Origin of the sequence: Microbulbifer sp. CAU 1566, assembly GCF_023156515.1 — a bacterium.
In the GTDB taxonomy this organism is placed as follows: Bacteria; Pseudomonadota; Gammaproteobacteria; order Pseudomonadales; family Cellvibrionaceae; genus Microbulbifer.
This window is the reverse complement of record NZ_JALNMG010000001.1, coordinates 230687-288357: the sequence shown is the minus strand read 5'-3', so window position 1 is coordinate 288357 and position 57671 is coordinate 230687. Positions and strand designations below refer to the sequence as shown.

Here is a 57671-nt window from a genome sequence, read left to right as displayed (position 1 = left end):
ACATTGGCGGCTTATCACCACGCCAAGCAGCGGGTATATCGCAATGCCCGGCAGCTGGTGATCAACCGCGCTGATCCGCTGACTCGTGGTCCCCTGTCGAGAGACAGTCGCGAATGGAGCTTCGGGCTCGAGCGCCCCGACTTACAGCAGTTTGGCGTAATCAACGATGGCCAGCAGCTGTGGCTGGCTCAGGGCACCGAAAAACTGATGCCGGCAGCAGATATGGCCATGGTGGGAAGTCACAACGTGGCCAACGCTCTGGCGGCACTGGCGTTGGGAAATGCCGTAGGGCTGCCGATGGCGGCAATGTTGCAGGTGTTGCGCAGCTTCAGTGGCCTCAGTCATCGCTGTGAGCGTGTGGCCGACCATGCGGGTATCACATTTGTAAATGACTCCAAGGGCACCAATGTGGGTGCAACGCGCGCAGCTCTTGATGGGCTTGCGGACGGTCAGCGCAAAATTGTCCTGATCGCCGGTGGCGACGGCAAGGGTGCGGATTTTTCTCCGCTCGCGGAGGCGGCTGCTGCACTGCGTGGACTGGTTACCATCGGAGTGGATGGGCCGAAAATTGCTTCGGCACTCGCCGCGCGTACTGAGCAGCAGGCAGCTTTGGATATGGACGAGGCGGTGGCCAAGGCCGCGTCTCTGGCTCAGAAAGGCGACTATGTGTTGCTGTCTCCGGCCTGTGCCAGCTTTGATATGTACCGCAACTTTGAGGCCCGCGGTGATGCGTTTCGCCGCGCCGTCGATCAGTGGGTTGCGTCTTCCCCGGCACCGGGTGCTGGAGGTGGCGAGTGAGCAAGCTGGATCTTAAAGCTGCGGCAAACGAGCAGGCAGACGAGTTTGCCTGGGTCCTGCCATTTTGTGTGCTGGCACTGGCCAGTATCGGCGTGGTGATGGTGGCCTCGGCATCCATCGCTTTCGCCGCGGACGTGTATAACGATTCCTGGTATTTCCTAAAGCGCCACCTGGTGTTTCTTGCTGCCGGTGCCCTGGGTGCTCTGGTGGTTAGCAGAATCTCGCTGCAAACCTGGTCCAGTCTGTCGTGGACCCTGCTCATGTTTGCCTGTGGCATGTTGCTCGCAGTGCTGGTTCCCGGTATCGGGCGCGAAGTGAATGGCAGTAGCCGATGGATTGCATTGGGGCCGATTACCGTACAGCCGGCAGAAATCGCCAAGTTCTGCTGTCTGATTTTTTTCGCCAGCTTCCTGACTCGCCGCCATGAAAAATTGCGGCACTGGACCAGCTTTATGGTGCCGATTTCTGTGCTGGGAATAGTGGCCCTGCTGTTGCTGCTGGAGCCGGATTTTGGCTCGGTAGTGGTGATCTCTGGCACGGCGCTGGCGATGGTGTTTCTCGCCGGTGCGCGTTTGCCGCACACCTTTTTACTGGTGGCCCTGGCCGCCTGTGGCTTGGGACTGATGGCACTGGTAAGCCCCTACCGGCTGCAGCGCTTGACGACTTTCCTTGATCCCTGGGGAGAGCAGTTTGCTGGTGGCTATCAGCTGACCCAGTCACTGATTGCCTTCGGGCGTGGCGAATGGTTCGGTGTCGGTCTGGGCAATAGCGTGCAAAAACTGTTTTACCTGCCGGAAGCACACACCGATTTTGTGTTTGCAATCCTCGCTGAGGAGTGGGGCATGGTCGGCGGCCTGGTCGTCATCGGGCTCTATGCCGCCTTGACCTGGTCGCTACTGCGACTGGTGCGCAAAGCCCTGGCAAAGCAGGCCTTTTTTGCAGCCCTGCTGACGTTCGGCATTGCTGTACTGCTGGCCGGACAGGCATTCGTCAATATGGGCGTAGCCTCGGGGCTGTTGCCCACCAAGGGCCTGACACTGCCATTTGTCAGTTCCGGAGGCTCCAGCCTGGTAGTGTGCTTTGCGCTGTTTGCGCTGGCATGGCGTGCACAGAAAGAAGTGAATAGTGATACAGAAGAGGCCGCGAGTGGTATCGGCAAAATTAGCCAGCTGCCTATTTTCAACCCGCTGCAGCTGGGCGACAGAAAAACCGAGGAGGCGGCATGATGACTGAATCATCAAGCGTGACCGCGCCTTTCGCCGGTAAAAAATTTCTGGTTATGGCTGGCGGCACCGGCGGACACGTATTCCCGGCGCTGGCGGTTGCCAAAGCGCTGCAGGAACAGGGGGCATCGGTAGAGTGGCTGGGTACCCAGCGTGGTATCGAATCCCAGCTGATTCCCGCTGCGAATATTCCACTGCACTGTATTCGTGTGGAAGGTGTGCGGGGTAAAGGTGTCACCACTTTGCTGAAGGCTCCTTTCCAAATCGCCAAGGCGATTTGGCAGGCGCGAAGCGTAGTAAAGGTTGTGAGTCCAGATGCGGTTCTGGGATTTGGAGGTTTCGCCACTGGCCCAGGCGGTGTTGCCGCGCGGCTTGGCGGCGTGCCGCTGATTATTCATGAACAGAATGCGGTGGCCGGCACCACCAATCGCCTGCTGGCGAAAATTGCCAGTCGCGTATTGGAGGCATTTCCCAGCGGTTTGCCGGCGGCTCTGGAGGTGGGTAATCCGGTGCGCACCGAAATTTCCGCGCTGCCCGCCCCGTCGGAGCGTGTAGGCAAGCATCAGCCACTGCGCCTGCTGGTTCTTGGCGGTAGCCTCGGTGCGGTCGCCATCAATGAGCTGGTGCCGCAGGCACTGGCGAAAATGGATGCGAGCAAGCGTCCACAGGTTATACACCAGGCTGGCCAGCGCCACCTGGATGTGGCCAAAGAAGCCTATGAAAATGCCGGCGTCGAGGCGGAGGTTGTGCCTTTTATTGCGGATATGGCGGCGGCGTACGGACAGGCAGATCTGGTGATTTGTCGTTCGGGCGCACTCACGGTATCTGAGATTGCCGCCGCGGGGCTCGGAGCCATTATGGTGCCCTTTCCGTTTGCCATCGATGACCACCAGACCAAAAACGGTGAGTGGTTGGCGCAGGCCGGGGCCGCAAAAGTCATCCAGCAGGACGCGCTGGATCCAGACCAATTGGCCGCAATGCTGGAATCACTGTTTGCCGACCCGGATAAATTACTGGCAATGGCAGAAGCCGCGCGTCGCGTAGCCAAGCCGGATGCAACCGATCGCGTGTTGGCCGTATGTCGCGAAGAGATGGGGTGTTGATATGTCTCGCGAGACAAAACTGAATGCCAGTGCAGGAACAGCTATGAGTAACAAAGGCGAAAGCCACTACCAGGTACCGGCCATGCGCCGCATCCGCCGCATTCACTTTATTGGCGTGGGCGGAGCCGGCATGAGCGGTATCGCAGAGGTGCTGCAGAACCAGGGCTACGAAGTGTCCGGTTCAGACCTGCGCGAAAGCAAGGTCACCGAGCGCCTGCGCAGCCTGGGTATCAAAGTGCAAATTGGACACAGCGCCGAGAATGTCAGCGATGTGGATGTCGTAGTGAATTCCTCGGCCATCTACGGAGATAACCCGGAGCTGATTGCCGCGCGGGACAACCGTATCCCGGTGGTGCGCCGCGCGGAAATGCTGGGCGAGTTGATGCGCTATCGCTACGGTATTGCGGTAGCCGGAACACACGGCAAGACCACCACCACGAGCCTGATTGCCTCTATTTTTGCCGCCGATGGCACAGACCCGACGTTTGTGATCGGGGGGCTGGTAAACAGCGCCGGTGCAAATGCCGCCTTGGGTGAAAGCCGCTATCTGGTCGCGGAAGCCGATGAAAGTGATGCGTCTTTCCTGCATCTGCAGCCGATGGTCACCGTGGTCACCAATATCGATGCCGACCATATGGAAACCTACGGTGGCGACTTCGAAAAGGTTAAACAGATCTTTATCGATTTTATCCACAACCTGCCATTTTACGGGCTGGCGGTAGTGTGCGGTGACGACGCCAATGTGCAGTCTGTCATTCCGAAAATGGCGCGGCCAGTGGCCACTTATGGTTTCGCGGAAGACAACGATTTTCGTATCAGCGACGTACGCCAGGAGCCGCTGCGTAGTTTCTTTACCGTGCATCGCCCGGACGGTAGTGCGTTGGATGTGTGTGTCAATATCCCGGGCATTCACAATGTGCTGAATGCAACGGCGGCCATTGCAGTGGCGTCGGAAGAGGGCGTTAGTGATGAAGCCATTCGTGAAGGCCTGAAAGGATTTCAGGGGGTGGGACGTCGCTTCCAGATTTATGGGGAGTACCCGGTCAGCGATGATGCGGCTGCGGAAAAAGTCATGCTGGTGGACGATTACGGCCACCACCCACGCGAAGTGGCGGCGACCATCAAAACGGTTCGTGATGGTTGGCCGGAGCGCCGTCTGGTGATGGTCTATCAGCCGCATCGCTACACCCGTACCCGGGATTTGTTTGAAGATTTCGTGCAGGTGCTTTCACAGGTCGACAAACTGGTTCTTCTGGATGTATATAGCGCGGGCGAAGCAGTAATTCCCGGCGCCGATGGTCGTACCCTGGCGCGTAGTATTCGCAACCGGGGTCAGGTTGATCCGATTTTTGTGGAAAAGGTGGATCAGGTTCCACCTATCCTGGCGGATCTACTGGAGCCCGGCGACATTGTCCTCACGCAGGGCGCCGGTAATGTCGGTGGCTTGGCCCAACAGTTGTCGGAGTGGCGCCTGGGGGATAAGCCCTCCGGCGGCAATTGAGCGGAATAGAAGCTGACCGTGGCCAGTGAAAAAAAAGTAAGGCAAAGGCCGAAGGAAAAGAAAGCAACGAGCGGAAGAAAGGGGAAGCAACCCCTTCGGGGCGCACGGGCACTACCAGGCCCTGATGAAGTATCTGCGCCAGGTCCGGTAAAACTTTTTTTCCTGGTGACATTTCTGCTGCTGGTTGCACTGGGGCTTGGATACAGTGCGCGCTGGCTCTGGCATCAGGCGCCGGCGGTTGAGCTGAGTCGGGTAGATGCGCTGGAAAATGTGCGGGTAAAAGCGCCGTTTCGAGCGGTCACTGAAAAAGAAGTGGAAGATATCCTGTTGCCGCATTTGCGCCACGGATTCTTTTCACTGGATATTGACGAGATGCGCGCGGCATTGCTGAGCAACCCCTGGATTGTAGGGGCGTCGGTGAGTCGTCGCTGGCCCAACGGCGTTGAAGTCGAAGTGCAAGAGGCGGAGCCGCTGGCCATCTGGGGGAGCGATCAACTGCTGATCGCCAGCGGCGAACTGTTGCCGCGGCCCGAAAATTTGACGGATCTGCGACTGCCAGAACTGGCAGGAGACGCAGAGCTGGTAGAGCGGATCATGGCCCAGTACCAGGCACTGGCCGGATTGCTTACCACCAAGGATATGGAAGTGCGTCGCCTGTCGTTTGACGACCTGGCAGGTTGGCAGCTGGAACTGGTGAGCGGTATCCGCTTGCATTTGGGACACGATGAACTCCTGGAAAGAGTTGACCGTTTCCTCAGTTTGACCCGCGGCGTACTGGCGCCGCATCTGCAGAAAGTTGCGGGGGTGGATACCCGCTATAACAACGCAGTTGCGGTGCAATGGAAACCAAAAGAAAAGACAGAAAACTGACAACAAAATAGGCAGATAAAAAGGTGGGCTTTCCCCTGATCCGACATGCTACATGTGGGTCGGAGCGACTGCCCAGCGAGGTTGAAAATCAAATGACACAATCAACGGATCCACGCATGGTCGTCGGCCTGGATATAGGTACATCCAAGGTGGTGGCGATTGTCGGTGAGGTTTCCGGAGACGGCGAGCTGAATATCGTCGGCATCGGCTCTCATCGCTCCACCGGTATGAAGCGGGGCGTGGTGGTGAATATTGAATCCACGGTGCAGTCCATCCAGCGCGCGGTCGAAGAGGCTGAGCTGATGGCCGGCTGTGAGATTCACTCTGTCTATGCGGGCATTGCCGGCAGTCATATTCGCAGTTTGAACAGCCACGGTATCGTGGCGATCAAGGATCGTGAGGTGACTCAGCAGGATCTGGATCGGGTGATCGATGCCGCGCGTGCGGTAGCGATTCCCGCGGACCAGAAAATTCTACATACCCTGCCACAGGAATACCTGATCGATAGCCAGGAAGGGGTAAAAGAACCTCTGGGAATGTCCGGCGTACGCCTCGAGGCCAAGGTGCATCTGGTGAGTGGTGCCGTCAATGCGGCACAGAATATCGAAAAATGTATTCGCCGCTGTGGTCTGGAAGTGGAAGACATCATCCTCGAACAGCTGGCTTCCAGCTACGCGGTGTTGACCGACGATGAAAAAGAGCTGGGCGTGTGCATGGTGGATATCGGCGGTGGTACCACCGATATCGCGGTATTTACCGGTGGCTCCATTCGCCACACGGGGGTTATCCCCATTGCTGGCGATCAGGTGACCAACGATATCGCCATGGCGCTGCGCACACCGACGCCGCACGCGGAAGAGCTGAAAATCAAATACGCCTGCGCCCTGGCCAAACTGGCGCGGGAAGGGGAAACCATCAAGGTGCCGAGTGTGGGTGACCGCGCACCGCGCGATCTGTCTCGTCAGGCGCTGGCGGAAGTGGTGGAACCCCGTTACGACGAACTCTTCACCCTGGTGCAGGCGGAATTGCGCCGCAGTGGCTTCGAAGACCTGTGTGCAGCGGGCATTGTGCTGACCGGTGGCTCCTCGAAGATGGAGGGCGCGGTAGAGCTGGCGGAAGAAATTTTCCATATGCCCGTGCGCCTTGCCGTGCCACAAGGCATTGCTGGTCTTACCGATATCGTCAGCAACCCGATTTACTCCACGGGTGTTGGCCTGTTGATGTATGCACTGAAGTCGCAGGAAAACAAAGGCAGTCGCCCGGTTGTTCAGCGCAACGATAATCAGTGGTGGGACAAGGTGAAGCACTGGTTCAGAGGCAATCTCTGATTCAGAAAATAATTACCAGGATCGATAATTAAATTTAGACATGAGCAAAAAAGGGGAACAGCAATGTTCGAACTCGTAGACAGCGTACAGGACAAGCCTGTAATCAAAGTGATCGGTGTCGGTGGCGGTGGTGGTAATGCCGTCAAGCACATGATTGCCAGCGAAGTGGATGGTGTGGATTTCATCTGCGCCAATACCGATGCACAGGCGCTGAAAGATGTGGAAGCGCAGACCATTCTGCAATTGGGCAACACCATTACCCGCGGTCTGGGTGCCGGTGCCAACCCCGATGTGGGTCGCCAGTCTGCGCTCGAAGATCGCGAGCGCATCGCCGAAGTGCTGACCGGTGCCGATATGGTGTTCATCACCGCCGGCATGGGTGGCGGTACCGGTACCGGTGGTGCCCCCATCGTAGCGGAAATTGCCAAAGACCTGGGTATCCTGACTGTCGCGGTAGTGACCCGCCCGTTCATGATCGAAGGTCGCAAGCGCGCGACCGTTGCGGAAGAGGGCATCCTCGAGTTGCGTGACAAGGTCGACTCCCTGATCACCATCCCCAACGATCGCCTGCTGGAAGTGCTCGGCAACAAAATCACCATGAAGGCCGCCTACAAGGAAGCCGACAATGTGCTGCTGGGTGCGGTACAGGGTATCGCCGACCTGATGATCCGCCCGGGTATCATGAACGTGGACTTTGCCGATGTACGCACTGTCATGTCTGAAATGGGCATGGCAATGATGGGTTCCGGTTCCGCCGTTGGCGAAAATCGTGCGCGCGAAGCGGCAGAGAAGGCGGTGCGCAGCCCGCTGCTGGATAACGTCAACCTGCAGGGTGCCCGCGGTATTCTGGTGAACATCATCACCGGTAGCGAAGAGGGCGGCTGTCAGGAACTGACCCTGGGTGAATACTCCGAGGTTGGCCAGATTGTTCAGGAGATCGCTTCCGACGACGCCACCGTGGTTATCGGTACCGCAGTGGACGATAAGCTGGGTGACGAGATGCGAGTGACTGTAGTTGCCGCCGGTCTCGGTGAGGCCACCGCGCAGGTTGCCCGCCCCACCAAGGTGGTGGATAACACCCGTCGCCCGGAGGCCCGTGAAACCGTGCGCCCGACCGCGCAGACGGAGAGTGTCCGCGAACCCAAGGAAGCCCGCGGTCGAGTGGAAAGCGAGCGCCCCGCGCGTGCGATGCCGCCGCTCGGTTCTGATCAGGATATGGAATACCTGGATATTCCAGCCTTCCTGCGCCGCCAGGCCGACTGAGTCCCGTCCGGCCCCGGATTTTTTATTCCGGAGTAGTGGCGGAATCTGCTCATGTCCTCGCCCGGTGAAATTCCGGGCTTTCGCCCGCTCCGGCTGTGACGCCGGTGCCGGTTCTGGGGCGCTCCCGAAATGGAGTTGCCCCGGGACCAGAGGGTCTAAACGCGCAAGCCTTTAGATGACGTTAAGCAGGGAAGAAATAGTGCAGTACACCGCAGGATGCCGGTGTTATTCAGGGAGAATTCAGTAACCCGCAATAGAATATCGGGTGACTGTCAGGTTCCCGGACCTTGGTTAACACTTGTTAACTGTCCGTTACCTGGCAAGGGCGTACAATTAATGGCGATCCTGTGCGCTGGTTTGGCGTTGTAGTCTTCTCGCTGGGCTATGCTTACTCAAGTCAGGATGGAAATGACATACCGCAATTACAGAAATGACCAGACGGGTTTCTGTAGTTTTGGCGTATATTTTCTGATACTATCGCCGGCTCGCTGCGGTTCGTGCGCAGCTCACCGATTGGGAACCTAGATATAGATGATCAAACAGCGCACTCTCAAAAACGCTATTCGAGCCACTGGTGTTGGCCTGCATACCGGCAAAAAGGTCGTTCTGACCCTGAAACCGGCGCCGGTGAACAGTGGTATCGTATTCCGTCGGGTCGACCTGGATCCGGTGGTTGAGATTGAAGCGCGTGCTGAAAACGTGGGCGACACCCTGCTTTCCACCACTCTGGTGAAAGGTGACGTGCGTATTGCCACCGTAGAGCACCTGCTTTCCGCCATGGCTGGTCTGGGGATCGACAACGCGATTGTCGAGCTGTCCGCCCAGGAAGTGCCGATCATGGACGGTAGCGCGGGTCCTTTCGTATTTCTGATTCAGTCCGCTGGAATTCAGGAGCAGGCCGCTCCGAAGAAATTCCTGCGGATCAAGAAGCCGGTAACCGTGGAAGAGGGCGACAAAGTAGCCAGCTTCCTGCCGTTCAATGGCTTCAAGGTGTCCTTCACTATTGATTTTGACCACCCGGTATTCCAGGGGCGCAACCTCAGCTCCTCGGTAGACTTCTCCAGCACCTCCTTCGTAAAAGAAGTGAGCCGCGCGCGTACCTTCGGTTTCATGCATGAAATCGAATACCTGCGCTCCAAGGGCCTGGTGCAGGGTGGCAGCGTGGATAACGCCATCGTTATCGACCAGTACCGCATCCTCAATGAGGGCGGTCTGCGTTACGAGGACGAGTTCGTCAAGCACAAGATCCTCGACGCCATCGGCGACCTGTACCTGCTGGGTACCAGTGTGATTGGTGAGTTCAAGGCCTTCAAATCCGGCCATGCACTGAACAACAAGTCCCTACGCACCCTGATGGCACAGGAAGATGCATGGGAAATGGTCACCTTTGAGGGTGAACAGGAAGAAGCGCCCATCTCTTACGTCAAGCCAATCCTGGCGGTGTAAGAGGCGCCTCTCGCAAAGCCGGCACAGAAATTGCCGGCTTTTTTACGCGCGCTGCCTTTTGGCCGTTTGTTTTGGTCTTTAGCGTGCGTTTGTGATCTTTTTTTGTCGTCAGACGATGTTACATTGGCGGCAGCTGGCCATGGGGATGGCCTGGGACAAGCAGGAAGCGACAGTCCCGTTACCACTCGGCAGAGTTTGCCGATGGGTGAAAACCAACTAAAACAACAAACTGTCGCAAGTCTCGCACGCCTGTTATGAAAATAATCCTGGTCAATGAGCGCGGAGGTGTCTCCCGCAGCTTCAATTTTGGTGGACTGAGCAAAGCCCTGCTCGGCCTCTGCCTGTTGGGCTTGCCTGTTGGTGCGCTGTGGTTGGGGGCTAACCTACCAGCGACAGAATCCGACGTCTTTGATTCCCGGGCGGTAAAAGCCTGGAACAAAGCCCTGCGCAAGCAGCAGGAGCAGATCAATGAGGCCGATCAGCAGGCCCGCGAGCAGCTGACCGCCTTGACCGTAAAGCTGGCTGAAATGCAGGCCAGGCTGACCCGTCTCGATGCCCTTGGCGAGCGCCTCACCACCATCGCTAAGCTCGATGAAGGCGAATTTCAATTTGGCAACGTGCCCGCCGTAGGTGGCCCGGAAGACCCGGGTATCGCCGGCGCCAGCGAACTGCCCTACCAGCCACCGGAATTCCTGGAAGTCATCGGCGATCTGTCGGATCAGATCGAAGACCGCCAGATGCAGCTCTCTACGCTTGATGACCTGATGGCGCGTCGCCAGCTGCAGGATGAACAGTTTATCGCCGGCCGCCCCATTACCCGCGGTTGGATGTCTTCCCGCTATGGCTACCGTACCGACCCCTTCAGTGGTCGCCGTTCCTGGCACAAAGGTGTCGATTTCGCCGGCAAGAATGGTTCGGACGTGGTATCGGTAGCCGCCGGTGTCGTGACCTGGGCTGAAGACCGCAATGGTTATGGCCAGCTGGTGGAAATCAACCACGGCAATGGCTACACCACACGTTACGGCCACAACAGTGAACTCAAGGTCAAACTTGGGGAAATTGTGAAGAAAGGCCAGGTCATCGCCCTGATGGGCTCCAGTGGCCGCTCTACCGGCCCTCACGTGCACTTCGAGGTGTACAAGAATAACCGCCCCGTAGACCCCGCCAGCTATATCCGCCGCACCGGCAGATAACAACTATCCTCTATCATTGCGCGGCAGGAGACTTGTAATCCTGTAGTGGCGCCCGCAACTTCTTATACGGTTGCGGCGTCTGGCGCCTTCCTGTTTACTTGCACCTTTTCCGCGCAGAGGCCCCGAGACCCGGGCCCGCGGGCACACTCAGCATTTAATGTGGTTTCTGAATAATGATTGGCAAACTGATAAAGACGGTCTTCGGCTCAAAAAATGACCGCGAACTCAAGCGCATGCGTAAAACGGTCACAAAGATCAATGCGCTGGAAGAAGAATACAAGGCACTGGACGATGCCGCGCTGAAAGCCAAAACGGAAGAGTTCAAGCAGCGCCTGGAGAGCGGTGAAACCCTGGATCAGATACTGCCGGAAGCCTTTGCCGCGGTGCGCGAGGCCGGTGCCCGTACCATGGGGATGCGCCACTTCGACGTACAGATGATCGGTGGCATGACCCTGCACGAGGGTCGCATTGCCGAAATGCGTACCGGTGAGGGTAAAACTCTTGTGGCCACGCTGCCTGCCTACCTGAACGCACTGGAAGGCAAGGGCGTACATATTGTGACGGTCAACGATTACCTGGCCAGCCGCGATGCCAACTGGATGCGTCCAGTTTACGAATTCCTGGGCCTGACGGTTGGCGTTGTCGTGTCCCAACAGCACCCTGCCGACAAGCAGGCGGCATATCAGGCGGACATCACTTACGGTACCAACAACGAGTTCGGATTCGACTACCTGCGCGACAATATGGTTCTGCGCAAGGAAGACCGCGTTCAGCGCCCGCAGAACTTCGCCATCGTGGATGAGGTGGACTCCATCCTGATCGACGAAGCCCGTACCCCGCTGATCATTTCCGGTGCTGCGGAAGACTCCTCGCAGCTGTACATGGCGATGAACAAGCTGGTGCCCCAGCTGGAGCGCGGCGAAGAGGGCGGCGAAGGTCACTACACCGTCGACGAAAAGACCCGTCAGGTGGAAATGAGCGAAGACGGCCACCAGCTGATCGAAGACCTGCTGACCCGCAGCGGCCTGCTGAAGGAAGACGAGTCCCTGTATGCCCCGGGTAACTTGGGCCTGCTGCACCACGTCAACGCTGCGCTGCGCGCCCATGTGCTGTTCCACAAAGACGTGGATTACATCGTGCAGAATGGCCAGGTGGTGCTGATCGACGAGCATACCGGCCGTACCATGCCCGGTCGTCGCCTTTCCGAAGGCCTGCACCAGGCCCTGGAAGCAAAAGAAAACGTGCAGATCCAGAGCGAGAGCCAGACCCTCGCTTCCACCACTTTCCAGAACCTGTTCCGCTTCTACCCCAAACTCGCGGGTATGACCGGTACCGCGGACACCGAAGCGTTTGAATTCCGCCAGATTTACGGCCTCGACGTAGTGGTCATCCCCACCAACCGCGAAAAGCAGCGGGAAGACCTCAACGACCTGGTGTACCTGACCAAGGAAGAGAAGCTCGAAGCCATCATCGAAGACATCAAATACTGTCGCGACAAGAAGGCGCCGATCCTTGTGGGTACCGCCTCCATCGAAACATCTGAAGAGATGTCGCGCCTGTTACAGAAGGCCAAGATCGACCACCAGGTGCTGAACGCCAAGTTCCACGAGAAAGAAGCCCAGATCATCGCTCAGGCCGGTCGCCCCGGCACCGTCACCATCGCCACCAATATGGCGGGCCGTGGTACCGATATCGTGCTCGGCGGTAACTGGGAAGCAGAAGTGGAAGAGCTGGCGACGCGTGAAGGCCGTGAAGCGACTGCGGAAGAAATCGACAAGATCAAGGCGGAGTGGAAAGCCCGCCACGAAACGGTGATTGAGGCCGGCGGCTTGCATATCATCGGTACCGAGCGTCACGAATCCCGCCGTATCGACAACCAGCTGCGCGGTCGTGCCGGCCGTCAGGGTGACCCGGGTGTAACCCGTTTCTACCTGTCCCTGGAAGACAACCTGATGCGCATCTTTGCATCCGACCGGGTGAAGAACTTTATGCAGATGTTGGGCATGGAGCGCGGTGAGGCCATCGAGCACCGCATGGTTTCCAATGCCATTGAAAAAGCCCAGCGCCGTGTGGAAGGCCGCAACTTCGATATCCGCAAACAGTTGCTGGAATACGATGACGTGGCCAACGACCAGCGGCAGGTGATTTACTCCCAGCGTAACGAATTGCTGGAAGCGGAAACCATCAGCGATACCATCAGCGCTATTCGCGAGGATGTGGTGTACGAACTGATTTCCAGCCACGTGCCGCCGCAGAGCGTTGAAGAGCAGTGGGATATTCCGGGCCTGGAGCAGCAGCTGGCCGCCGAACTGGGTCTGCAGTTGCCGGTTCAGCAGTGGCTGGACGAAGACCGCACCCTGCACGAGGAAAGCCTGCGCCAGAAAATTGCCGAAGAGTGCCAGCAGGCGTACCAGCAGAAGCTGGCACGAATTGCCGAGAGTACCGGCGATGCCAACCTGATGCCCACGATCGAGCGCCAGGTGATGTTGCAGGTGCTGGACCAGCTGTGGAAGGAACACCTTTCCAGCATGGACCACCTGCGTGCGGGTATCGGTTTGCGCGCCTACGCCAACAAGAACCCGAAACAGGAGTTCAAGCGCGAATCTTTCCACCTGTTCCAGAGCCTGCTGGATAACCTGAAACACGAAGTTATCCGCGTGCTGGCCCATGTCGAACCCATGACCCGTGAGCAGATGGAAGAAATGGAGCAGCGTCGCCTGGAGGCCCAGCGTCGCCAGCAACTGGAGCTGCAACATGCGCAGGCGTCTGCAATGCCGGAGGCCGAGATGGCCGGTGACGCACAGGCTGAGCCCGCGCGCCGCGGCCCCCGCGTCGGCCGCAATGATCCCTGTCCCTGCGGCTCCGGCAAGAAGTACAAGCAGTGCCACGGCAAGCTGACTTCTTCTACCACTTCCTGATATTCGGCCGTTGCTGAAATAAGATAAAAGGCCCGCAGTACTCCTGCGGGCCTTTTTGTTTATGGCTTCCCGTTTATATAATTCCCGCCTGATCTTTCAACTCACAAGGCCAAAAACAATGGCGCAATCCCTTCCCCAGATTCCCGGAGTCCGTCTCTCCGCCGTTCCCGCTCAGATCAAAAACTGGCAGCGCAACGACCTGCTGCTGATCGAAATTGCCGAGGGTGCCAGCGTCTCTGCGACCTTCACCCAGAACGCCTTCTGTGCGGCCCCGGTACTGGTGGCCAAAGAGCATATTCGCCAGGGGAATATTCGCGCGTTGCTGATCAATGCTGGCAATGCCAACGCTGCAACCGGCGAACGGGGTCTCAGGGATGCAAACCAGTGTTGCGCCGGTGTCGCAGCTGCGCTGGGCGTCGCGGCGGAACAGGTGCTGCCCTTCAGCACCGGTGTTATCGGTGAGCACCTGCCGGTAGAGAAAATCCTCAATGGTATTCCCAAGGCGGTAGAAAGCCTGCAGGCGGATGGCTGGGATGCTGCCTCCAAAGCCATCATGACCACCGATACACGCCCCAAAACCGCCAGCCGCACCTTGGCGATTGATGGTGAAACCATTTCCGTCGTCGGTATCGCCAAAGGGGCGGGCATGATCCAGCCCAATATGGCGACCATGCTGGCCTACGTGGCAACCGATGCGGCTATCCCCCAGCCGATGCTGGATGCGCTGGTGAAAGAGGCCGTGGGAGCTTCCTTCAACCGCATCAGCGTGGACGGCGATACCTCCACCAATGATGCCTGCGTACTGATTGCCAGTGGCGCCAGTGGGCAACCCATCGACGACACCAGTAGCGATGCCTATGCCGAGTTAAAGGCGGTCATCACTGAGGTACATATCGAGCTGGCCCAAGCGATCGTGAAAGATGGTGAGGGGGCAACCAAGTTTGTCACTGTTCAGGTCAATAACGCCGCCAGTACCCAAGAGGCCTTGCGGGTGGCTTTTGAGATCGGCGAATCACCGCTGGTGAAAACCGCACTCTACGCTTCAGATCCCAACTGGGGGCGTTTGGTCATGGCGATTGGCAATGCGGGTATGGAAAACCTCGATACCGGCAAGATCAGTGTGTTCCTGGATGATGTACAAATCGTGGACGCCGGTGGCCGCGCGGAAGCTTATACCGAAGAGGCGGGACAGAAGATCTTTCAGCAGCCGGCGTTTACCATCACCGTCGATTTGCAGCGGGGGGAGTGTTCCGAGCATATCTGGACCTGCGATTTTTCTCACGAGTATGTGACCATCAATGCCGAGTACCGCACCTGATGGGGGGGGCGGTGGTCAAGCATATTCATGTTGCGGTTGGGGTTATTCTCGGGCCGGACAGACGTATTCTGCTGGCCAAGCGCCCGGACCATTTGCATATGGGGGGGCGTTGGGAGTTTCCCGGTGGCAAAGTTGAAGATGGCGAGTCGATTCAGCAGGCAATGACGAGAGAGTTGCGTGAGGAGCTGGATATTGGCGTGCTGGCGATGGAGAAACTCATCGAGGTACGCCATGACTACGGCGAAAAGCAGGTGTTTCTCGATACCTGGTGCGTGACGGAATTTTCCGGTGAAGCGCGCGGAGTTGAGGGGCAGGCATTGGCCTGGGTTAACGCTTCTGAACTCACCGACTATGAATTTCCGGATGCGAATCAGTCCATAGTCGAAGCAGTTCAACGGAAATTTCCTTACTGAGTAGTCATCTAAGAGTCTGTGGTTCTGCTTAGTTATCCCGGTGGCGGCAAAGCACCGGGTATCCGTTTTCGAAACCGCTATGAATACATCCCTGTAAGCTGCGTCGGCGACGTCCATGTCGCCGACGCTTTCGAAAACGGATCCCCGGCACTTTCCCTTCGCTTGGACATTTTCACTTTGTTCGAACAAAGCAAGCTTCCAACAGGGTGAAGAGTTCGAATTGAAGGCAAAGTGCTGGGTACGGGTTTTCAGGAGCGTCGCAAACAGGAAGTTTGCGCCGCAGCGCCCAGGGATGGGTTCACAGCGGTCCTGAAAACCCGTACCCAGTGCTTTGCCGCCAACGGACCAGCTTCGATGCCATTCGGACTTTCCGCCACAAGTTTGGGTAGACGTATGGTGGCAATGTCTCAGGGGCTGATAAAAATCCCGCGCTTGTAAAGAAACCGCAATACCAACCACTGCAGCAAAATCACTCCGAGGGCGATTACCAGTATTCCGGCAGGCTCGGACAGTGCCGCGGCAATCCCGCCAAATAGACTCTTACTCGAATACTGCCAGTTCACCAGACTGGTGCCGAGATACACCAGAATGGCATTGCAGCCGATCACTGAAAAGAAATAGGTGAAGGTCTTCCAGTGCCACATATCCACCACAAGGTAGAAAACTCCCAGTAGCAGCAGGCAGCAGCCACAGGTAATCAGCACAAAAGAGCTGGTCCACAGTTCCTTGTTGACCGGGTAAACCCAGTGCCACAGAAAACCCGCAAGCAGACAAACCGCCGCACCGACAAACAGGCCTTTCAGAATCGCCGTGTGATTACCGGCGTGCTTTGCTAGCCAGTGACCGGCAAAAACACCAAAGAGCGCATTGACGATAGCGGGAATGGTGGAGAGTACACCTTCTGGATCGTAAGCGCGGTTCTGGTATGTGATACCCGGCAGGAAGTGTTGATCCACCCACGCATTCACGGAACCGTCCGGAGTCAGTGTGCCCGCGGTCACCTGTAACAGCCAGTATCCCAGTAAGATCGCAGCAGCAATGAAGTACTGGGTACGTAAACCGAAGTGCCATACGATCATCGCAGCGAAAAACCAGGCAAAACCGATACGGGCAAGCACGCTGGCGTAGCGGATTTCACCGAGGTCTGCGGGGATTCCCGTGCCCCAGCCGTGGTTGTAAAGAATTCCCAGCAGTATCAGCAGAAATAACCGTTTGACCGCCTTGCGATAAACCGGTGTCCGCTGGCTTGCAGGCAGCCCGCGCAGGGACTTGTTGGCGAGGCCGAGGGTAACTCCGGACAGGAAGATAAACAGCGGAAAAATCAGGTCGTAAAAACTGAACCCGTGCCATTGGGTGTGCTGCATCTGCCCGTGCCCGAAGTGGAAAATCGACCAGCCGGTGAGGGCGAAGAGGGGCAGGAAAAGGGCTTCGCCACCGATAATCCAGAACATATCGAATCCGCGCAGGGCGTCCACGGAGGCGAGTCGCTGTTTTTTGTTGACCATAATAACTACTTCAATATTCAGCCAGTGATGGCGGGGCGGCTCAAACCGCCTCGCATCTACTTGTAAACCGCGGCTTAAAGGCCGCAGGGGGATTCCAGCTTGGGTTCCCAGTCAGGAACGGTATCGGCAAATGCTACTTGATCCGCGCGCAGGGCGTCGACTGCACTGGTGACCTCTTCGGTACTCAGGATCTGGCTCGCACTGTGGTAAACCCAATCGATATCCTGTTGATAAACGCGGTTTTCCGTAGAGTCGACCAGACCTTCGGCGGTGAACCAGAGGTTGAAGTTGATCGACATCGGTTCTTCCGGGAAAACCCGTTCACTGTGTTCCGCAAACTGTTCGCCGTCGACAAAATAGCGGAGTTTGCCTTCCCCTGCCTGGAGCACGAGGGTATGCCAGCCGGCAAAGCTTCCGGGGCGGGTAGAGGATTCATTGTCTTGCACAAAGGGATCCAGCTTGAAGGTTTCCCAGCTGGTGGCAAAAAGTGCGTTGTCAGGCTCGCCCCAGCCGCCATTGGCCAAGTATTCGAAATCCATTTCACTGTAGTCCGGATCCATATCGGCTTTCAGTGGACTGATGGTATAGAAGGTCTCGATGATCTGGTCGCCATCGGGGCCGGAGATGGGCTCGTCGCGGAAGAAAACCCGCGCAGCGTAGGTGCCGGAGAGGTATTTGCGCTGGTGACAGAACTGGGTGTGCTGGGTATTTTCACCGCTGCCATCGGTAGACGACGTCATTCGCAACAGAGTGTTACCCGGCGCTTCACTGTCCTGCAGGAAGCTGATGCCATCACCGGACCAGCGTGCACCGGCTACACCCGGGTGTCCGGTTTCGGTGCGTGCCTTCCACTGGTTTTCTGCCATCTCGCTCAGGGACTGGTAAGAAAAATCATCAAAAAATATCTTGCTATCCGCTGCCGGGCTGGTGACTTCGGCAGCCGGGTCCTGGGGCTTTTCTTTTTGCTCCGGTGCCGGCTTCTGGGAGCAGGCGCTGAGCAATACGGCACCGAAGGCCGCGGCGAAGATGCCATGGGTTGGGGAAAAATAGTTCATGGAGATTTCCTTGTGGATTGAATCCAACGCAATTAAAAACCTGAAACCAGAAAACGAAAAAAGCCCCAACCGGAGTCGGGGCGAAATAGGAACATTGCCTGTACAGGTGTTTTCCTATAAGTCACAACGCAGAGAGAAATCTTTATTCTGGAGCCTCTAAAAAATGTAGCGAGCGGGTGGCTGGCGGTGGCCGCCGGCGCGGAAGAAGCGGAGTGTACATAAGTACATGAGCATTCTGAGCACCGCCGGATGCCGTCAGGCGCACGCGTAGTAGTTTTTTAGTGCCTCCAATCCATCCTGTGAGATTTGGCCGACGCTGCGCCGCCGGCCGATGAATTTCCTTGATTCCATTACTTAAAGTGAGCAGACAAAGGACCAGCTGCCATCCGCGGTTCCGGGAACGGACTGGGTCCACCAGTTGGCTTTGAATACGCTGCCGTCGTGGATGATCTGATCGCCGCTGGCGGCGTGGTTACTGCGCGGCCATTCCGGATAGGTCACCAGACCACTGGTGCTTACGCCGGCATCGGTGCAGGTAGTGCCGCCGCCACCGGAAGAGCTACCGCCCGAGGAGCTGCCACCGCCGCTGCTGAGTTCCGCTACCGGCAGATCCGGGTACTCGAATGCCAGCGCGTAAGTAGTGCCGTTGACGGTGGCGGTATAGGCCTGCGGGCCGGAAACCGGGAGGTAGTAGTTCAGGGTCATATCCCAAGATTCACCATCCGCCAGGTCCTGCCAGCCCGGGAGACTGAAGCGCACGCGGTGGAATTCATTTTCCAGACCGCCCGCGTTACCGCCGCCGGCGTTGGCGCCGTCCTCAATCACTTCCAGACCGGCACCGCTCTGGTCGGTGATGATGTTGGAGGTGGAAGTGGGCATGTCGAACTCGAACACGGTACCGCCGGGCAGAACACCACCGGTGTTGTTGGTGATGTACAGCTTCGGATTCAGCGGGTAGTTCTGGTCACCCAGTTTGAACCCGGTGATCTCGATACCGATATCCAGTGCTTCGTCCGGTACTACGCGATCGGTGCGCAGGTGGCGGTAGTCACTGGCATTGGCGAACTTGTCGTAGGCGAGGGTGGTGAGGGTGTCACCCATGTAGTACTCGCCTTTCGCTGCGTCGAAGTCATAGTCACCGGCCAGTTCCCAGAACATGATACCGCCCACGCCCTGGTCGATGACGTACTGCACCTTGGCGTCCATGGACTCTTCATCTTCGGTGGAGATGAATACGTTCTTCTGTGAGTTCCACAGCCACGGCGCTTCGGACACGCTGTCGTAGTTGCGTACATAGGTGCCTGTCAGCGCGTCATCCGGGTCGTTGGCCGGGTCCAGGCCGTAGTCGGTGACGTAGCTGCCGAGGATGCCATTTTCCAGGTTCTTGGCGTGCCACATGGGGTTGGAGCCGGCGCCCATTTCGTTGCCGCCTTCGTCCAGGTCGTGCCACATGTTGTCGATGCCGACGGCACCGTGACCACAGTCAGACGCACCGCCAGTACCTTCCGGGCATTCGGATTGCGCGGGCAGCGCTGCAGAACCGCCGAGACCACTGGTACCGCCAGACACTCCCTGCCAGCCGCGGGTGTAGTAGGGGATACCCACGTTGATACGGCCTGCGGGCATGGAGCCGCGGAAGTACTTCACTGCCCAGTCGATATTCAGGTAGCCGATGCCACCGTACTGGGAAGTGCTGTACACGCTGGCTGCGGCCAGTTCCGGGTCGTTGCCGTTGTCGAACAGCGCGGAATTGTGGCCAACGTATTCATTCCACGCCCCGTGCAGGTCGTAGGTCATGATGTTGACGTAATCCAGGTACTGGGTGATCTGCATGGTTTCCATGCCGCGCAGCAGGTAACCGGAAGAGGGCGAGGCGATGGTCAGCATGTAGTGGGTGCCGTCCTGCTGGCCCGCTTCGTCCAGCTTCTCGCGCAGTACGCGCATCAGTTCGACGTAGGACGCCATCAGCGAACCGCGCAGGGGGTTGGAGATACCGAAGTCCAGCGGGTTACCCGCATCGTTCATGGTGGTGGGGTATTCGTAGTCGATATCCACACCGTCGAAGCCGTACTCGCGGATAAAGTCCACCGAGGAGTTGGCGAAGGCTTCGATGCCCTGGTGGTTGATGCTGCCGTCGGCATTGGTGGTCATGGTGTAGAAGCCACCGTCGGCCACGCGGTCGCCGTTCTCATTGAAATGGCCACCGGTCTCGGCCCAGCCGCCCACGGAGATCAGGGTTTTCACTTCCGGGTGCTGTTCCTTGAATTTGGACAGCTGGTTGAAGTGGCCCTTGTAGGGGTAGTCCGGGTCGGTTTCCGCACCGGCGATGCCGGGCCATTCCATACCGGTGGCGGGGTTGCCGGGATCGCTGGTGTTACCGACGGATACGGAGTAATCGCTGCCTACATGGGCGAAGGCGTAGTTGATGTGGGTGATCTTGCCCCACGGAATGTCTTTCACCAGGTAGCTGGGCTGACCGTTGGCGCCATTACGCCAGCTGGTGAAGTAACCGATGATACGGCGCGGGTGGTCTGCGCCCATGTCTTCGCGACCTTCTGCGTCGTAGATGTCACAGTAGTTGGGGGCGGTGCCTGGGGTGGTGTAAAGCCCATCCGGGCGGCAGGGGTAGTCGCCGGTGACGACCTGCTCGTCCTCTACGGAAATGATCGCTTCGGCAGAGCCTTCGAGGTCGTCGTTATCGGTCGCAACTGCAGAAATGGTGTGGTTGCCGACGGTAGCAGCGGTCCACTCTGTGCTGTAGGGCGCGCTGGTGTCGGTAGCTATCAGGCTGCCGTCTACATAGAAGGCGACCTGGCTGACGGTGCCATCGCTGTCGGAGGCGCTGGCGGTGATGGTCAGGCTGTCACCGGTGGTGTGGCTGGAGCCGTTTGCCGGTGCGGTGATGCTCACTTCGGGAGCGAACGGGCCGATGACGATGTCTTCTTCAACGGTGAAGGTTACCGGGGCGGTAGTGGTGCTCAGGTTGTCGTTATCGGTGATCTGCGCGGTGAGGCTGTGTTCACCGGCGGCAGCGGTCCAGGTGGCTTGCCAGGGGGCCGCGGTATCGGTGGCGACCAGCGCGCCGTCTAGGAAGAAGGCGACGGATGTGACCTCGCCATCTTCGTCCGAGGCGGAAGCCGAAAAGACAACGCTGTCATTTTCACTGAAAGTAGATCCGGCAGTCGGCGCGGTGATCGAGCCCTGCGGCGGTATCAGCGGCGGGTTTTCGTCGCCACAGGCCCCCAGCAGTTTCCATTCCTGGTACTGGCCGGAATACTGTTCGGGGTTGAAATTCTGGGACCACCACTTCGCCTCGTAGGCGTTGTTGTTGTACTGGACCTGGGCACCGGTAGAGTAGGAGGGGCCCGCTTCCCAGACCGGGAGGGAAGTGCAGTCGACAGCGGCGTAGCTGTGTCCTGCTGAGAGCATGGCAGCGGTCACCAGACCGAGCCGGAGCTTGTTGCTGATCATATAATGTTCACCTTGCGGCAGATTATTTTTATATAAATACGACGCTAGTACCTCGGCGCCACGAAATGACATCGCTGTCAAAAATAGCAATCGTGTTACGCTGAAGCAACAGCCACTTTTCACAAAGCGGTAACAATCGCGGCTTTTAGCGCCAAATTCTCCGGTGTTGGGTTTTGTTTGGGAGCTGGGTCACATGGCGTCTCAAAGGTGGAATGGGCTGAGACGGGGTGGCTGGAGTGGTTGTGGGGGACCGAACGGTTACAAGGCGCCGTGAGGCGGGAATAGTGCGCCACATAGTTCCCGGTGTGTAGTGGTAGTGAACGTCACATGTCCCAGAGGGAATTGGTCGCCATCGAAAGGGTGATGCGCTCTTTGTCCTGAATATGCTTCAGGTTTTCGAACACCTCTTTCACTTCTGAGGATTCGATAGAGCCGTAGACCGAGTGATACAGCTCGGAAAAGTACTTGTCGACTTCGCGTCCCAGTTGGTTGATTTCCTCAATGGAGGGTTTGTCGCTCAGGTAGAGGTTTTTGATCAGGTCACCCGCCGTTTCCTCGTGGGTGTACTGCAGCCATGTCTGCATCACCTTCTGCTCGGCCACAGCGCCGTAATTCTTGAGGTTGTTGGCCATGCGCAGCTCGTGCTCGTGCAGGTGCTTGAGCAGCAACTGGGTGCGGTTATCGTGGGCATTCTCCAGGAGTTGCTGGTACACCCCCGCCATATCCAGATGAAACTTCTGGGCGTTCTTGAGAACTTCGTGGGCCTGTTTGAACGTCTTCATCTCTACGCCTTCTGTGTGATTGATTTAATTATAGTTTTTGCCGTGCTCTGGTGGGTGTGGCAAGTGCGATGTTTCTCTTATGGTTATAGTGCATATTTGGCGGCGTTCAAGGCTTCTTTTGACATATTGCCCCCACCGCGCAGAAACAAAAAAGGCGGCCTCAGTGGGCCGCCTTTGCTACCGGTTTACTGCATTTTTCAGGCTGCAGCGGGCGCCAGATGGAACTGTTCCATCATGATCTGCAGGCGCTTGCGTTGCATTTTGAGGCTGTATTCCAGCTCTTTTACCCGGGTGCGAATGGCGACGTTTTCCCACTTGCTCAACAGGCGTTCGCGGGCGCTCTCATAGCGCTGCTGCTGCAGCTCTTTCCATTCCGCCAGGGCGGAGGAAAAATCCTGGGCCTCGCGCTCCAGTAATTCTTTCCAGCTCTCCTTGTGCTTGGAGTTTTCCAGGCGCTGTTCCGCGCGCTTGAATTGCATGGTCAGCATGGCGCGCTGAATACGCATGGCCGGTACCGTTTTCAGGTTCTGGGCCAGTCCCAGCCAGCTGGCGGTTTTGATCAGCCACTTGGTGGGATCCCACTGGTACCAGCGGATACCGTTGCGGTAGTCGGTCTGAAAAATGTGATGGTAGTTGTGGTAGCCCTCACCGAAGGTGAAAAACGCCAGCAGGTCATTGTCGCGGGCAGTGTTTTCATCGGTATACGGGCGGCGGCCCCAGATGTGTGCAAGGGAGTTGATAAAAAAGGTGGTGTGGTGGTTCACCACAATGCGCAGTACGCCAGCCAGCAGCAGCATGCCGATGACATCGCCGGTGAGCAGGCCCAGGACCAGCGGTACACCGATGTTCATTGCGACGGTGATGGGCACATAGTGGTTGTGCTGCCACATCACGATTTTATCCCGCTGCAGGTCTTTGGCGTTGTCAAAGTCCACTTCGCCGCTGGGGTATTCCCGCAACATCCAGCCAATGTGGGAAAACCAGAAGCCGCGCTTGGCGGAGTATGGATCCTGGTCGTTGTCGTCGCAGTGACGATGGTGACGGCGGTGACCGGAACACCAGATCAGTGCACTGTTTTGCAGGGCGGCGGCACCAAACAGGGCGTAGAACAGTCGCAGCGACCAGTGGGCTTCGTAAGTGCGGTGGGACCACAGGCGGTGGTAGCCGGCGGTAATGGAGAAGCCACAGAAGGCACCCAGCACCGCGAATGCGAGCCACTGGTACCAGTGGTAGCCAACCATCACGCCGTACAGCGGCACCAGCGTCAGGGCCGCCAGACCCGTGCTGGCGAACAGAATCGTCGTCAGCCAGATACGGGGGGCTTCGGGAACTGCTTTCATACTTTACAACCTTGTTTGAATCTTCTGATGCGTACCCTTTTATAGTGCTCTGACTAATAAAGGGTTGCCCGTCAATTTTGGTGTCGGCCCAGATGAGGCCGCGGCGAGCCAAAACCGACGGATCCTTAAGGGTAGATGCTACCCCAGATGCCCTCGGCGAACATCTTTCATCGAGGACAGAGAGGGGAATTTGAGAATGTTTAGTCAGTTTATCTATGTTTGAATGGTTGAGTGCGCTGTTTTGGTGCGAAAGTGGAAATTTGCGTTCATTTGTGGGTCAAGCGCTGTCATTTATCGGTAACCCGCGTGACTTTAGTAATAGATCTCGGCTTAGTCGGGAATGTTGGTGTATAAAATTTATTCGAAATGCTGAATTTCGTGTGTTTATTGCCCGTTTTAAAAAGTTGGCACACCAATTGCTATATCTATTGTGTAGGCCACTTGGCCTGCGCTCCGGGAATCCATCACGGGTTATGGCAAACGTTAATAATGCGTGACTTCCCGTTTTCTCTCATCATCGCTATTTTGGGCCCCGCATTGCGGGGCCTTTTTTTATCTGCCGATAAGTGATTCACTAGCCGAAGATTATCACGGCAACACAAGTGGCTTAGGCGGCAAGACGGTGTCGAACTCTGCTCCCCCAAAACCCTCCGAGGTCAGCCTGAATCTCGCCACCCCCGGCGAGCTGGAAGGTTTGCAGCCAGCGCAGGCATTAAAGCAGGTGCAGTATCTGCACAGCCTGCTGTTGAGTGCCAACCGCGGTGTCTGGGAGTGGCATCCAGAAAGCGGGGCGCAGCGAGCCACCGGCAATATCTGGTCGCTGCTGCACCGGGACCCTGAAGTCGCCCTGTCTCATATCTGGACCGGCGACCTGGAACTGGTGCACTCCGACGACCGCACTGGTCTGCTGTCGTTACGCAATCGACTGTGCCAGCAGGGTACCTTTGTCGATACCAGTATTCGGGCCTACGGCAGCGGTGGGCAGCCCCTCTGGTTGCGGCTCTGGGCCCGCGCTTACACCGCGCCCGACGGCGAGCGATTCTTCCTGGGCGGCTGTACCGACTACAGCGAATCCCTGTCCCCCAAATCGCTGTCTTACTTTTCTGGCGAACGCTTCCACTACGCACTGGATACCCTGGGTGATGGCCTTTGGGAGTGGGACCTGCGGGTTGATGAAGTGGTACTGGATAGCGCCTGCTGGCGCATGCTGGGATACGGCCGCGGCCAGAGTGAAGCGGATGCGCGCGCCTCCCTGGTGCGTTGGAAGACTCATATGGTCGAGGAAGACTATGCCGACGTTAAGCAGGCCATGGAGGACAATGTCCGGGAGCAGTTGCCGCTGGATGTCGAGTTCCGCCTCAAGCACCGCGAGGGCAGTATTGTCTGGGCGCGCTGTCGGGGGAATGTGCAGCGGAGCAGTACCGGTCGCCCAATCCGGGTATTGGGTATTCTTCAGGACATTACTGCCAGCAAAACCAAGCAGTTGCGGTTGGAAGAAGAATTGCAGCGTCTGCGGGGGGAAAGTCGCGACCGCTCGGATTTATTGTCCAGCCTCAGCCATGAATTGCGCACGCCCCTGAATGCCATCCTGGGCTACAGCCAGATGGTAGAACTGGACCAGAGCCTGAATCCGGATCAGCGCCTGCGCATGGGGGAAATTCGCAAGGCGGGGCAGCATATGCTGCACCTGGTGGGGGATGTGCTGGACCTGGCGCGTATCGACAGCAACCGGCTCGCGCCTTCGATTGAGCCTGTCCAGCCCGCCAACCTGGTGGCTGACTGTCGGCGCTTGCTGGAACCCCTGGCGGACACCCGCAAGGTCAATCTCACCTTTGAGCCTCTAGGCTGGGAGCGGGCCTATATCCTGGCGGATCCGGTGCGCTTCAAGCAGGTGGTGCTGAATCTGGTGGGCAACGCGATCAAGTACAACCGCGAAAGTGGACGAGTGGTGATTACCTTTGCCCCCCAAGCTGAGGGGTGGCTGCGACTCAGTGTGTTGGACACCGGTTACGGCATTGCGGTCAACAAGCAGCCGCAGGTGTTTGAGCCGTTTAATCGCCTGGGGGCTGAGCAGGGCAAAATTGAAGGCACCGGGGTGGGGCTGGCGATTGCCAAGCAGCTGACCGAAGCCATGGGTGGACGCATCGGGTTCGACAGTGAAGAGGGCCAGGGCTCCGTTTTCTGGATCGAGTTCCTGATGAACGATGCACCGGAGGCCGTATTACAGATGGCGGCGCGGCCGGATTATGCGCGTATGCTGCCAAGGTGCCGGGTGCTCTTCGTTACCGGTCGGGCTGCCAACGGAAACCGGCTGAAAGCCGTGCTGGCTTCGGTACCACAGGTAGAGCTGCAAATAGCCACCGATGCCATGAAGGGTATTTACGCCGCGCGCACCGCGAGGCCCGAGGTGATTCTGGTCGATGGTGAGCTGCCCGGTGTATCACTGAAAGACTTTTCAAACATCGTGCGCAGCGACCCGGTGACGGCTGATATTCCGCTGGTGGGTATCGTCGAGCAGCGCAGTGCACATGTGGATGTCTGTGTGCCGGCTTCTTACGATCTGGCTGCACTGGCCGAGGGCTTGCGCTATAGCCTGTCATCTACGATGTCGGCGGTGGACTGATCTGTACGGGGCGGTTCTTTTTTGCAAGGTCGTGAAAGGTCGCGCAAGTTAAATGGGTAAAAAGGAAAATCGTCACTAATTAGACTCTCAGTTAGAGTCCCAAGAAAAACAACGGATTAGCAAAAGGAAGTCATGCTTAATGTCCGCGTATACCCGGGGTGGAAATAGAATAAAAATGGGGGCTGGGGTTGTTCAGCCTGGGCAGCGGGAGCGTATTTTGCCGATGGCGCTATTCCTGGCTGTTGGCAGTTTCTGTCTGGCGTTTTTCTGTAAAAACTTTCTTTCTCTGTCAGGAGGCATCGCCGCCGTCTGGTTGGCCGATGCTCTGGCCATCGCCTTTCTCTATCGCTACTCCGTACGCCATTGGCCGCTATTGTTGACCGCGGCATTCGCGGGCAATTTTGTTGCGGCAATAAGTGTCGGTTTTGAATGGGGCATTGCCGCCATGTACTCTCTGGCTGGCGCCGCAGAGGCATTGACGGCAGCCTGCCTGCTGCGCACATTCTGTGCCGATGGCGATTTCTTCGGCAGTATGTGGCGCTGGCTCCGGTTTATCTTTTTTGGTGCCTTGCTGTCGACGCTGGCCGGCGCTGGAGTCGGCGCAATGGTTGCCGCGCTGTTTCGCGGGGCGCCTTTCACCGATGTCTTTTTGTTCTGGTATCTGGCTGATGCCATTGGTATCTGCATATTTCTCCCGCTGATTTACCTGATCAATTCCGAAGCGGCCGTCAGGATTTTTTCGTTCCGCTCCATTGTGCACTTGGTGCTGGTGTGGTTGACGTCACTGGTCTGTGTAGTGGCGGTGCTGGCGATTTTTCCTTATCCGTTTGTCTTTATTACCCTGCCACTTATCTGGGCTGCATCGCGACTGGAATTGCCACAGGCGTTGCTGGTGATTTTCTCGGCCACAGTCAGTTTAGTGATGATCCTTACCAAAGGCGTCGCCTGGCTGCCGGATACCCTGCCGGTTATCCAGACTCCGCTGGATTTCCTACCGTTGTATGCGGGGATAGTGCCTGCGTATGTGATGGCGGTTGCTTCCAGTATCGAGCGCAAACGCAGTCAGCGCATTATGGAAGTGGAGAGTAGTTTCCGCGCGGCTATGGAGTCCTCCCGGATCGGCATGCTGCTGGTGTCGCTGGACAATCGGATTATTCAGGCAAATGCCAGCTTCTGCCGCTTTATCGGCTACACCGAGGTGGTGCTCAAGGGGCTCAGTATCCGCGAAGTGGTGCTCAGTGATGCACCCGGGGCCAGTGACGGAAAAGCCGGAGGTGGCCGGCAGCCACTGATCGATTTTGAAGTGGGCTTTGTGCAGGATGCGGAGTGGCGTTTCGTACGTAAAAACGGCGAGTTGGTGTGGGGACACTGGTCCTGCAGCCTCGCCCGGGGGGCGCACAATGAGCCGCTTTACGCCGTGGTGCAGGTGGAAGATATTGACTGGCGAAAACGCAGTGAAGCACAACTTGCCCGCGCAGAAGAGCGCTGGAAATTTTCACTCACTGTAACCGGTCAGGTGGTGTACGACTGGGATCTGATCTCCGGAAAAACCTTCTACTCCGAGTGGCTCAGCAGTGGTATCGGTATTGATTCCTCCCGACTGGCCAGCCGGCAGGACTGGTTGGCGCGCGTGGATCGGGAAGATCGTGAGCGTTTGCTGCAGGCGCAGTTGTCGCACTTTGCCGGCGCCGTGCGGGATATTGACTGTCAGTATCGGGTGCGTACGGACTCCGGAGCCTTGCGCTGGATCCATGAGGTGGCCAGGGTCATGGAGTCCAGTGACGACGGACAGCCCCTGCGACTGATCGGTGTGTTGCGGGATATTACCGACAATAAAAATATGGCGCGCTCGCTGGCGGAAGAAAAAGAGCATCTGCAGGTTACCCTGACCGCCATTGCCGACGCGGTGATTGCCACCGACAGATTGCGCCGCATTACCTTTATGAACCCGGTGGCAGAACAGCTTACCGGTTGGCGGTTGGAAGAGGTGAAAGGGCGCGAAGTCGGGCTGGTGTTCCAGATTTCCAGTGGTCGGCAAGGCGCGCCGGTGACCGGCCCGGTCGAGGAGTGTCTGGCCCACAACTTACCGGTGTTTTCCGCAGACGGTACCGTACTACACAACCGCAGTGGCGCCAGCTACGATGTCAAATGTTCGGCCTCGCCGCTACGCACCAGTAGTGGCCAACTGCTGGGGGCCGTACTCGCCTTTCAGGATGTGACCGAAACCCGCCAGCTGATTCGTCAGCTGCGCTACAAAGCCAATCACGATGACCTCACCCACCTGCCAAACCGAGAAGCCTTTAAACGGGACCTGATGGATGCTGTGGATAACGTGCAAGAGAGCGACAGCGTGCATGTGCTTGCGTATATGGACCTCGATCGCTTTAAGGTTATCAACGACAGTGCGGGGCATATGGCGGGTGATGCGCTGTTGAAAAATGTCGCACGCTTTTTGCGTGGCCAGTTGCGGGAGGTTGACAGCGTCGCACGTCTGGGTGGCGATGAATTCGGCCTGTTGCTGCGCAACTGCAACAAAGAGCAGGGGCGCCTGCGCTGTGAACAGCTGGTGAGGAAAATCATTGCCCTGCGCTTCCCCTGGAATGGACGTATTTTCGATGTGGGGGCCAGTGTGGGGGTGACGGAAATCCGCCGGGACAACAACCAGCTGGTAGACCTGATGAGTCAGGCCGATGTCGCCTGTTATTCCGCAAAGCACGCCGGGCGTGGTGCGGTGGTGTTGTACGAAGCGGACAGCAGCGCGGCGGCGGAACAGCACCGGGAAATTCACATGGCATCCCGCATTCGCGAGGCGCTGGACCTGAATCACCTGCGGTTATTTGCGCAACCGGTCGCCAGTGCCGGGGATATCACCCAGATCAGCCACTACGAACTACTGGTGCGCATGGTGGATGGGGATGGCAATCTGATTCTGCCGGGCGCCTTCATTCCTGCGGCGGAGCGCTATGGGTTGATGTTGCAGGTGGATCACTGGGTGCTGCAGGAATTCCTCCTGCGCCAGGCACCTGCTGTAGCGGCCAGCGGCTTGAGTTTTGCCATGAACCTGTCCGCGGATGCGCTCGGCGATGGTGGGTTTCAGCGGCAGCTGTTGTCCCTACTGGCGACGTCGCCCTTGGTGGCTGAGCGTTTTGGTATTGAAATTACCGAGACCGCCATGATCAACCAGATGGAGAGTGCCAGCCAGTTCGTCGTTTCGCTGCGGGAGCTCGGTTGCAAGGTAGCGCTGGACGACTTCGGCAACGGTCTCAGCTCGTTTAATTACCTGAAGGCGTTTGCCATTGATTACATCAAGATCGACGGCAGCTTTGTGCGTCAGGTGGAGTCCAACTTTGTGGACCTGATGATTGTGGAGTCCATTAACCAGGTAGCCCACCGGCTCAAGGCGCGCACGATTGCTGAATTTGTTGAAGATTCGGCAACGGCGGAGCGATTGAACAGAATCGGCGTGGATCTTGTGCAGGGTTTCCATATTGGTCGCCCGTTACCGCTGGAAGAGGTGCTGGCCAAAGCCGCCGCAGGTAAACCGGAATCGGACAGGCGGGACTACGATCAGCAGGAACTTGATAAGCAAGATCTCGATAAGCGCGATCTTGAAGAAAATCGCCCGGTGATTGAGCTGGAGCAGGACTAGCAGGGCAAAGAGAGGGGGCTCCCCGGGAATTGCTCCCGGGGAGTTGGAAGCTTACTGGCGAATTTTGCCCAGATGCTTACCGACGATCTGCAGCAGCGGTTTGAAGGTTTTCGGGGTGGCGCAAACCAGGTTGCCGGAGTCCAGGTAGTCATTGCCACCGCGGAAATCGCTGATCAGGCCGCCGGCCTCTTTCACCAGCAGGGAGCCCGCGGCGATGTCCCAGGTATTCAGGTACATCTCCCAGAAGCCGTCGAAGCGGCCCGCGGCCACATAGGCTAGGTCCAGTGCAGCCGCGCCAGGGCGGCGGATGCCCGCAGTTTGGCCGGCGATTTCTTTCATCGCGCCCAGGTAAGCGTCGATGTTCTCCAGGGAATCACCGTTGAACGGGATGCCGGTGCCGATGAGAGCGCCGTTCAGGCCCTGGCGATTGGAGACGCGAATGCGGCGACCGTTGAGTGCTGCACCGCGGCCACGGCTGGCGGTGAATTCCTCACGCTTGATGGGGTCCAGTACCACCGCATGTTCGATCTGGCCGCGGTAGCGGCAGGCGATGGAAACCGCGAAGTGCGGGCAGTTGTGGATAAAGTTGGTGGTGCCGTCCAGTGGGTCGATGATCCACTCGTATTCCGGCTCGGCGCCTTCCTGCAGGCCGCTTTCTTCGGCGCGGATGCTGTGTTTGGGGAAGGCTTTGCGCAGGTGGTAGATGATCTCCTGCTCGCTCGCCTTGTCCACCTCGGTCACGAAATCGTTGCGGCCTTTCTCTTCGAACTTCATCAGGTCGCCGCGCTCCCAGGCGCGCTCGATCAGTTCACCGGCCTTGCGCGCAGCGCGCAGGGCAATATTCAGCATGGGTTCCATAACGATTCCGCGTTCAAATGTGTTTAAAAAGCAGGTCCGGGCAGGCCGGGCGGGCGCGATTGTAGGGATTCCTGTGCAATTTTGCTACACTCCGCGCCCGTTTTATAACAGCTAAGTGTAGGGTAGGCGCGCAGGGCGTTGCCAATCCACTGGCGCACTTCCCAAGCTACCTCTATCTATATCCGGAAATTCCCATGGCGACGTCTCCTTCCGAATCCGCAGCCCAGATGGCCTCCCAGTCGGCACTTGCCGCACTGGACAATATTCGCGTGGTGCTGGTGAACAGCGCTCACCCGGGCAACATTGGCGGCGCCGCCCGCGCCCTCAAGAATATGGGGATGAGCCAGCTCTACCTGGTGCAGCCGCGGGAATTCCCCGCTGCCAATGCCGTCTGGCGCGCCGCCGGTGCGGCCGAGTTGCTGGACAGCGCGGTGGTTGTGGAGACCCTGGAAGAGGCGGTGGCAGACTGCGGCCTGGTAGTCGCCACCAGCGCCCGCGAGCGCCGCATTCCCTGGCCGCTGCTCACGCCGCGGGAGTGTGGTCGCCGCGCGGTGGCAGAAGCCAAGACTCACCCGGTGGCACTGGTATTCGGACGCGAAGACCGCGGGCTGACCAATGAGGAGCTGCAGGCGTGCAACTTCCATGTGCATATTCCGGCCAACCCCGAGTACAGCTCCCTGAACCTGGCCACCGCAGTCCAGGTACTGGCTTACGAAGCGCGTATGGCGGCGTTGGAATCCGAGAAGGGCGGTGAGCTGAATTTTGCCGACTGGGACAGGCCGCCGGCGAAAGCCGCGGACATGGAGCTTTACTACGAGCACCTGGAACTGGCACTGGCGGAGCTGGGCTTTATCGACCCGGACAACCCCCGTCAGACCCTGACTCGACTGCGTCGTCTGTTCAGTCGGGTGCGTCCGGATGATATGGAACTGGGCATTCTGCGGGGAATGCTGACGGCCATCCAGAACCATATTCACCGCGCCGGTGGTCAGGGGCGCCCGGAATAACGGCTGTGGCTAATCCGTCATATAGCCCGGTGTGCCTTCTGGATAACAAATTGGTATAACCAGCCGCCAAATACCCGACCAGTCTACTGGGCTATATACTTGACTGAACTAGTGGGTTATTTCATACTCGCGCCCCGATTCAGTGGTGCTGGTGAGGGCTGCAAGGCATCGGAAGATGCTGGGGTAGGCCCACAAACCGGACCGACAGGAGGGGATATGCGTTTAACAACCAAGGGGCGGTATGCGGTCACAGCAATGCTGGACCTGGCGTTGCACGCCGAGCGCGGCCCTATCAGCCTGGCCGATATTTCCAAGCGCCAGGATATTTCCCTGTCCTATCTGGAACAGCTTTTTTCCCGTTTGCGTCAGTCCGGCCTCGTATCCAGTGTGCGCGGCCCCGGTGGTGGTTACCGCCTGGCGCGGCCGGGTGCGGAAATCTGTGTGGCGGAGATCATCGACGCTGTCAACGAATCCGTAGATGCCACCAGCTGTGGCGGCAACAGCGATTGCTCCGGCGGTGAGCAATGCCTCACCCACTACCTGTGGACTGACCTCAGTCGTCAGATTCACAGCTTCCTCGACGGTATCAGCCTCGCCGATCTGGTGGCCCGTGCCGAAGTGCAGGAAGTGGCCCGCCGTCAGGACGGCCGCAATGGCGCGGTCGACGAGCTGGTCGAGCAGAAAGTAGCGATTATTGGCGGCTTACAGTAAGGTGCCGGCCGCCCGGTCAGGCGGCAGAACCTGGTGGCAGGTTCAACTGACCCCTGAATTTAGTGCGCAGCAAGCGAAAGCAGTTAGGCGCTGACAGATGTCAGCGAGTGGAGACAAAAGATTATGAAGCTTCCCATTTACCTGGATTATTCGGCAACTTGTCCGGTGGACCCGCGCGTCGCCAGTAAAATGGCGGAGCAGCTGACCATGGACGGCAACTTCGGTAACCCGGCTTCCCGCTCCCACCTGTTTGGCTGGAAAGCGGAAGAGGCGGTTGAAGACGCCCGCCGCCAAGTGGCGGAACTGGTCAATGCCGACCCTCGCGAAATCGTCTGGACCAGCGGCGCGACCGAGTCTGACAACCTGGCCATCAAAGGTGCCGCGCACTTTTACCAGGGCCGCGGCAAACACATCATTACCTCCAAGATCGAGCACAAAGCGGTGCTGGATACCTGCCGCCAGCTGGAGCGCGAGGGCTTCGAAGTTACCTACCTGAATCCCAAGGAAGACGGCATTGTCTACCCGGAGCAGGTACAGGAAGCGCTGCGCGAAGACACCATTCTGGTGAGCCTGATGCACGTCAATAACGAGATTGGCGTGATCAACGATATCGCTGCCATTGGCGAGCTGTGCCGCGAGCGCAAGATCATCTTCCACGTGGATGCGGCCCAGAGCGCCGGCAAGATCGATATCGACCTGGCGGAACTGAAAGTGGACCTGATGTCCTTCTCCGCCCACAAAGTCTACGGCCCCAAGGGTATTGGTGCCCTGTATGTGCGCCGCAAGCCGCGTGTACGTATTGAAGCCCAGATGCACGGTGGTGGTCACGAGCGCGGTATGCGCTCCGGTACCCTGCCTACCCACCAGGCGGTGGGCATGGGCGAAGCGTTCCGTATCGCCAAGGAAGAAATGGCGGAAGAGACCAAGCGCCTGCTGGCCCTGCGTGAGCGTTTCTGGAGCCAGATCAGCGACATGGAAGAGGTGCATATCAACGGTTCCATGGAGCACCGCGTGCCGGGCAACCTGAACGTGAGCTTCGCGTTTGTTGAAGGTGAAAGCCTGATCATGTCCCTGAAGGATCTGGCCATTTCATCCGGTTCCGCGTGTACTTCTGCCAGTCTGGAGCCCAGCTATGTTCTGCGCGCCCTGGGTGTGAACGACGAGCTGGCCCACAGTTCCCTGCGCTTCAGTTTCGGGCGTTTTACCACGGAACAGGACGTGGATACTGCGGCCAAAGAAGTAAGGCAGGCAGTTGAAAAACTGCGCGAATTGTCGCCGCTCTGGGATATGTACAAAGACGGCATTGATCTCAGTACCATTGAATGGGCAGCACACTAATTGCTGCCTGAGCGCGGCACAGAAACGAATTGAGAGGGTATAGTCATGGCCTATAGCGATAAAGTAATTGACCACTATGAACACCCCCGCAATGTTGGTCGCCTCGACGACAAGGCGGACAACGTGGGTACCGGCATGGTCGGCGCACCGGCTTGTGGTGACGTGATGCGCCTGCAGATTCAGGTGAATGACAACGGCATCATCGAAGACGCCAAGTTCAAAACCTACGGTTGTGGTTCTGCCATCGCCTCCAGCTCCCTGCTCACCGAGTGGGTAAAAGGCAAGAGCCTGGACGAAGCGGCGCAGATCAAAAACACCGAAATCGCCGAAGAACTGGCACTGCCGCCGGTGAAAATTCACTGTTCCGTACTGGCGGAAGATGCCATCAAGGCGGCAGTGAAAAACATCCGCGAAAAGCGCGGTGAAAAAGCCGAAGAAGCCGCGGGCTGATTCTGGTTTAGGCGCGGTTAAGGAGTAGCAAGCGACATGGCAATCACCATGACCGAAGCAGCCCAGGCTCATGTTGCCAAACAGCTGGCCAGCCGGGGTAAAGGCATTGGCATTCGCGTCGGGGTTAAAACCGCCGGCTGCTCTGGTATGGCCTACGTACTGGAGTTTGTCGATTCTGCAGAGGCAGAAGACGAGGTGTTCGAGGCCGGTGGCGTGAAGCTGGTAGTGGACCCGAAAAGTCTTGCCTACCTGGACGGCACCGAATTGGATTTTGTGAAAGAAGGGCTGAATGAAGGTTTCGCCTTCAAAAACCCCAACGTCAAAAATGAGTGCGGCTGCGGCGAAAGCTTCCACGTGTGAGGACGCTTTTCTGGCAGCAGAAGGCCGGGTGCGCAGGTGCATGCCGGCCTTTTTGTTATTTATCGACTGAATAAATAGTTCTTCATGCCGGGCCAGCGAATATGAAATTGCAGCAGAACTACTTTGAAATTTTTGGCCTGCCGATGGCCTACGAGGTGGATCGCCAGGCGCTGACAAAGCGTTACCGGGAATTGCAGCAGGAATTTCATCCGGACCGGTTTGCCGCCAAATCCGAGCGCGAGCAGATGCTGTCCATGCAGTACGCGGCGCAGATTAACGAGGCTAACAATACCCTCAAGGATCCGGTGGCTCGCGCGGCCTACCTGCTGCAACTGGCCGGGGTGACGATTAACTCGGAGCAGACCACCGCTGACGGTGAGTTCCTGATGCAGCAGATGATCCTGCGTGAACGTCTCGAAGATGTGCGCAGTGCGGCGGATCCGGAAGGCGAGCTGGATGATCTCGGCAGTGAGGCCGCAAGTCTGTTCAAGGCGCAGGAGCAGGCGTTTGCCGGGGCGCTGGCAAGCAAAGCCCTCGACGATGCCAAAGGCGCGCTTTTGAAGCTGCAGTTTCTCGCCAAGCTGAAACGGCAGATCGAAGAGCTCGAAGAAGATTTACTGGACTGACTGCCAGCTGCTGTCAGTTGCCGCCTGATTCTGTTCGCTTGTGGAAGCGCGGTAACTGAAAACACTGTTATTTAAAGAATTGTTTTTAAGAATTATGGCATTACTGCAGATTTCCGAACCCGGCCAGACTCCCGAACCCCACCAGCGCAAGCGCGCAGTGGGTATCGACCTGGGCACAACCAACTCGCTGGTGGCTACGGTGCGCAGTGGTACTGCGGAAGCGCTGTCCGCGGAAGATGGCCGAGTGATTCTGCCGTCAGCCGTGCGTTACAGTGCCGCGGGCGTGGACGTGGGTTATGCAGCCCGCGCCGCTGCAGGTGAAGATCCGTTCAATACCCTGGTTTCCATCAAGCGCCTGATGGGGCGTGGCCTTGCGGATATCAAAAGTTTTGGCGAGCAGCTGCCTTACAAATTCTCCGAACCGGCGGGCAAGAATGCTGGCGGAATGCCAGTAATTGAAACCGTCGCCGGCGCAGTCAATCCGGTGCAGGTGTCTGCAGAAATTCTCAAGGTGCTGGCCAAGCGCGGCGCCGACTCCTTGGGTGGGCCGCTGGACGGTGCCGTGATTACGGTTCCCGCCTACTTTGACGAAGCCCAGCGCCAGGCCACCAAAGATGCTGCCAAACTGGCGGGCCTGAAAGTATTGCGACTGCTCAACGAGCCCACTGCAGCAGCGGTGGCTTACGGCCTCGACAAATCCGATGACGGCGGCGATGTAGCCGATAAAACCGTAGCGGTTTACGACCTGGGCGGCGGCACCTTTGATATTTCGATCCTGCGCCTGTCCAAAGGTGTGTTCGAAGTGCTCTCCACGGGGGGCGACAGCGCCCTTGGCGGCGATGACTTTGACCGCGCAGTGGCGGAATGGATAGTGGCGGAAGCGGGCCTTGGCACCGATCTCGACGCCGCCACCCAGCGCAAGTTGCTGGATTGTGCCTGCGCTGCCAAAGAGGCGCTGGCGCAGCAGGAGTCGGTTGCGGTGACCTACGGCAACTGGGCGGCGGAACTGAGTCGGGACAAGCTCGCAGAATTGCTGGATCCGCTGATCAATAAAACCCTGCGCGCCTGCAAACGCGCGCTGCGGGACGCGGATATCACCGCGGACGATATTGCCGAAGTGGTGCTGGTGGGGGGATCTACCAGAACCCTGCGGGTGCGTGAGCAGGTGCAGGACTTTTTCGGTCGCGAACCCCATGCGGATATTGATCCGGACCAGGTAGTGGCGGTCGGCGCCGCGCTGCAGGCGGATGTGCTGGTGGGCAACAAGTCCCGCGATGATCTGCTGCTGCTGGATGTGATCCCGCTGTCGCTCGGTATCGAGACCATGGGTGGCCTCACCGAAAAGCTGATCCACCGCAATACCACCATTCCCGTGGCCAAAGCCCAGGAATTCACCACCTTCAAGGATGGCCAGACCGCCATGGCCATTCACGTGGTGCAGGGTGAGCGCGAACTGGTGCAGGACTGTCGCTCCCTGGCGCGGTTTGAACTGCGCGGCATTCCGCCGATGGTGGCGGGTGCGGCGCATATCCGGGTGACCTTCCAGGTGGATGCGGATGGATTGCTGTCGGTGACGGCGATGGAGAAAAGCAGTGGTGTGGTGGCAGAGATCACCGTGAAGCCGTCTTACGGCCTGGAAGACACCGATATTACCCGCATGCTGCAGGATTCCTACGCGAATGCGGAAGAAGATATAGCCGCGCGCGCACTGCGCGAGGCCCAGGTCGAGGCGGAGCGCACCCTGGAGGCCATGCTAGTGGCCCTGCAGGAAGATGGCGCTGAATTGCTGACGGAACAGGAGCTGGCGGATCTTGAGCGCGCCATGGAAGCACTGCGCCTGGCGCACAACGGCGGCACCCCGGAGGAAATCCGCAGCCGTATCGATGCACTGAACAGTATGTCTGAACCCTTTGCTGCCCGCCGGATGGACAAGTCCATCAAGCGCGCCATGCAGGGCCACAGCCTGGATGAATTCGATAAGCCCTAGGGGCATTCGACAAGCCCTAAGGGCTATTCGATAAGCCCCGAGGGGCGGTCACTGATTGAGAGTTGGGACTCGGAGTTTAAAAGTATGCCGAAGATTGTTTTTCTGCCCCACGAAGAATTGTGCCCGGAGGGCAAGGTCATTGAGGTAGAGCCGGGTATCAGTGTCTGTGATGCCGCCCTGCAGAACGGCGTCGAGATCGAGCACGCCTGCGAAAAGGCCTGTGCCTGTACCACCTGTCACGTCATCGTGCGCGAGGGATTTGACTCCTTGGGCGAGCCGGACGAGCTGGAAGAGGATCTGCTGGACAAGGCCTGGGGCCTGGAGCCGGAGTCACGCCTTTCCTGTCAGGCAATTGTGGAAAATGAAGACCTGGTGGTCGAGATTCCCAAGTACACCATCAATCAGGTTTCTGAGAAACACTGAGCGATTGAGAGACACCGAGGACTCCGAGATGAAGTGGACCGATATTCACGATATTGCCATCGAACTCAGCGACAACTACCCGGACAAGGATCCGCTGGCGGTTAACTTCGTCGATCTGCGCAAGTGGGTGATGGATCTGCCAGGATTTGACGACGATCCCGAGCGTTGCGGCGAGAAAATCCTGGAAGCCATTCAGGCTGCCTGGATTGAAGAAAACGAATAGTCGCATCGACAGTACAAACTTCACTCCACTACGCGTATAATCCGCGCTCCGCGCATGGTGCTGGTTAATTAATCACCAGTTTGCGCGGTAGAGAATTCAGGGAAGAGCAACGGAAGTTGCTCTTTTCGTATCTGTATTAAGACAAATTTTTTGCAAAACCTAGAAATGGAGAAAATCATGGCCGTGGAACGTACCCTGTCCATCATCAAGCCGGACGCCGTAGCCAAGAACGTTATCGGTGAAATCGAGAGCCGCTTCGAGAAAGCTGGTCTGAGCATCGTTGCTATGAAGATGGTTCAGCTGTCTCAGGAGAAGGCCGAAGGCTTCTACGCTGAGCACAAAGAGCGTCCTTTCTTCAAAGACCTGGTTGAATTCATGACCTCTGGCCCGGTTGTTGTACAGGTTCTGGAAGGCGAAAACGCCATCCTGGCCAACCGCGACCTGATGGGCGCAACCAACCCGAAAGAAGCCGAAGCTGGCACCATCCGTGCAGACTTCGCTGACAGCATCGACGCCAACGCAGTACACGGTTCTGACTCCGCGGCTTCTGCCGAGCGTGAAGTGAGCTACTTCTTCTCCGCTGAAGAAATCTGCGCACGCTAAGTACTCGCCTTTCCTTTTCCTTATAAGGGATAGGGCAAGTACTTTCGCGGGAGTCTGCTGGGTAGCCGGCTCCCGCAACAGCCCCAATTTTTCGCACCGTAACCGGTGCAAGGTGAATTCATGACCGCGACTGTTGAAACAGTGCAAACCGAAAAAGTAAACCTGCTGGGCCTGTCCGTCGACAAGCTCACGGACTTCTTTGCCGGTTTGGGCGAGAAGCGCTTCCGCGCGGTGCAGGTACTGAAATGGATTCACCAGAATGGCGTGGACGATTTCGAGCAGATGACCAACGTCAGCAAGGCCATGCGCGCTAAGCTGTCCGAGATCGCCGAAGTCCGTGCCCCCAAAGTCCTGAAACAGATGGACTCCGCCGATGGCACCCGCAAATGGCTGATCGAAGTCAGCGGCGGCAATGTGATCGAGACCGTGTATATCCCCGATGGCGACCGCGGCACCCTGTGCGTGTCTTCCCAGGTGGGCTGCTCCCTGGACTGTAGCTTCTGCGCCACCGGCAAGCAGGGCTTCAACCGCGACCTGACCGCGGCGGAGATCATCGGTCAGGTGTGGATCGCGTGTAAATCCTTTGGCCAGCTGCAACCCAACGGTCCGCGCAAAGTGACCAACGTGGTGATGATGGGTATGGGCGAGCCCCTGCTCAACTTCGACAATGTGGTCGACTCCATGAACCTGATGATGGAAGACAATGCCTACGGCATCTCCAAGCGTCGGGTTACCCTGAGCACCTCCGGTGTGGTGCCGGCGCTGGATCGCCTGGCGGAAGTGACTGATGTGAGTCTGGCGATTTCGCTGCACGCGCCCAACGATGCGCTGCGCAACGAACTGGTGCCAATCAACAAGAAGTACCCCATCGCCATGCTGCTCGACAGCGCCAAGCGCTATATCGAGAATATGCCGGACAATCATCGCAAGATGACTATCGAGTACACCATGATCCGGGAGGTGAACGACCGCCCGGAGCACGCCGAAGAGTTGGCGGAGCTGCTGCGTGATGTGCCGGTAAAGATAAATCTGATACCCTTCAATCCGTTCGAGCTGTCCGACTATCAACGGGTCAGCAACAACGCTTTGCGACGTTTTCAACAGATTTTGTTGGACAAAGGCTATACCGTAACCGTGCGTACCACCCGGGGCGATGATATCGCTGCGGCCTGTGGTCAGCTGGCAGGTCAGGTGAACGACCGCACCCGTCGCTCGGAGCGCTACCGCAATGCGGAACGCCCGGTGCGGATCGTCGGACAAGCCTGATCATTCACCGACGTCAACGTTGGTGCAACGCGCTGTAAAAACGCACCCAATAACGACTAGGTGAAGCTCGTGTTTGCAAGAATTTCCCATCCGGCCCTGTTGGCCGGCTTACTCTTAATGCTTTTGCTGGGTGGCTGTGTCTCCACAGGTCCCGGTGGCAAGTCAATCGATCTCGACAAAGCCCGTGAGACCCATATTCAGTTGGGGCTGCGCTATCTCCAGAGCGGTGACGATAACCGCGAGATCGCGCGGCACCACTTCCAAGAAGCGCTGAAACTGGGCAAGAAAGATCCCGATGCCCACCACGGACTCGCGCTGCTGTATCAGGCAGACAACGAGCTGGAAGTAGCGGAATCCCACTTCAAAAAGGCGCTGCGCTACAACCGCGATTTTTCCATGGCGCGAGTCAATTACGGGGCTTTCCTGTACAAGCAGGAGCGCTACCAGGAAGCCAAAGAGCAGTTTCTCGTCGCCTCTGAAGACCTGACCTACAACCGTCGTTCCTACGCGCTGGCCAACCTGGGTCGCGCTGAGCTGAAGTTGCACGAGCTGGACGGGGCTGAAAAGGCGTTCAAGAAATCCCTGGCGCTGAGTGCCGACCTGCCCGTAGCGCTACTGGAGCTGGCGGAGCTGAAATTCGAGAAGCAGGAGTTCAGTCAGGCGAAGCAGTATCTGGACCGCTTCAGCGAGAAGAACCGGCAGATTCCGCAATCCCTATGGCTGGGGATTCGCATCGAAAAAATCTTCGGCAATCGGGACAAGGAAAGGAGTTATGCCCTGGCGCTGAAAAACCTCTTTCCCTACTCAGCGGAAACGCTGAAATACCAGCAGATGATGGCCGAAAATGAGCAGCAGTAATTCGATCCCAGATTCCACCGGTTCCGAAGAAATGACCGCGTCAGAGTCGACAGCCAATACCGTCGGTAGCCAGTTGTTGGCGGCCCGTGAAGCCGCCGGCCTCGAACGCGAGGAGCTGGCGCGGCGCCTGTGCATGACACCGGACAAGCTCGAAGCCCTGGAAAAAGACGCCTTCGATCGCCTGGCTGGTGCCACTTATGTACGCGGTTATATCCGCAATGCGTGTAAAGAGTTGGGCCTGGATGCGGCCCCGGTACTGGAGGCCTTCGCGGCCCAGGTGCCGGCAGAAGCCATTCAGCGGCCGGCGCAAACCGCGCGTGGACCGGTGATGTCAGATCGCCCGACGGGCAAAAATACTTCCCAAGGCGGCTCGCTGTTTGCCCCGTTGTCACTGGCGATCATCGCCGCGGCAGCGGGTGGTTACTGGTGGTACGGCCAGCAGGGCGCACCTGCCGCGGTGTCCGTAGTAAATAGCGAAAGTGCCGAAGCGCCGGCCGCAGCCGCGCTATCCGAGCTTGAGAGTGCGCCTCAATACCAGGCGTACGCTACGGCGGGCGCCGAGCAGGAAGAGACTGTTGAGCCGGATGCAGAAGCGCAGAATGTCGTGAGTGAAGCGCAGCCGGAATCCGATGTCGAGCTCGCGGAAGCGGGTGTTTTCAGTGAAGATGACATGCTCGAGTCTGAGAGTGCGGCGCCTGCGATGGAGGCCGTTCTTGCGGAAGCAGAGGAATCTGTTGCCACCACCGGTGATACCACTTCTGTCGCTGAAGCGCCCTCGGTAGCGGCTGAGGATGTCGCTGAGGAGCCTGCTGCAGTTGAGGATTCCTCGCCCGTTGTCGAGAATACAGTGCCTGCAGTCGAAGGTGCTCTGGCCCTGAGCTTCAGCGAGGAATCCTGGGTTGAGGTGACCGATGCCGCGGGCAGCAAGTTGCTGGCCAAGTTACAGCCTGCGGGCTCCAGCATCGAACTGACTGGCGAAGCGCCGTTCAGCGTCATGCTGGGCAATGCAGCGGCGGCCACTGTCAGCTATGGCGGTGAAGTGGTGGATAGCGCCCCATTGGGCAATCGCCGCACCCGCAAGCTCGTCGTTGGCGGCTGACAACTGTTCGTTTAGGCCCTGAAGCACCCCTTAAAATCGTAGCGAGCGGGTGGCTGACGGTGGCCGCCGGAGCGGAGGCGCCGGAGTGTACTTGGCGTACATGAGGATGCCGAGCACCGCCGGACGCCGTCAGGCGCACGCGCAGTAGATTTTTAGGGGTGCGCTGTAGGTTTGCGCCCAATCTCTCTATAATCCCCCCGTTTTTCCATCTCCAGCCTTTTGGCCCGCTCAGTAACCAATACAGGTTTTGTTATGCAGTTCGAGTCACCCATAGTTCGCCGCGTGTCGCGCCAGATCATGGTGGGCAATGTGCCGGTCGGCGGCGGTGCGCCCATTTCGGTGCAGAGCATGACCAACACCGAAACCTGTGATGTGGCTGCCACGGTAGGGCAGATACAGCAGCTGGAGCGCGCCGGCGCCGACATAGTGCGGGTTTCCGTGCCCTCCATGGAGGCCGCAGAGGCCTTCGGCGAGATCAAGAAGCAGGTGAATGTGCCGCTGGTGGCCGATATCCACTTCGATTACCGCATCGCCCTGCGCGTGGCGGATCTGGGTGTGGACTGTCTGCGCATCAACCCCGGCAATATCGGTCGCGAGAAGCGTATCCGTGCCGTGGTCGACAAAGCCCGCGACCTGAATATTCCGATCCGTATCGGTGTGAATGCTGGCTCCCTGGAAAAAGACCTGCAGAAAAAATACGGCGAACCAACACCGGACGCGCTGGTGGAATCCGCCCTGCGTCATGTGGACATACTGGACAGCCTGAACTTCCAGGACTTCAAGGTCAGCGTAAAAGCTTCCGATATCTTTATGGCCACTGCGGCCTACCGCAAACTGGCCACCCAGATTGAGCAGCCCCTGCACCTGGGGATTACCGAAGCCGGCGGCCTGCGCGCCGGTACCGTGAAATCCGCCATTGGCCTGGGCGCGCTGTTGCTGGATGGCATTGGCGATACCCTGCGGGTGTCCCTGGCGGCGGATCCGGTAGAAGAAGTGAAGGTGGGTTGGGATCTGCTCAAGAGCCTGCGTCTGCGCACCAAGGGCATCAATTTTATTGCCTGCCCCAGCTGCTCCCGCCAGAACTTCGATGTGGTGAAAACCATGAACGAGCTGGAGAGCCGCCTTGAAGATATCACCACGCCGCTGGATGTAGCGGTAATCGGCTGTATCGTCAACGGCCCCGGTGAAGCCAAAGAGGCAGATATCGGTCTAGCCGGCGGTACCCCGAGCCACGCCATCTACGTGGACGGCCAACCGGACCGCAAATTCAAAAACGACAATCTGGTGGACGACCTGGAAAAGCTGATCCGCGAGAAAGCCGCGGCCAAGGCCGAGCAGGAAGCCAGCATCATTGCGAAAGAAACTACCGAGTAAGCAGCGTCCGCAGAAATCAGGATACCGGCAGCGGCCGGTGTGACGATCGATTAGTAAGTAAGGATTACCGTTGAAACAACTTCGCGCCATCCGCGGCATGAACGACTTGCTGCCCACCCAGTCTCCGGTGTGGCAGTACGTGGAAAGCACCCTCAGCGAACTCTTCGCCCGCTACGGCTACAGTGAGATCCGCACTCCCATCCTTGAGGCGACTCAGTTGTTCGCCCGCGCCGTGGGCGAGGCCACCGATATCGTCGAAAAGGAAATGTATACCTTTGACGACAAGGGCGGCGACAGTGTCACCATGCGCCCGGAAGGCACTGCCGGCACCGTGCGCGCGGCCATTCAGAACAACCTGCTGATTCAGCCCCAGCGCCTGTGGTACTTCGGCCCCATGTTCCGCTACGAGCGTCCACAGAAGGGGCGCCTGCGCCAGTTCCACCAGTTTGGCGTGGAAGTCTTTGGCATCGAAGGCCCGGACATCGATGCAGAAATTCTGATGATGACCGCACGCCTGTGGAAGCAGCTGGGGGTTTCCGAGCACGTAACCCTGCAGCTGAACTCCCTCGGCAACAGCGAAAGCCGCGCGGCCTTCCGCGACGCCCTGGTGGAATACCTGTCGGCGCGTAAAGATCAGCTGGATGAAGACAGCCAGCGCCGTCTCGAGCGCAATCCGCTGCGCATTCTGGACAGTAAAAATCCGGATACTCAGGAACTGCTGACCGATGCCCCTTGTCTACTGGACTTCCTTGATGAGGAATCCCGTACACACTTTGACCAGTTGCGCGCATTCCTGGATGCGGCCGGTGTGGTCTATGAGGTAAATCCGCGCCTGGTGCGCGGCCTCGACTACTATGGCAAAACGGTTTTCGAATGGGTGACCGACAGTCTCGGTGCCCAGGGTACTGTGTGTGCCGGCGGCCGTTACGATGGCCTCGTCGAGCAGATGGGCGGTAAACCCACCCCGGCGGTGGGCTTCGGCCTGGGTGTCGAGCGCCTGGTGCTGTTGCTGGAAACCCTTGAAGTGCTGCCGGATACCCTGGACCAGCAGGTAGACGCCTACCTGGTTGCGGTGGGTGATGTACAATCCGCTGCCTTGGCGGCCGCGGAACAACTGCGCAGCGAGCTGCCGTGGCTGAGATTGCAGACCCACTGCGGTGGCGGCAGCTTCAAAAGCCAGATGAAAAAGGCCGATAAAAGCAACGCTGACTACGCATTGATCATCGGTGAAGACGAAGCGGCGGCCGGGCAGGTAACCGTGAAGTCCCTGCGCGCAGAGGTTGAACAGCAGACCGTCGCACTGGCGGAACTGGCAAGCATTTTACAGGGCTGATTGGCTAAAGAGCTGATCGCCCCTGGTTGACTCGGATATTGGATTTAAAAATAAGGCGAATAAGAAATGGCTGACCATTTGACCGAAGAAGAACAGATTGAATCGATCAAACGCTGGTGGAAAGAAAACGGCACCGGCATCGTCACCGGTATCGTACTGGCGCTGGCCGGGTATTTTGGCTGGCAGTGGTGGCAGGGCAAGGAGCGCAGCGAAGCGGAAGCGGCCTCTAATCTGTACCAGGGTTTTGTTGAAGCCGTATCCGCCAATCAGGGCAAACCGGATAACAAGCAGCTGACCACGGCTCAGTCCCTGGCCCGCGAACTGAAAGACGATTACGCCACGCGCATCTACGCCACCCAGGCCTCCCTGGAACTGGCAGCGATGGCGGCAAAGAAAAACGATCTGGAAACGGCCATCAAAGAGCTGCAGTGGGCACTGGATAACTCCAGTGATGACGCGCTCAAGTTCGTTGCCAAGCGCCGTCTGGCGGCAGTAAAGGCCGCCCGCGGTGAAACCAAAGAAGCGCTGGCGCTGCTGGAGGGCGATGTGCCCGCCGCATTCGCTGCACTCTACGCGGAAACCCGTGGCGATATTCTGGTGCAGCAAGGCGATAAAGACGCTGCCCGCGCCGCCTACCAGCAGGCCCGTGCACAACTGTTGCCGGAGCAGTCTTCCGGCTCCCAGTTGCTGGATCTGAAGATCGAAAGCCTGGGTAGCGCCGCTGCAGAGTCAGACAGTGATGCAGAAGCGAACGACGCAGACAAGGAGAGTGATGCGCAATGATATGCACTCAAAAGGCACTTAACCGGATAGTAGCGGTTGCCCTGGCCGCGGTGATCAGTGCCTGTGCTTCCAACGAAGAGAAGGAAGACACAGACCCCGTAGAACTGGTGGAAATCAGCGAGAGCGTCAAGCTGCGCGAAGTCTGGTCCAACAATATCGGCGACATCGACGCCCTGCGCTACGCGATGCTGAAGCCAGGCATCATCGACGGCAAGGTGATTGCCGCCAACAGTGATGGTGATGTTTACGCCTTTGATCGCGCCACCGGTAAGCGTCTGTGGCGAGTGGATATCGACCAGTCCATCAGCGGTGGTGTTGGCGTCGGTCTGGGCCTTGCGGTTGTTGCGGATTTTCGCGGCAAAGTGGTGGCGCTGGACCTGAACGACGGCAGCCAGCGCTGGGCGACCCAGCTGAGCGGTGAAGTGGTGTCCACGCCGGCAGTGGGTTCCGGCGTTGTTGTAGTACAGACCGTAGACGGCAAGCTGCTGGGACTGGATGCCAGCACTGGCGAACAGCGCTGGCGGCACAATACCGTGCTGCCGGTGCTGACCCTGCGCGGCACTGCCAGCCCGGTCATTTCTGCCGGTGTGGTCTATGCCGGCCTGGATAACGGCAAGCTGATTGCGCTGAGTGCCGCCGATGGCCTTTCTCGCTGGGAACAGCGGGTTGCCATTCCCCAGGGCTCTGCGGAGCTGGAGCGGGTGGTGGATATCGACGGCGCACCACTGGTGCGCGGTGAGCTGGTGTTTGCCGCCAGCTACCAGGGCCGTGTTGTTGCCCTGTCTCGGGAAGATGGCCGTGGCCTCTGGGCGCGTGACGCGTCTACCAACCACAATGTGGCTGTAGGCGCGGGCCAGGTTTACCTGAGCGACGCCAACGGCAGTGTCCACGCCTACAATGTGGGTAATGGGCAGATCCAGTGGACCAACAGCGAGCTGCTGCGCCGCCAGTTGAGCGGGCCGGCGTATCTGGGTGATGTGGTTGTGGTTGGCGACCTGGAGGGTTACCTGCACGCGCTGGATCCTACCACCGGACGTTTTGTGGGCCGCACCCGCATCGACCGCGACCCGGTGCGGATTCCGCTGCTGGCGGATGGTGACCTGCTGTTTGCCCTGTCAGATGACGGCGAACTGGTCGCACTGAGCCTCGAGCGGCTGCAGTAATCCGGTAGTAATGCATTTGTAGTTGGCGATGTTCACAACCGAACCTCGCCACTCCAATTGACCATCGCCCGCAGTATGCGGGCGTTTGTATTTCTGGCAGTGGCCAGAATTTTGAGTAGAACGAAATTATGTTGCCTGTAATCGCCCTGGTAGGGCGCCCCAATGTGGGTAAATCCACCCTCTTCAATCGCCTGACCAAGAGCCGCGACGCTCTGGTGGCTAATTACGCCGGTCTCACCCGTGACCGCAAATACGGCGAGGCGGAATTTGAAGGCCGCAAGATGATCCTGGTGGACACCGGCGGTATCAGCGGTGGCGAAGAGGGAATCGATGCGGCCATGGCCCAGCAGTCCATGCAGGCCATCGAAGAAGCGGATTTCGTCCTGTTTATGGTGGACTGTCGCGCCGGCCTCACCCCCGCCGATGACATGATCGCCGAGCGCCTGCGCACCCGCTCCAAGCCCACCATCCTGGTGGCCAACAAAGTGGACGGCGTGAACCCGGACATCGCCCTGGCACCTTTTTATGAGCTGGGCATCGGCGAACTCTTCCCCACCACCGCCACCCACGGCCGCGGCGTGCGCTCGCTGATGGAGCGACTCATCGAAGGCCTGCCAGCACCGGAAGAAGCGGAAGAGGAGGAAGAAGCCAAAGGCATTAAGATCGGCATCGTCGGCCGCCCCAACGTGGGTAAATCCACCCTGGTGAATCGCCTGCTGGGCGAAGACCGCGTAGTGGTATTCGACCAGCCCGGCACTACTCGCGACAGTGTGTACATCAACTACACCCGCGACGAAAAGCCCTACACCATCATCGACACTGCCGGTATTCGCCGCCGCAAAAACGTCAAAGAATCGGTGGAGAAATTCTCCATCGTCAAAACCCTGCAGGCCGTGGAAGATGCCAACGTAGTGGTGCTGGTGATCGACGCCAGCGAAGGCCTCGTCGACCAGGACCTGCACCTGATGGGCAGTGTCATTCAGGCGGGCCGTGCATTGGTCGTCGCCCTGAACAAATGGGACGGGCTCGATCCGGATCACCGCGACTTCGTAAAAACCGAACTGGAACGTCGCCTGCGTTTCGTCGACTTTGCGGATATACACTTTATCTCCGCGTTGCACGGCACCGGCGTTGGCAACCTCTACCAGTCCATCGAGGCCGCCTACCAGTCCGCTACCGACAAGCTCTCGACCAACCACCTTACGCGTATCCTACAGTGGGCGATTAGTGAGCACCAACCACCGCTGGTTAACGGCCACCGCATTAAACTGCGCTATGCCCACGCCGGCGGTCAGAATCCGCCGATCATTGTGATTCACGGCAACCAGACAGAACAGGTACCGAACCACTACGTGCGCTACCTGGAAAAAACCTATCGCAAAGCCCTGGACCTGCACGGCACCCCGGTAAAAATCGAATTCCGCACCGGCGACAACCCCTACAAGGACAAGAAAAACAAGCTGAGCGACCGCCAGAAAGCGAAGAAGCGTCGCTTGATGAAGTTTGTGAAAAAGAAAAAATAAGCGCGTGCATGAACTCGTAGCGGGGCGCCGCAATACCCTTAAGGTAAAGGCGGTAAATGCGGCGCAAAGCTAAACTTGCCGGTTATAACTGAACCTTGAATTGAAGGTACAGATGGCTGGGTCAACCTTGCCAGACCGTCTGCGGCCAGGACGGCCGCAGCCGAGCCCCCATGGATGGGTTTACGGCGTGTCTGGCAAGGTTGACCCAGCCAGCTGTGCCGCCACAAAGCTCGCCGGCAACTACGAGGAAAGGACCCCAAATGCTTAATCTCAAAAACCCCGACCTGCTGCGCAAACAGTCCTATATTAACGGCCAGTGGGTGGATGCCGACAACGGCAACACCCTTGACGTCACCAACCCCGCCACCGGCGAAACCGTCGCCACCATCGCAAGCTGCGGAGCAATCGAGACCCGGCGTGCCATCGAAGCCGCCAATACCGCCTGGCCTGCCTGGCGAGACCTCACCGTCAAAGCCCGCGCAAAAATCCTGCGCGACTGGTACAACCTCATCGTCGACAACGCCGACGACCTGGCAAAAATCCTCACCGCCGAACAGGGCAAACCCCTGGCAGAAGCCAAAACCGAAATCATCTACGGGGCCAACTACCTCGAGTGGTTTTCAGAGGAAGCCAAGCGCGCCTATGGAGACGTCATAGCGCCGCCCTCCAGCGACAAACGCATCGTCGTCATCAAACAGCCGGTGGGCGTAACCGCCTCGGTGACCCCCTGGAACTTCCCCAGCGCCATGATCGCGCGCAAGCTCGCCCCGGCACTGGCCACCGGCTGCACCTTCATCGCCAAACCCGCGTCGGAAACCCCGCTGTCCGCATTGGCGCTCGCCGTACTGGCAGAAGAAGCCGGTGTGCCGAAAGGTGTCTTCAACGTCGTCGTGGGTAAAAGCTCGCGGGAAATCGGCAAGGAAATGACAACCAACCCACTGGTGCGTAAATTCACCTTCACCGGCTCCACCGCGGTAGGCAAACTGCTGCAGGCCCAGTGCGCCGAGACCGTCAAGAAAACGTCGATGGAACTGGGGGGCAATGCCCCGTTTATCGTGTTTGACGACGCGGATATCGATGAGGCCGTAAAAGGCGCAATCATTTGCAAGTACCGCAACGCCGGGCAGACCTGTGTCTGTGCCAACCGCATTTTTGTGCAGGAAAAAGTATACGACGAGTTCGCGCAGAAATTTTCCGCTGCCGTCAGTGCACTGAAGATGGGGAATGGTGCGGATGAGGGGATTGAAGTCGGCCCCATGATCAATGCATCCGCAGTGAAAGATGTAAAAGCCCTGGTGGACGACGCCCTGGGTAAAGGCGCCAAGGCGCTCAATGACGGTGGCCCCAGTGACATGGGTGAGTGCTTCTATACCCCCACCGTATTGACCGGTGTGGATGACACCATGAAACTCTTCAAGGAAGAGATCTTCGGCCCGGTCGCACCGCTGTTTAAATTTTCCAGCGAAGAAGAAGCCATTCGCATGGCCAACGATACCGAATTCGGACTCGCTTCCTATTTCTACTCCCGCGATATTGGTCGTATCTGGCGTGTGGCGGAGGGGCTTGAATACGGCATGGTGGGTATCAACGAAGGTATCATTTCCAACGAAATGGCACCCTTCGGCGGTATTAAAGAATCCGGTTCCGGCCGTGAAGGCTCCAAGTACGGCATCGATGACTACCTGGAAATCAAGTATCTGTGTATGGGCGGAATTTAGTATGGACGGAATTTAAAATGGGTGACATTTGAAGCCGAATTTAAATATCACGCCTGTAGCCGTAGCGCACACCTGCTTTACCGAGAAGTTCGGCATCCCCCGCCAGCCCCTGCTGGCGGATGCCAGTCGCGCTTCCATCAAATTATTGCCTCCATTCAATGACCCGGATGCGGTTGCCGGGCTGGAACAGCACAGCCACCTCTGGCTTACCTGGCAGTTTCACCAGGTCGCCGGCCAATGGTCCCCCAAGGTGCGTCCCCCGCGTTTGGGGGGCAACAAAAAGCTCGGTGTCTTCGCCACACGCTCTCCGTTCAGGCCCAACAATATCGGTTTGTCAGTAGTGCGCTTGATCGAAGTGCGCACGCATCCCAGGGTTGAACTGATCGTAGCCGGTGCCGACCTGCTGGACGGCACCCCGATCCTGGATATCAAACCCTATATTCCCTACGCCGACAGTGTTCCCGCTGCCACTAGTGCACTGGCAGAAGCGGCACCGGCGGCAACCCCGGTACATGTTCCCGAGGCGATTGCCCGGGTCGCGCAAAACTATCGCGACGACTGGGGCACGGATTTGCCCGAGCTCATCAAACAGGTGCTGTCTCAGGACCCCAAGCCGGCTTACCAGCAGCCGGACCCTGAGCGGATTTACGGTATGGCGCTCTGCGGTTTTAACCTGCAGTGGCGCTACGCCAGTGGAGAGATTGAAGTGACCGGGCTGAATGCACTGATCGAGGAAAGCAGTTAGTGAGCCAACCTGTGAGTCAGCAGTCAGCGTTGCGAAAACGTGGAATCTGGGCAAGTCGGCTGTGGTCGCTTCTCAAGTTTCTGCTGATGGCCGCGGTCATTGTCAGCGCGGTTTCCTGGTACCACGGCCGTAATATGCCCAAGGGCGTGGCGCCAGTGCTGGTTGCACCAGATATCAACGGTTTGCCGCTCGACCTGCAGTCGATGACGCAGAAGGGCCCGGTAATGATTTATTTCTGGGCAACCTGGTGTGGCTATTGCCGTGTGGTTTCCCCGGCCGTTTCCGACTTGGCGGAAGATCATCAGGTCATCACCGTCGCCCTGCAGTCGGGTACCCCGGAGGAAGTGGCCACTTACCAGCAGCAACACCACCTCAATTTTCGGACGATTAACGACCCGAGTGGGGCGCTCAGTGCCAGCTGGGGATTACGGGTGACCCCCACGATCGCCATTGTCGATCGCGAGGGCAAGGTCAGTGCAGTCACGTCCGGAATGACGTCAAAATGGGGGCTGAAAGCCCGCCTGTGGTTAGCGGACTAACCTGTGTTGGTTTGGATAAACAATACGGTGAAGCCTGCCTGGAATCTATCCACCTAAGTTAGGAACTGTCCGAATTTTCGGATTGACGAATTGCCCTTGGAGCTCGGACCCGTCCCCCATTGAGCAATCTGGAACGTTGGTACCCCAACTATTTTTGCCTCTACTCCTTTGCGTTTGTTAGTCTCCAATGATTGTTGGGTTCGCCAATTTGCCCCATGCAAGGAGAGAAGATGGAGTTTGAGTGGGATGAGAATAAAAGGCAGTCGAGTATCGAAAAGCACGGTATCGATTTCGTGGCTGCAGCTGCTGCATTTAAGGACAAAGACCGAATAGCAGCAGAACATACTCGCAAAGATTACGGCAAAGTTTGACTGATTATGTGTATCAAAAAATACACTGAAGAAGAGCTTAATAAGCTAAAAGACAAAACTGACTATGAAACGGTGGGTAATCTCACGGAAGAGGAAATCGAAGAGGGTTCTAAAAATGACCCTGATTCGTTGACTCCCACTGATGTGAATCTAAAAAAATTCAAAAAAGTTAGAAAATAATGACTGAAACACGGAAAGTTCCTGAGCCAAAAATGGACTTTGAAAATGATCACCCAGGTTGGGGCGAGTTTTTTCAGAATGTCCAGACATTGTAGACCGCAAATCATATTCTGATGCAGATAATCCGGTGCTTCTCGAGAGTAAGTTCGTGAGGCAAGACATATAGAGTATGTCGAGGGATGGCGGCAGACTGTCCTCTCGGATCAGCTAAAAAGCATTTGCCTGGAGCAGCGACTGGAATTTCACCGATTGCCCGTCGGAGAAAGTCTTGATCGCCTATTGATGTAAAACGATCTTGTGGAAGTGCGAGACCAGCCAGTAAACAGTAGCTTGTGTCAGCGTCGCGAACTCGCCCGGCCATCGGGTCGGCATTTTTATCCAGCAACGAATCTGATCCTATGCCACCACCCTAATCGGGCGTCCCAAAGCTTTCACTGAAGGGGTAATAACTGAATCTCTATATCATTAAAGACGCAGAAAAAAAACATGAAAAAATATTTACTAACGTTCTGGTTGTTTACTTGGAGAATATTTGGGCTCAGTGTTTTACTGATTGGTGTTCTAGGTGTCGATCATCATTTTGGAGTCATTTGGGCTATTCTTGCCGCAGCAGCTTATAAGTTGAAAGTTCATCTAATTATCGCGGCTTATTATGGTGCACTTGACGTATTACTTTGGAGCTCGAATATTGCCTTGTTATATACAGCTATATTGCCATTGTGGTTTTCATTTCGGGTTATCGTGTCATCACTGCCAGGAGCCAATGAAACCTATTACACAGGAACCTGGGATCAGCTCAAACACCTGCTTAAAAGGTATAGAAATAAACGTCATCCTCAAAAAGACCCAGCATCCCAGAGTGAAGGGGCTTGAGTAGCCGCTTGGAGCTAATGGCGTGTCTTGGTGGGATCCAGATCCTCACTCATCACATCATCGAACACCGGCTGTCCGGGAATCTTGTGGCCCTCACTGGCCCATTCACCCAGGTCGATTAACTTGCAGCGCTCACAACAGAATGGCCGAAAGGGGTTGGAAGTACTCCACTCAATGGGCTTTTTACAGGTAGGGCAGGGGACGCTTGGTTTGTCGGAAGTCGGGTGGTCAGGCATGGTAAAACTACTGGTTGAGGTGAGCGATTCACAGGTGACGGGCAATCTCTAGATACTGCTGGTGGATATTGTCCACCTGAGCCTCCAGCGACGCCAATGAGCCGCTATTATCCAGAATATCGTCCGCCTTTGCACACCGCTCTGCCCGTGACAGCTGTGCGACCATAATCTTGCGGATCTGCTCCGCAGAATTGGCATCCCGCGCACTGGCGCGGGCCAGTTGCATCTCTTCCGGTAAATCCACCACGCAGATACGCTGAACTAGCTCAGACTGGCTGGTCTCGATCAACAGGGGAGATTCCAGCATGGCGTAAGGGGCAGTGTGAATCTCTTTACTGGCGGTCAGCGACGCAATGATCTCGTCCCGGATCAGCGGGTGTGTCAGCTGTTCCAGCCAGACCCGTTCCGCCGGGTTGTCGAACACCAGTTTGCGCAGCCGAGCGCGATCCAGTGAACCGTCGGCGAGCAGGATGTCATCGCCAAAATGCTCGGCAATGGCCAGCAGTGCCGGTCGGCCGGGTTCTACCACAACCCGCGCAGCCCAGTCCGCATCCACCACATTCACACCGTGATGGCGAAACCGTGCCGCCGCTGCGGATTTTCCGCTGCCGATACCGCCGGTGAGCCCTACGGTAAAAATCACCTTAACTGCTCAGCCCGGAAACACGGAAGTACCAGCCCATAATCTGCTCGCCCCACAGCATGGCAATCCAGGCCGCGCCGGCGAGATAGGGGCCAAAGGCGATCGGCAGGTTCTTGTCCCGCCCGGAAATCAGTGTCCACAAAATACCCACCAGCGCGCCGACGGCGGCAGAGAGCAGAATCACCATCGGCAGCACCTGCCAGCCAAACCAGGCACCGATAGCCGCAAGGATCTTGAAGTCCCCGGCACCCATCCCTTCCTTGCCGGTCACCAGCTTGAAGATATGAAACACGCTCCAGAGTGCCAGGTAGCCGGCAATCGCGCCGATCACCGCATCTTGTAAGGGTGCAAACACGCCCCAGATATTGATCAACAACCCTGCCCACAACATTGGCAGGGTAATGCTGTCTGGCAGTAACTGCTTGTCGAAATCAATTCCGGTCAGTGCCACCAGCGCCCAGGTAAAGAACACCCCGGCCAGCGCCTGCCAGGTAAAGCCCAGCTGCCAGACCACGATAACGGTCAGAATACCCGTAACCAGCTCCACCATCGGGTAACGCTTGGAAATCGGTGCATCGCAATTGCCGCACTTACCCCGCAGCAGCAGGTAGCTGATGATGGGGATATTCTGCCAAGGCCTGATGATCGTCTCGCACTTGGGGCAGTGGGAGTGGGGCAGTACCAGGTTGAAGGTTTCATCCAGCTGCTTTTGATCGGCCGCAGAGGGCGTTTTTTCAAAGTAGCTGTAAAAATCCCGCTGGTATTCCCGCTCCATCATGATCGGGAGGCGGTGGATGACGACATTCAGGAAGCTGCCGACTAGCAGGCCTAAAACAAAAGCGCTGCTTAGTAGCAGCGCTGGATGGGAACTGAAATATTCGAGCATAATTGCCTGTTCTTATACAACCTGACCAAGTTGGAAAATAGGGAGATACATGGCGATCATCAGGCCGCCCACTAGTACGCCCAATACTGCCATGATTAAGGGTTCCATAAGTGACGTTAAATTATCTACCAGATTATCCACAGCCTCTTCATAGAAGTCCGCTGCCTTACCTAGCATTTCATCTAACGCGCCGGATTCTTCGCCAATAGCCGCCATTTGTACAAGCATAGAGGGGTATAGTCCGGATGCTCTCATCGCGCCGTTGAGCGGGATACCTGTTGCTACAGAATCTCGAATCTTTAATGTCGCCTCTTCATACACTACATTCCCGGTAGCACCTGCAACTGACTTCAGTGCGTCGATCAGTGGAACACCGGCAGCAAAAGTAGTAGATAGTGTTCGTGCAAAGCGGGCGGCAATAGAGTTGTAAGTTATTTGGCCGACAATTGGGAGCTTTAGCATTAGCTTGTCAAAAAAGTTCGCAACATTTTTATTGCGCTTTTTGGCTTCTATTATGCCGCCGACGCCGCCTACTATTCCGATAAAGGCAATAAACCAGTTGGCCTGCATCCACTCTGAAATTTCCAGCACGAATAGAGTAAATGCAGGTAAGTCGGCACCGAAACCTGCAAAAGTCTGCGCAAATTGTGGAACTACTTTAACTAAAAGAATAGCTGTGACAACCAAAGCAACAACAACTACCGCGATAGGGTAAGTCATGGCTTTTTTAATTTTTGCTTTGAGTGATTCTGTCTTTTCTTTATAAGTAGCTATTCGATCTAGCATTGTTTCGAGTGCGCCGGACTGCTCTCCGGATGCAACAAGGTTACAGTATAGAGAGTCAAACTGTACTGGATGCTTTCTTAGGGAATCTGCGTAACTAGTGCCTGATGCAACGTCGTCCCGAATCTTGAAAATAAGTTCTTTTAGCCCCTCATTATCAAGGCCATCAGCTACAATTTCGAAGCTTTGTACTAAGGGAACACCAGCCTTCATCATGGTCGCCATCTGGCGAGTAAAAATTGCAATGTCGCCTGGTTTTACCTTCTTTTTCCCGCCAAATAACGGCTTTGCCTTTTTCTGGACTTTGTTTGCTATGATTCCCTGACGGCGTAACTGGGCTTTAATCAGCGCGGGGTTGGCACTGTTTATTTCACCTTCTACCTTATTGCCTTTGGCATCCACACCTTTGTAAGTATAAGCGACTGCAGTGGCGACTTTGGCCATGGTGTTATTCCCAAGTTTTTATTTCAGTTGTTTAATGTTTAACTCTGCAGAGTTCTTTCTGCACGCTGACCACCAAATTGTATTTGGTTTCCACCTATATGCTGGCGAGCCTTGATCGGGTGACGCCTAATCATTGGTCACCCTATTTGCCTCCTCCAAACTGGTAACTCCCATGGCAACTTTTCGTAAGGCTGATGTGCGCAAGTTGTTAAATCCTTCTTTTCTCGCCTGATCGGCAATCTGAATCGAATTGCCGCCTTCCATTATAATGCGGGAGATTCCGTCGGTAATGCGAACTACCTCATACACGCCAACTCGCCCTTTGTAGCCATTGGAGCAGTGTTCACAGCCGACAGGTTGATAGATTTGCCACTCATTCTTGGGAATGCTCACCGTATCAAAGCCTTCTTGGGTCAGTATTTCTTCTGGGAGTTCCGCGGGCTTTTTGCATTCGCCACAAAGTCGCCGAGCCAATCGTTGAGCGATAATCACACTGACCGAGGTGGCAATATTGAATGTGGGGACGCCCATATTCATCAGGCGAGTCAGGGTTTCCGGTGCAGAGTTAGTGTGTAGAGTGGATAATACTAAGTGACCGGTCTGTGCGGCTTTAATTGCAATTTCGGCCGTTTCCAGATCTCGTATCTCTCCTACCATCACGATATCCGGGTCCTGGCGTAGGAAGGAGCGCAGCGCTTCGGCAAAATTGAGTCCCACCTTATTGGAGACGTTAACCTGATTGATTCCCTCCAGGTTGATTTCCACGGGGTCTTCTGCAGTAGAGATATTACGCTCGGCAGTATTGAGAATATTCAGTCCGGTATACAGTGAAACGGTTTTGCCGGAGCCGGTGGGCCCAGTTACTAAAATCATGCCCTGGGGCTGGGCCAGCGCATCCATATAGATTTTTTTCTGATCTTCCTCGTATCCGAGCGCATCAATACCGAGTTTTGCTGATGATGGATCCAAAATCCGTAGTACAATTTTTTCGCCCCAAAGAGTCGGCAAACTGTTCACACGGAAGTCAATGGCCTTGGTTTTGGATAGCTTCATCTTGATACGGCCATCCTGTGGTACTCGCCGCTCTGAGATATCCATTTTGGACATCACTTTTAGTCGCGCTGAAATTCGGGTGGCAAGCTGAATAGGCGGCCTAGCGACTTCATGTAGAACGCCATCAGTGCGCAATCGAACCCGGTATAGTTTTTCGTAGGGCTCGAAATGAATATCTGAGGCGCCGGTGCGGATAGCGTCCAGCAGTACCTTGTTCACAAAGCGAACAACCGGTGCTTCATCACCACCAGGCTCACTTTCATCATCGCGCTTAGGGTCTCCACCTTCGACATCGAGGCCGTCTAAGTCTTCATCATCCAGCCCCTCAAGCCCCCCTCCTATATCGCCACTATTGGAAAGAAAACTCTCAATGGCCTTGGTAAGTTTATCTGCCTCAACCAATACTGCATCGGTATTTAAGCCAGTGTTGAAGTTGATTTCGTCTAACCCTGCCAAGTTGGTCGGATCGGCTACAGCAACAAAAAGTCGATTCCCTCTCTTATATAAAGGAAGGGCGAAATGCTTACTGATGAGCTTTTCATCGACGATATCCTTGGGGAGGAGATCGAAGTTGTAGCTAGAAAGATCGAATAAAGGCGTGCCAAAGGCAGCGGAGGCGATATTTGCCAGATCCCGGCTTTTAATTAATTTAGCTTCCACAGCATGTTGGGCAAAACTCTGCCCTTCGCGCTTTGCTGCCTTAATGGCCGATTGGGCTGTTGTCTCGTCAATGGCTTTATCAGAAACCAGCCGCTTGGCCAGGCCGCTCAGAGGTATGCTACTCATGGGGGAACCGCTGTCTGTGAAAACTCAGTAAACTGAAATATGATCTGTATGTTTTTTGTTCGTTTTTCGCGGGGATGGGTAATCTGCCGCCAATAGTTACCTCAATATATCGAATAAGTGCGAGTCAGCCAATGTTCCGGATAGGTCTTGCTGCCACCCTGTGAACTGGGTACCTGACCTAACGACCTCTCAGCAATTTTGAGCCTGTTGAGTGCTTTGGGGTTGGATGCCTCTTGCTCATGTACAGATCGAGACGGATACCATCGTGGACTTAATTGATCTGACAAATTTCGTCACAAAGTTCCATTGGTTGAGCAGTTGAGGTAATTGAGGGGTAATAGTTGATCGTTTTGTGAGCTTTCTTCCATCTGAGGCGCTAACTGACGGCTATTTTCACGCTTGCGCGATTTGCCTCATTCCCTGTATTGTAATCGCCGACTTCCTCACGGGATTCATCCAAAAACAACAGTCTGTATGGAGACGGTTACAATGAAAAAGCAACAGGGCTTTACTCTTATTGAATTGATGATCGTAGTTGCGATCATCGGTATTTTGGCTGCGGTAGCGTTGCCAGCTTATCAAGACTATCAGGGACGTGCGCAGGCATCTGAAGCGATGACTCTGGCCAGC

50 protein-coding genes (2 of these 50 running past the window's edge) are annotated in these 57671 nt (G+C 57.1%); 39 read left to right on the top strand and 11 right to left on the bottom strand.

Annotation, left to right across the window (positions count from 1 at the left end):
- The 12 genes from murD to mutT all read left to right on the top strand — a co-directional run.
- A protein-coding gene (gene murD, locus M0G74_RS01260) for a UDP-N-acetylmuramoyl-L-alanine--D-glutamate ligase (RefSeq protein ID WP_248213592.1) crosses the window boundary here: on the top strand, positions 1–798 show its 3' portion. 597 nt of this gene lie to the left of the window's left edge; the window shows 798 of its 1395 coding nt (coding positions 598–1395); the start codon falls outside the window, past its left edge; the stop codon is at positions 796–798.
- Positions 795–2024, top strand: coding sequence for a putative lipid II flippase FtsW (gene ftsW, locus M0G74_RS01255; RefSeq protein ID WP_248213591.1), 1230 nt, complete (start codon positions 795–797; stop codon positions 2022–2024). The genes murD and ftsW overlap by 4 nt, the downstream gene beginning before the upstream one ends.
- Entirely contained in the window at positions 2024–3124 is a 1101-nt protein-coding gene (gene murG, locus M0G74_RS01250; protein ID WP_248213590.1) for an undecaprenyldiphospho-muramoylpentapeptide beta-N-acetylglucosaminyltransferase, read from the top strand. Before ftsW ends, murG begins: the two co-directional genes overlap by 1 nt.
- A gap of 43 nt (positions 3125–3167) precedes the next feature.
- Positions 3168–4625 (top strand): UDP-N-acetylmuramate--L-alanine ligase, encoded by a 1458-nt coding sequence (gene murC, locus M0G74_RS01245; RefSeq protein ID WP_248213589.1) that lies wholly within the window; start codon positions 3168–3170, stop codon positions 4623–4625.
- Between the two features lie 165 nt (positions 4626–4790).
- Positions 4791–5495, top strand: a complete 705-nt coding sequence (locus M0G74_RS01240) for an FtsQ-type POTRA domain-containing protein (protein WP_248213588.1) — start codon at positions 4791–4793, stop codon at positions 5493–5495.
- A 92-nt stretch (positions 5496–5587) separates the two neighbouring features.
- Positions 5588–6823 carry a cell division protein FtsA gene (gene ftsA / locus M0G74_RS01235; RefSeq protein WP_248213586.1) on the top strand — a complete coding sequence of 412 codons (1236 nt, stop codon included), beginning with the start codon at positions 5588–5590 and terminating at the stop codon, positions 6821–6823.
- Between the two features lie 63 nt (positions 6824–6886).
- The gene (ftsZ, locus tag M0G74_RS01230) at positions 6887–8086 is read left to right on the top strand and encodes a cell division protein FtsZ (RefSeq protein ID WP_248213585.1); all 1200 of its coding nucleotides are present in this window, start codon (positions 6887–6889) and stop codon (positions 8084–8086) included.
- 531 nt (positions 8087–8617) lie between these two features.
- On the top strand, positions 8618–9532 hold the full coding sequence (lpxC, locus tag M0G74_RS01225) for a UDP-3-O-acyl-N-acetylglucosamine deacetylase (RefSeq protein ID WP_160152833.1): 915 nt from the start codon (positions 8618–8620) through the stop codon (positions 9530–9532).
- Between the two features lie 254 nt (positions 9533–9786).
- Positions 9787–10725 carry a M23 family metallopeptidase gene (locus M0G74_RS01220; RefSeq protein ID WP_160152834.1) on the top strand — a complete coding sequence of 313 codons (939 nt, stop codon included), beginning with the start codon at positions 9787–9789 and terminating at the stop codon, positions 10723–10725.
- Positions 10726–10898: 173 nt separating this feature from the next.
- A complete protein-coding gene (gene secA, locus M0G74_RS01215; RefSeq protein ID WP_160152835.1) occupies positions 10899–13643 on the top strand; it encodes a preprotein translocase subunit SecA in 2745 nt (914 codons plus the stop codon).
- Positions 13644–13761: 118 nt separating this feature from the next.
- Entirely contained in the window at positions 13762–14961 is a 1200-nt protein-coding gene (gene argJ, locus M0G74_RS01210; protein ID WP_248213583.1) for a bifunctional glutamate N-acetyltransferase/amino-acid acetyltransferase ArgJ, read from the top strand.
- 11 nt (positions 14962–14972) lie between these two features.
- Positions 14973–15374: an 8-oxo-dGTP diphosphatase MutT gene (gene mutT / locus M0G74_RS01205; RefSeq protein ID WP_348983676.1), complete on the top strand. Its 402-nt coding sequence runs from the start codon at positions 14973–14975 to the stop codon at positions 15372–15374.
- A gap of 407 nt (positions 15375–15781) precedes the next feature.
- On the opposite strand, the gene M0G74_RS01200 is transcribed toward mutT, so the two are convergent.
- The 5 genes from M0G74_RS01200 to M0G74_RS01180 all read right to left on the bottom strand — a co-directional run bounded on the left by M0G74_RS01200 (position 15782) and on the right by M0G74_RS01180 (position 23527).
- On the bottom strand, positions 15782–16879 hold the full coding sequence (locus M0G74_RS01200) for a DUF5009 domain-containing protein (protein WP_248213581.1): 1098 nt from the start codon (positions 16877–16879) through the stop codon (positions 15782–15784).
- Between the two features lie 74 nt (positions 16880–16953).
- Positions 16954–17934, bottom strand: coding sequence for a glycoside hydrolase family 16 protein (locus M0G74_RS01195; RefSeq protein ID WP_248213580.1), 981 nt, complete (start codon positions 17932–17934; stop codon positions 16954–16956).
- A 354-nt stretch (positions 17935–18288) separates the two neighbouring features.
- Positions 18289–21405 (bottom strand): glycosyl hydrolase family 18 protein, encoded by a 3117-nt coding sequence (locus tag M0G74_RS01190; RefSeq protein WP_248213579.1) that lies wholly within the window; start codon positions 21403–21405, stop codon positions 18289–18291.
- Between the two features lie 323 nt (positions 21406–21728).
- Positions 21729–22187, bottom strand: coding sequence for a hypothetical protein (locus tag M0G74_RS01185; protein WP_160152841.1), 459 nt, complete (start codon positions 22185–22187; stop codon positions 21729–21731).
- 197 nt (positions 22188–22384) lie between these two features.
- Positions 22385–23527, bottom strand: a complete 1143-nt coding sequence (locus tag M0G74_RS01180) for a fatty acid desaturase (RefSeq protein WP_160152842.1) — start codon at positions 23525–23527, stop codon at positions 22385–22387.
- 622 nt (positions 23528–24149) lie between these two features.
- Here M0G74_RS01180 and M0G74_RS01175 point away from each other — a divergent pair.
- Both M0G74_RS01175 and M0G74_RS01170 read left to right on the top strand, forming a co-directional pair.
- Positions 24150–26150, top strand: coding sequence for an ATP-binding protein (locus M0G74_RS01175; protein WP_248213577.1), 2001 nt, complete (start codon positions 24150–24152; stop codon positions 26148–26150).
- Between the two features lie 223 nt (positions 26151–26373).
- Complete coding sequence (locus M0G74_RS01170) at positions 26374–29799, top strand: EAL domain-containing protein (protein ID WP_248213576.1); 3426 nt, start codon at positions 26374–26376, stop codon at positions 29797–29799.
- 51 nt (positions 29800–29850) lie between these two features.
- On the opposite strand, the gene M0G74_RS01165 is transcribed toward M0G74_RS01170, so the two are convergent.
- Positions 29851–30657 (bottom strand): inositol monophosphatase family protein, encoded by an 807-nt coding sequence (locus tag M0G74_RS01165; RefSeq protein ID WP_160152845.1) that lies wholly within the window; start codon positions 30655–30657, stop codon positions 29851–29853.
- Between the two features lie 227 nt (positions 30658–30884).
- On the opposite strand from M0G74_RS01165, the gene trmJ reads away from it, so the two are divergent.
- The 24 genes from trmJ to M0G74_RS01045 all read left to right on the top strand — a co-directional run bounded on the left by trmJ (position 30885) and on the right by M0G74_RS01045 (position 52210).
- A complete protein-coding gene (trmJ, locus tag M0G74_RS01160) occupies positions 30885–31664 on the top strand; it encodes a tRNA (cytosine(32)/uridine(32)-2'-O)-methyltransferase TrmJ (RefSeq protein ID WP_248215278.1) in 780 nt (259 codons plus the stop codon).
- 216 nt (positions 31665–31880) lie between these two features.
- The gene (iscR, locus tag M0G74_RS01155) at positions 31881–32375 is read left to right on the top strand and encodes a Fe-S cluster assembly transcriptional regulator IscR (RefSeq protein ID WP_160152846.1); all 495 of its coding nucleotides are present in this window, start codon (positions 31881–31883) and stop codon (positions 32373–32375) included.
- Between the two features lie 123 nt (positions 32376–32498).
- Positions 32499–33713 carry an IscS subfamily cysteine desulfurase gene (locus tag M0G74_RS01150; protein ID WP_160152847.1) on the top strand — a complete coding sequence of 405 codons (1215 nt, stop codon included), beginning with the start codon at positions 32499–32501 and terminating at the stop codon, positions 33711–33713.
- 45 nt (positions 33714–33758) lie between these two features.
- Entirely contained in the window at positions 33759–34163 is a 405-nt protein-coding gene (gene iscU / locus M0G74_RS01145) for a Fe-S cluster assembly scaffold IscU (RefSeq protein ID WP_248213575.1), read from the top strand.
- A 36-nt stretch (positions 34164–34199) separates the two neighbouring features.
- Complete coding sequence (gene iscA / locus M0G74_RS01140; protein WP_160152849.1) at positions 34200–34523, top strand: iron-sulfur cluster assembly protein IscA; 324 nt, start codon at positions 34200–34202, stop codon at positions 34521–34523.
- A 101-nt stretch (positions 34524–34624) separates the two neighbouring features.
- Positions 34625–35149, top strand: a complete 525-nt coding sequence (hscB, locus tag M0G74_RS01135; protein WP_248213574.1) for a Fe-S protein assembly co-chaperone HscB — start codon at positions 34625–34627, stop codon at positions 35147–35149.
- A 94-nt stretch (positions 35150–35243) separates the two neighbouring features.
- Positions 35244–37136, top strand: coding sequence for a Fe-S protein assembly chaperone HscA (gene hscA / locus M0G74_RS01130; RefSeq protein WP_248213573.1), 1893 nt, complete (start codon positions 35244–35246; stop codon positions 37134–37136).
- Positions 37137–37220: 84 nt separating this feature from the next.
- Positions 37221–37559: an ISC system 2Fe-2S type ferredoxin gene (gene fdx / locus M0G74_RS01125; RefSeq protein WP_160152851.1), complete on the top strand. Its 339-nt coding sequence runs from the start codon at positions 37221–37223 to the stop codon at positions 37557–37559.
- A 28-nt stretch (positions 37560–37587) separates the two neighbouring features.
- On the top strand, positions 37588–37782 hold the full coding sequence (gene iscX, locus M0G74_RS01120) for a Fe-S cluster assembly protein IscX (protein WP_160152852.1): 195 nt from the start codon (positions 37588–37590) through the stop codon (positions 37780–37782).
- A 177-nt stretch (positions 37783–37959) separates the two neighbouring features.
- Positions 37960–38385 (top strand): nucleoside-diphosphate kinase, encoded by a 426-nt coding sequence (ndk, locus tag M0G74_RS01115; RefSeq protein ID WP_248213571.1) that lies wholly within the window; start codon positions 37960–37962, stop codon positions 38383–38385.
- Between the two features lie 120 nt (positions 38386–38505).
- Entirely contained in the window at positions 38506–39651 is a 1146-nt protein-coding gene (gene rlmN, locus M0G74_RS01110; RefSeq protein WP_248213570.1) for a 23S rRNA (adenine(2503)-C(2))-methyltransferase RlmN, read from the top strand.
- A gap of 69 nt (positions 39652–39720) precedes the next feature.
- Positions 39721–40509, top strand: coding sequence for a type IV pilus biogenesis/stability protein PilW (gene pilW, locus M0G74_RS01105; RefSeq protein WP_248213568.1), 789 nt, complete (start codon positions 39721–39723; stop codon positions 40507–40509).
- Positions 40496–41608 (top strand): RodZ domain-containing protein, encoded by a 1113-nt coding sequence (locus tag M0G74_RS01100; RefSeq protein WP_248213566.1) that lies wholly within the window; start codon positions 40496–40498, stop codon positions 41606–41608. The genes pilW and M0G74_RS01100 overlap by 14 nt, the downstream gene beginning before the upstream one ends.
- 252 nt (positions 41609–41860) lie before the next feature.
- Complete coding sequence (gene ispG, locus M0G74_RS01095) at positions 41861–42982, top strand: flavodoxin-dependent (E)-4-hydroxy-3-methylbut-2-enyl-diphosphate synthase (RefSeq protein ID WP_248213565.1); 1122 nt, start codon at positions 41861–41863, stop codon at positions 42980–42982.
- Positions 42983–43052: 70 nt separating this feature from the next.
- Positions 43053–44315, top strand: coding sequence for a histidine--tRNA ligase (hisS, locus tag M0G74_RS01090; protein ID WP_248213564.1), 1263 nt, complete (start codon positions 43053–43055; stop codon positions 44313–44315).
- A gap of 66 nt (positions 44316–44381) precedes the next feature.
- Complete coding sequence (locus M0G74_RS01085) at positions 44382–45098, top strand: tetratricopeptide repeat protein (protein WP_248213563.1); 717 nt, start codon at positions 44382–44384, stop codon at positions 45096–45098.
- On the top strand, positions 45095–46261 hold the full coding sequence (gene bamB, locus M0G74_RS01080; RefSeq protein WP_248213562.1) for an outer membrane protein assembly factor BamB: 1167 nt from the start codon (positions 45095–45097) through the stop codon (positions 46259–46261). The genes M0G74_RS01085 and bamB overlap by 4 nt, the downstream gene beginning before the upstream one ends.
- A 128-nt stretch (positions 46262–46389) precedes the next feature.
- Complete coding sequence (der, locus tag M0G74_RS01075; RefSeq protein ID WP_160152861.1) at positions 46390–47784, top strand: ribosome biogenesis GTPase Der; 1395 nt, start codon at positions 46390–46392, stop codon at positions 47782–47784.
- Between the two features lie 260 nt (positions 47785–48044).
- Entirely contained in the window at positions 48045–49502 is a 1458-nt protein-coding gene (locus M0G74_RS01070; protein ID WP_248213561.1) for an NAD-dependent succinate-semialdehyde dehydrogenase, read from the top strand.
- A gap of 28 nt (positions 49503–49530) precedes the next feature.
- Positions 49531–50247, top strand: coding sequence for a tRNA (N6-threonylcarbamoyladenosine(37)-N6)-methyltransferase TrmO (gene tsaA, locus M0G74_RS01065; RefSeq protein WP_248213559.1), 717 nt, complete (start codon positions 49531–49533; stop codon positions 50245–50247).
- Positions 50247–50786 (top strand): protein disulfide oxidoreductase, encoded by a 540-nt coding sequence (locus M0G74_RS01060; protein WP_248213558.1) that lies wholly within the window; start codon positions 50247–50249, stop codon positions 50784–50786. Before tsaA ends, M0G74_RS01060 begins: the two co-directional genes overlap by 1 nt.
- A gap of 230 nt (positions 50787–51016) precedes the next feature.
- Positions 51017–51157: a BrnT family toxin gene (locus tag M0G74_RS01055; protein ID WP_248213556.1), complete on the top strand. Its 141-nt coding sequence runs from the start codon at positions 51017–51019 to the stop codon at positions 51155–51157.
- Positions 51158–51163: 6 nt separating this feature from the next.
- Positions 51164–51337, top strand: coding sequence for a hypothetical protein (locus M0G74_RS01050; protein WP_248213555.1), 174 nt, complete (start codon positions 51164–51166; stop codon positions 51335–51337).
- Positions 51338–51823: 486 nt separating this feature from the next.
- Positions 51824–52210 (top strand): hypothetical protein, encoded by a 387-nt coding sequence (locus M0G74_RS01045; RefSeq protein WP_248213553.1) that lies wholly within the window; start codon positions 51824–51826, stop codon positions 52208–52210.
- Between the two features lie 14 nt (positions 52211–52224).
- Here the strand turns inward: M0G74_RS01045 and yacG are convergent, their stop codons facing one another.
- The 5 genes from yacG to pilB form a co-directional block, all read right to left on the bottom strand.
- Complete coding sequence (yacG, locus tag M0G74_RS01040) at positions 52225–52446, bottom strand: DNA gyrase inhibitor YacG (protein WP_248213551.1); 222 nt, start codon at positions 52444–52446, stop codon at positions 52225–52227.
- A 28-nt stretch (positions 52447–52474) separates the two neighbouring features.
- A complete protein-coding gene (coaE, locus tag M0G74_RS01035) occupies positions 52475–53086 on the bottom strand; it encodes a dephospho-CoA kinase (protein WP_248215275.1) in 612 nt (203 codons plus the stop codon).
- A gap of 4 nt (positions 53087–53090) precedes the next feature.
- Positions 53091–53975, bottom strand: coding sequence for an A24 family peptidase (locus M0G74_RS01030; RefSeq protein WP_248213549.1), 885 nt, complete (start codon positions 53973–53975; stop codon positions 53091–53093).
- A 12-nt stretch (positions 53976–53987) separates the two neighbouring features.
- Positions 53988–55202, bottom strand: a complete 1215-nt coding sequence (locus M0G74_RS01025; RefSeq protein ID WP_248213547.1) for a type II secretion system F family protein — start codon at positions 55200–55202, stop codon at positions 53988–53990.
- Positions 55203–55328: 126 nt separating this feature from the next.
- Positions 55329–57041: a type IV-A pilus assembly ATPase PilB gene (gene pilB, locus M0G74_RS01020; protein WP_248213546.1), complete on the bottom strand. Its 1713-nt coding sequence runs from the start codon at positions 57039–57041 to the stop codon at positions 55329–55331.
- Positions 57042–57530: 489 nt separating this feature from the next.
- Between pilB and M0G74_RS01010 the strand changes: the two genes are divergently transcribed.
- Positions 57531–57671, top strand: partial view of a pilin gene (locus M0G74_RS01010; protein ID WP_282449886.1) — the 5' portion only. It continues 315 nt past the right edge of the window; 141 of the gene's 456 nt are visible here — the first part of the coding sequence; the start codon lies at positions 57531–57533; its stop codon lies beyond the right edge, outside the window.

Excerpts from the sequence above, each read along its gene's own strand:
- murG (WP_248213590.1), top strand. The coding sequence starts at position 2,024 with ATGACTGAATCATCAAGCGTGACCGCGCCTTTCGCCGGTAAAAAATTT.
- murC (WP_248213589.1), top strand. The coding sequence starts at position 3,168 with ATGAGTAACAAAGGCGAAAGCCACTACCAGGTACCGGCCATGCGCCGC.
- ftsA (WP_248213586.1), top strand. The coding sequence starts at position 5,588 with ATGACACAATCAACGGATCCACGCATGGTCGTCGGCCTGGATATAGGT.
- ftsZ (WP_248213585.1), top strand. The coding sequence starts at position 6,887 with ATGTTCGAACTCGTAGACAGCGTACAGGACAAGCCTGTAATCAAAGTG.
- lpxC (WP_160152833.1), top strand. The coding sequence starts at position 8,618 with ATGATCAAACAGCGCACTCTCAAAAACGCTATTCGAGCCACTGGTGTT.
- M0G74_RS01220 (WP_160152834.1), top strand. The coding sequence starts at position 9,787 with ATGAAAATAATCCTGGTCAATGAGCGCGGAGGTGTCTCCCGCAGCTTC.
- secA (WP_160152835.1), top strand. The coding sequence starts at position 10,899 with ATGATTGGCAAACTGATAAAGACGGTCTTCGGCTCAAAAAATGACCGC.
- argJ (WP_248213583.1), top strand. The coding sequence starts at position 13,762 with ATGGCGCAATCCCTTCCCCAGATTCCCGGAGTCCGTCTCTCCGCCGTT.
- M0G74_RS01200 (WP_248213581.1), bottom strand. The coding sequence starts at position 16,879 with ATGGTCAACAAAAAACAGCGACTCGCCTCCGTGGACGCCCTGCGCGGA.
- M0G74_RS01195 (WP_248213580.1), bottom strand. The coding sequence starts at position 17,934 with ATGAACTATTTTTCCCCAACCCATGGCATCTTCGCCGCGGCCTTCGGT.
- M0G74_RS01190 (WP_248213579.1), bottom strand. The coding sequence starts at position 21,405 with ATGATCAGCAACAAGCTCCGGCTCGGTCTGGTGACCGCTGCCATGCTC.
- M0G74_RS01185 (WP_160152841.1), bottom strand. The coding sequence starts at position 22,187 with ATGAAGACGTTCAAACAGGCCCACGAAGTTCTCAAGAACGCCCAGAAG.
- M0G74_RS01180 (WP_160152842.1), bottom strand. The coding sequence starts at position 23,527 with ATGAAAGCAGTTCCCGAAGCCCCCCGTATCTGGCTGACGACGATTCTG.
- M0G74_RS01170 (WP_248213576.1), top strand. The coding sequence starts at position 26,374 with ATGGCGCTATTCCTGGCTGTTGGCAGTTTCTGTCTGGCGTTTTTCTGT.
- M0G74_RS01165 (WP_160152845.1), bottom strand. The coding sequence starts at position 30,657 with ATGGAACCCATGCTGAATATTGCCCTGCGCGCTGCGCGCAAGGCCGGT.
- trmJ (WP_248215278.1), top strand. The coding sequence starts at position 30,885 with ATGGCCTCCCAGTCGGCACTTGCCGCACTGGACAATATTCGCGTGGTG.
- iscR (WP_160152846.1), top strand. The coding sequence starts at position 31,881 with ATGCGTTTAACAACCAAGGGGCGGTATGCGGTCACAGCAATGCTGGAC.
- M0G74_RS01150 (WP_160152847.1), top strand. The coding sequence starts at position 32,499 with ATGAAGCTTCCCATTTACCTGGATTATTCGGCAACTTGTCCGGTGGAC.
- iscU (WP_248213575.1), top strand. The coding sequence starts at position 33,759 with ATGGCCTATAGCGATAAAGTAATTGACCACTATGAACACCCCCGCAAT.
- iscA (WP_160152849.1), top strand. The coding sequence starts at position 34,200 with ATGGCAATCACCATGACCGAAGCAGCCCAGGCTCATGTTGCCAAACAG.
- hscB (WP_248213574.1), top strand. The coding sequence starts at position 34,625 with ATGAAATTGCAGCAGAACTACTTTGAAATTTTTGGCCTGCCGATGGCC.
- hscA (WP_248213573.1), top strand. The coding sequence starts at position 35,244 with ATGGCATTACTGCAGATTTCCGAACCCGGCCAGACTCCCGAACCCCAC.
- fdx (WP_160152851.1), top strand. The coding sequence starts at position 37,221 with ATGCCGAAGATTGTTTTTCTGCCCCACGAAGAATTGTGCCCGGAGGGC.
- iscX (WP_160152852.1), top strand. The coding sequence starts at position 37,588 with ATGAAGTGGACCGATATTCACGATATTGCCATCGAACTCAGCGACAAC.
- ndk (WP_248213571.1), top strand. The coding sequence starts at position 37,960 with ATGGCCGTGGAACGTACCCTGTCCATCATCAAGCCGGACGCCGTAGCC.
- rlmN (WP_248213570.1), top strand. The coding sequence starts at position 38,506 with ATGACCGCGACTGTTGAAACAGTGCAAACCGAAAAAGTAAACCTGCTG.
- M0G74_RS01100 (WP_248213566.1), top strand. The coding sequence starts at position 40,496 with ATGAGCAGCAGTAATTCGATCCCAGATTCCACCGGTTCCGAAGAAATG.
- ispG (WP_248213565.1), top strand. The coding sequence starts at position 41,861 with ATGCAGTTCGAGTCACCCATAGTTCGCCGCGTGTCGCGCCAGATCATG.
- M0G74_RS01085 (WP_248213563.1), top strand. The coding sequence starts at position 44,382 with ATGGCTGACCATTTGACCGAAGAAGAACAGATTGAATCGATCAAACGC.
- bamB (WP_248213562.1), top strand. The coding sequence starts at position 45,095 with ATGATATGCACTCAAAAGGCACTTAACCGGATAGTAGCGGTTGCCCTG.
- der (WP_160152861.1), top strand. The coding sequence starts at position 46,390 with ATGTTGCCTGTAATCGCCCTGGTAGGGCGCCCCAATGTGGGTAAATCC.
- M0G74_RS01070 (WP_248213561.1), top strand. The coding sequence starts at position 48,045 with ATGCTTAATCTCAAAAACCCCGACCTGCTGCGCAAACAGTCCTATATT.
- M0G74_RS01055 (WP_248213556.1), top strand. The coding sequence starts at position 51,017 with ATGGAGTTTGAGTGGGATGAGAATAAAAGGCAGTCGAGTATCGAAAAG.
- M0G74_RS01050 (WP_248213555.1), top strand. The coding sequence starts at position 51,164 with ATGTGTATCAAAAAATACACTGAAGAAGAGCTTAATAAGCTAAAAGAC.
- M0G74_RS01045 (WP_248213553.1), top strand. The coding sequence starts at position 51,824 with ATGAAAAAATATTTACTAACGTTCTGGTTGTTTACTTGGAGAATATTT.
- yacG (WP_248213551.1), bottom strand. The coding sequence starts at position 52,446 with ATGCCTGACCACCCGACTTCCGACAAACCAAGCGTCCCCTGCCCTACC.
- M0G74_RS01030 (WP_248213549.1), bottom strand. The coding sequence starts at position 53,975 with ATGCTCGAATATTTCAGTTCCCATCCAGCGCTGCTACTAAGCAGCGCT.
- M0G74_RS01025 (WP_248213547.1), bottom strand. The coding sequence starts at position 55,202 with ATGGCCAAAGTCGCCACTGCAGTCGCTTATACTTACAAAGGTGTGGAT.
- pilB (WP_248213546.1), bottom strand. The coding sequence starts at position 57,041 with ATGAGTAGCATACCTCTGAGCGGCCTGGCCAAGCGGCTGGTTTCTGAT.